This window comes from Gloeocapsopsis crepidinum LEGE 06123, assembly GCF_015207655.1.
Lineage (GTDB): Bacteria > Cyanobacteriota > Cyanobacteriia > Cyanobacteriales > Chroococcidiopsidaceae > Gloeocapsopsis > Gloeocapsopsis crepidinum.
This window is the reverse complement of the sequence record NZ_JADEWN010000034.1, coordinates 1-57,671: the sequence shown is the minus strand read 5'-3', so window position 1 is coordinate 57,671 and position 57,671 is coordinate 1. Positions and strand designations below refer to the sequence as shown.

56 protein-coding genes, 1 tRNA gene and 1 other annotated feature are annotated in these 57,671 nt (G+C 43.6%); of the genes, 31 read left to right on the top strand and 26 right to left on the bottom strand.

Going from position 1 to position 57,671, the window contains the following annotated elements; genetic code table 11:
- Positions 1 to 202: 202 nt before the first annotated feature.
- The 6 genes from IQ230_RS14605 to IQ230_RS14580 form a co-directional block, all read right to left on the bottom strand.
- On the bottom strand, positions 203 to 1,303 hold the full coding sequence (locus IQ230_RS14605) for a WD40 repeat domain-containing protein (RefSeq protein WP_193932693.1): 1,101 nt from the start codon (positions 1,301 to 1,303) through the stop codon (positions 203 to 205).
- A gap of 205 nt (positions 1,304 to 1,508) precedes the next feature.
- Positions 1,509 to 2,477 (bottom strand): CobW family GTP-binding protein, encoded by a 969-nt coding sequence (locus IQ230_RS14600; RefSeq protein WP_193932692.1) that lies wholly within the window; start codon positions 2,475 to 2,477, stop codon positions 1,509 to 1,511.
- A gap of 454 nt (positions 2,478 to 2,931) precedes the next feature.
- Positions 2,932 to 3,381: a helix-turn-helix domain-containing protein gene (locus tag IQ230_RS14595; protein ID WP_099704067.1), complete on the bottom strand. Its 450-nt coding sequence runs from the start codon at positions 3,379 to 3,381 to the stop codon at positions 2,932 to 2,934.
- A 477-nt stretch (positions 3,382 to 3,858) separates the two neighbouring features.
- Positions 3,859 to 6,300, bottom strand: a complete 2,442-nt coding sequence (locus IQ230_RS14590; RefSeq protein WP_193932691.1) for a GH116 family glycosyl hydrolase — start codon at positions 6,298 to 6,300, stop codon at positions 3,859 to 3,861.
- 111 nt (positions 6,301 to 6,411) lie between these two features.
- Positions 6,412 to 7,116 carry a molybdopterin-dependent oxidoreductase gene (locus IQ230_RS14585; protein WP_193932690.1) on the bottom strand — a complete coding sequence of 235 codons (705 nt, stop codon included), beginning with the start codon at positions 7,114 to 7,116 and terminating at the stop codon, positions 6,412 to 6,414.
- Positions 7,117 to 7,237: 121 nt separating this feature from the next.
- Positions 7,238 to 7,822, bottom strand: a complete 585-nt coding sequence (locus tag IQ230_RS14580) for a cytochrome b/b6 domain-containing protein (RefSeq protein ID WP_193932689.1) — start codon at positions 7,820 to 7,822, stop codon at positions 7,238 to 7,240.
- A 168-nt stretch (positions 7,823 to 7,990) separates the two neighbouring features.
- Here IQ230_RS14580 and IQ230_RS14575 point away from each other — a divergent pair, with 168 nt between their 5' ends.
- The 4 genes from IQ230_RS14575 to IQ230_RS14560 all read left to right on the top strand — a co-directional run bounded on the left by IQ230_RS14575 (position 7,991) and on the right by IQ230_RS14560 (position 12,683).
- Positions 7,991 to 10,648: a LuxR C-terminal-related transcriptional regulator gene (locus IQ230_RS14575; RefSeq protein ID WP_193932688.1), complete on the top strand. Its 2,658-nt coding sequence runs from the start codon at positions 7,991 to 7,993 to the stop codon at positions 10,646 to 10,648.
- 132 nt (positions 10,649 to 10,780) lie between these two features.
- Positions 10,781 to 11,125 carry a DUF3703 domain-containing protein gene (locus tag IQ230_RS14570; protein WP_193932687.1) on the top strand — a complete coding sequence of 115 codons (345 nt, stop codon included), beginning with the start codon at positions 10,781 to 10,783 and terminating at the stop codon, positions 11,123 to 11,125.
- Positions 11,126 to 11,322: 197 nt separating this feature from the next.
- Complete coding sequence (locus IQ230_RS14565) at positions 11,323 to 12,000, top strand: class I SAM-dependent methyltransferase (RefSeq protein ID WP_193932686.1); 678 nt, start codon at positions 11,323 to 11,325, stop codon at positions 11,998 to 12,000.
- Between the two features lie 26 nt (positions 12,001 to 12,026).
- Positions 12,027 to 12,683 carry a class I SAM-dependent methyltransferase gene (locus IQ230_RS14560; RefSeq protein ID WP_193932685.1) on the top strand — a complete coding sequence of 219 codons (657 nt, stop codon included), beginning with the start codon at positions 12,027 to 12,029 and terminating at the stop codon, positions 12,681 to 12,683.
- Positions 12,684 to 12,894: 211 nt separating this feature from the next.
- Here IQ230_RS14560 and IQ230_RS14555 read toward each other — a convergent pair whose 3' ends face one another.
- On the bottom strand, positions 12,895 to 13,560 hold the full coding sequence (locus IQ230_RS14555) for a class I SAM-dependent methyltransferase (protein WP_193932684.1): 666 nt from the start codon (positions 13,558 to 13,560) through the stop codon (positions 12,895 to 12,897).
- 84 nt (positions 13,561 to 13,644) lie between these two features.
- Positions 13,645 to 14,442: a TetR/AcrR family transcriptional regulator gene (locus IQ230_RS27690; protein ID WP_193932683.1), complete on the bottom strand. Its 798-nt coding sequence runs from the start codon at positions 14,440 to 14,442 to the stop codon at positions 13,645 to 13,647.
- Between the two features lie 153 nt (positions 14,443 to 14,595).
- Here IQ230_RS27690 and IQ230_RS14545 point away from each other — a divergent pair, with 153 nt between their 5' ends.
- Positions 14,596 to 15,009: a heavy metal-responsive transcriptional regulator gene (locus IQ230_RS14545; protein WP_193932682.1), complete on the top strand. Its 414-nt coding sequence runs from the start codon at positions 14,596 to 14,598 to the stop codon at positions 15,007 to 15,009.
- Between the two features lie 82 nt (positions 15,010 to 15,091).
- On the opposite strand, the gene IQ230_RS14540 is transcribed toward IQ230_RS14545, so the two are convergent.
- Genes IQ230_RS14540 through IQ230_RS14525 form a run of 4 tightly spaced genes read right to left on the bottom strand, consistent with a single transcriptional unit; the run spans position 15,092 to position 18,811 of the window.
- Positions 15,092 to 15,610: a cupredoxin domain-containing protein gene (locus IQ230_RS14540; protein WP_193932681.1), complete on the bottom strand. Its 519-nt coding sequence runs from the start codon at positions 15,608 to 15,610 to the stop codon at positions 15,092 to 15,094.
- Positions 15,611 to 15,629: 19 nt separating this feature from the next.
- Complete coding sequence (locus tag IQ230_RS14535) at positions 15,630 to 17,909, bottom strand: heavy metal translocating P-type ATPase (RefSeq protein WP_193932680.1); 2,280 nt, start codon at positions 17,907 to 17,909, stop codon at positions 15,630 to 15,632.
- A 21-nt stretch (positions 17,910 to 17,930) separates the two neighbouring features.
- Positions 17,931 to 18,125 carry a heavy-metal-associated domain-containing protein gene (locus IQ230_RS14530; RefSeq protein ID WP_193932679.1) on the bottom strand — a complete coding sequence of 65 codons (195 nt, stop codon included), beginning with the start codon at positions 18,123 to 18,125 and terminating at the stop codon, positions 17,931 to 17,933.
- 23 nt (positions 18,126 to 18,148) lie between these two features.
- On the bottom strand, positions 18,149 to 18,811 hold the full coding sequence (locus IQ230_RS14525) for a DUF305 domain-containing protein (protein ID WP_228054940.1): 663 nt from the start codon (positions 18,809 to 18,811) through the stop codon (positions 18,149 to 18,151).
- A 170-nt stretch (positions 18,812 to 18,981) separates the two neighbouring features.
- Here IQ230_RS14525 and IQ230_RS14520 point away from each other — a divergent pair, with 170 nt between their 5' ends.
- From IQ230_RS14520 to IQ230_RS14455, 14 genes are all read left to right on the top strand, one after another.
- A complete protein-coding gene (locus tag IQ230_RS14520; protein WP_193932677.1) occupies positions 18,982 to 19,194 on the top strand; it encodes a chlorophyll a/b-binding protein in 213 nt (70 codons plus the stop codon).
- A 60-nt stretch (positions 19,195 to 19,254) separates the two neighbouring features.
- The gene (locus IQ230_RS14515) at positions 19,255 to 20,217 is read left to right on the top strand and encodes an orange carotenoid protein N-terminal domain-containing protein (RefSeq protein WP_193932676.1); all 963 of its coding nucleotides are present in this window, start codon (positions 19,255 to 19,257) and stop codon (positions 20,215 to 20,217) included.
- 196 nt (positions 20,218 to 20,413) lie between these two features.
- Entirely contained in the window at positions 20,414 to 20,893 is a 480-nt protein-coding gene (locus IQ230_RS14510; protein ID WP_193932675.1) for a pentapeptide repeat-containing protein, read from the top strand.
- Between the two features lie 27 nt (positions 20,894 to 20,920).
- Positions 20,921 to 21,190, top strand: coding sequence for a DUF1830 domain-containing protein (locus IQ230_RS14505; protein WP_193932674.1), 270 nt, complete (start codon positions 20,921 to 20,923; stop codon positions 21,188 to 21,190).
- Positions 21,191 to 21,249: 59 nt separating this feature from the next.
- Complete coding sequence (locus IQ230_RS14500; RefSeq protein ID WP_193932673.1) at positions 21,250 to 23,193, top strand: DICT sensory domain-containing protein; 1,944 nt, start codon at positions 21,250 to 21,252, stop codon at positions 23,191 to 23,193.
- Positions 23,194 to 23,510: 317 nt separating this feature from the next.
- Positions 23,511 to 24,188, top strand: coding sequence for a DUF305 domain-containing protein (locus IQ230_RS14495; RefSeq protein WP_193932672.1), 678 nt, complete (start codon positions 23,511 to 23,513; stop codon positions 24,186 to 24,188).
- A 130-nt stretch (positions 24,189 to 24,318) separates the two neighbouring features.
- A complete protein-coding gene (locus IQ230_RS14490) occupies positions 24,319 to 24,948 on the top strand; it encodes a class I SAM-dependent methyltransferase (protein ID WP_193932671.1) in 630 nt (209 codons plus the stop codon).
- A gap of 231 nt (positions 24,949 to 25,179) precedes the next feature.
- The gene (locus IQ230_RS14485) at positions 25,180 to 26,877 is read left to right on the top strand and encodes an efflux RND transporter periplasmic adaptor subunit (protein ID WP_193932670.1); all 1,698 of its coding nucleotides are present in this window, start codon (positions 25,180 to 25,182) and stop codon (positions 26,875 to 26,877) included.
- A 1-nt stretch (position 26,878) separates the two neighbouring features.
- Positions 26,879 to 29,971, top strand: a complete 3,093-nt coding sequence (locus IQ230_RS14480; protein ID WP_193932669.1) for an efflux RND transporter permease subunit — start codon at positions 26,879 to 26,881, stop codon at positions 29,969 to 29,971.
- 104 nt (positions 29,972 to 30,075) lie between these two features.
- Positions 30,076 to 30,555, top strand: a complete 480-nt coding sequence (locus IQ230_RS14475; RefSeq protein WP_193932668.1) for a hypothetical protein — start codon at positions 30,076 to 30,078, stop codon at positions 30,553 to 30,555.
- Positions 30,556 to 30,567: 12 nt separating this feature from the next.
- Positions 30,568 to 31,269: a two-component system response regulator RppA gene (gene rppA / locus IQ230_RS14470; RefSeq protein WP_193932667.1), complete on the top strand. Its 702-nt coding sequence runs from the start codon at positions 30,568 to 30,570 to the stop codon at positions 31,267 to 31,269.
- Complete coding sequence (gene rppB / locus IQ230_RS14465) at positions 31,256 to 32,575, top strand: two-component system sensor histidine kinase RppB (RefSeq protein WP_193932666.1); 1,320 nt, start codon at positions 31,256 to 31,258, stop codon at positions 32,573 to 32,575. Before rppA ends, rppB begins: the two co-directional genes overlap by 14 nt.
- A 141-nt stretch (positions 32,576 to 32,716) precedes the next feature.
- Positions 32,717 to 34,126 (top strand): sensor histidine kinase, encoded by a 1,410-nt coding sequence (locus IQ230_RS14460; protein WP_228054938.1) that lies wholly within the window; start codon positions 32,717 to 32,719, stop codon positions 34,124 to 34,126.
- 28 nt (positions 34,127 to 34,154) lie between these two features.
- Positions 34,155 to 34,820 (top strand): response regulator, encoded by a 666-nt coding sequence (locus tag IQ230_RS14455; RefSeq protein WP_193932665.1) that lies wholly within the window; start codon positions 34,155 to 34,157, stop codon positions 34,818 to 34,820.
- On the opposite strand, the gene IQ230_RS14450 is transcribed toward IQ230_RS14455, so the two are convergent.
- A complete protein-coding gene (locus IQ230_RS14450; protein WP_193932664.1) occupies positions 34,817 to 35,212 on the bottom strand; it encodes a hypothetical protein in 396 nt (131 codons plus the stop codon). The genes IQ230_RS14455 and IQ230_RS14450 overlap by 4 nt on opposite strands.
- 250 nt (positions 35,213 to 35,462) lie before the next feature.
- On the opposite strand from IQ230_RS14450, the gene IQ230_RS14445 reads away from it, so the two are divergent.
- The 5 genes from IQ230_RS14445 to IQ230_RS14430 are packed head-to-tail and all read left to right on the top strand — an operon-like array spanning position 35,463 to position 37,703.
- Positions 35,463 to 35,924 (top strand): response regulator, encoded by a 462-nt coding sequence (locus IQ230_RS14445; RefSeq protein WP_193932663.1) that lies wholly within the window; start codon positions 35,463 to 35,465, stop codon positions 35,922 to 35,924.
- A 13-nt stretch (positions 35,925 to 35,937) separates the two neighbouring features.
- A complete protein-coding gene (locus IQ230_RS26705) occupies positions 35,938 to 36,615 on the top strand; it encodes a PAS domain-containing protein (RefSeq protein WP_228054936.1) in 678 nt (225 codons plus the stop codon).
- A complete protein-coding gene (locus tag IQ230_RS26700; RefSeq protein ID WP_228054934.1) occupies positions 36,602 to 36,757 on the top strand; it encodes a histidine kinase dimerization/phospho-acceptor domain-containing protein in 156 nt (51 codons plus the stop codon). The genes IQ230_RS26705 and IQ230_RS26700 overlap by 14 nt, the downstream gene beginning before the upstream one ends.
- Before the next feature lie 26 nt (positions 36,758 to 36,783).
- A complete protein-coding gene (locus IQ230_RS26695) occupies positions 36,784 to 37,242 on the top strand; it encodes a sensor histidine kinase (RefSeq protein ID WP_322742418.1) in 459 nt (152 codons plus the stop codon).
- A gap of 23 nt (positions 37,243 to 37,265) precedes the next feature.
- Complete coding sequence (locus IQ230_RS14430; protein ID WP_193932662.1) at positions 37,266 to 37,703, top strand: response regulator; 438 nt, start codon at positions 37,266 to 37,268, stop codon at positions 37,701 to 37,703.
- Between the two features lie 17 nt (positions 37,704 to 37,720).
- Here the strand turns inward: IQ230_RS14430 and IQ230_RS14425 are convergent, their stop codons facing one another.
- The gene (locus tag IQ230_RS14425) at positions 37,721 to 38,185 is read right to left on the bottom strand and encodes a hypothetical protein (protein ID WP_193932661.1); all 465 of its coding nucleotides are present in this window, start codon (positions 38,183 to 38,185) and stop codon (positions 37,721 to 37,723) included.
- A gap of 27 nt (positions 38,186 to 38,212) precedes the next feature.
- On the opposite strand from IQ230_RS14425, the gene IQ230_RS14420 reads away from it, so the two are divergent.
- Together IQ230_RS14420 and IQ230_RS14415 are read left to right on the top strand one after the other, a co-directional pair.
- Positions 38,213 to 38,662, top strand: a complete 450-nt coding sequence (locus IQ230_RS14420; RefSeq protein ID WP_265576217.1) for an EVE domain-containing protein — start codon at positions 38,213 to 38,215, stop codon at positions 38,660 to 38,662.
- 35 nt (positions 38,663 to 38,697) lie between these two features.
- On the top strand, positions 38,698 to 39,057 hold the full coding sequence (locus tag IQ230_RS14415; RefSeq protein ID WP_193932659.1) for a Lin0512 family protein: 360 nt from the start codon (positions 38,698 to 38,700) through the stop codon (positions 39,055 to 39,057).
- A 221-nt stretch (positions 39,058 to 39,278) separates the two neighbouring features.
- Here IQ230_RS14415 and IQ230_RS14410 read toward each other — a convergent pair whose 3' ends face one another.
- Positions 39,279 to 42,428: an efflux RND transporter permease subunit gene (locus tag IQ230_RS14410; protein WP_193932658.1), complete on the bottom strand. Its 3,150-nt coding sequence runs from the start codon at positions 42,426 to 42,428 to the stop codon at positions 39,279 to 39,281.
- 160 nt (positions 42,429 to 42,588) lie between these two features.
- The gene (locus IQ230_RS14405; protein WP_193932657.1) at positions 42,589 to 43,992 is read right to left on the bottom strand and encodes an efflux RND transporter periplasmic adaptor subunit; all 1,404 of its coding nucleotides are present in this window, start codon (positions 43,990 to 43,992) and stop codon (positions 42,589 to 42,591) included.
- A 297-nt stretch (positions 43,993 to 44,289) separates the two neighbouring features.
- Here IQ230_RS14405 and IQ230_RS14400 point away from each other — a divergent pair, with 297 nt between their 5' ends.
- The 3 genes from IQ230_RS14400 to IQ230_RS14390 all read left to right on the top strand — a co-directional run bounded on the left by IQ230_RS14400 (position 44,290) and on the right by IQ230_RS14390 (position 47,516).
- The gene (locus tag IQ230_RS14400; RefSeq protein ID WP_193932656.1) at positions 44,290 to 44,892 is read left to right on the top strand and encodes a TetR/AcrR family transcriptional regulator; all 603 of its coding nucleotides are present in this window, start codon (positions 44,290 to 44,292) and stop codon (positions 44,890 to 44,892) included.
- Between the two features lie 159 nt (positions 44,893 to 45,051).
- A complete protein-coding gene (locus tag IQ230_RS14395; RefSeq protein ID WP_193932655.1) occupies positions 45,052 to 45,588 on the top strand; it encodes a GIY-YIG nuclease family protein in 537 nt (178 codons plus the stop codon).
- Positions 45,589 to 45,791: 203 nt separating this feature from the next.
- Positions 45,792 to 47,516 (top strand): serine/threonine-protein kinase, encoded by a 1,725-nt coding sequence (locus IQ230_RS14390; RefSeq protein WP_228054932.1) that lies wholly within the window; start codon positions 45,792 to 45,794, stop codon positions 47,514 to 47,516.
- Positions 47,517 to 47,641: 125 nt separating this feature from the next.
- Here the strand turns inward: IQ230_RS14390 and rplL are convergent, their stop codons facing one another.
- The 8 genes from rplL to rplS form a co-directional block, all read right to left on the bottom strand.
- On the bottom strand, positions 47,642 to 48,040 hold the full coding sequence (gene rplL, locus IQ230_RS14385; protein WP_099704016.1) for a 50S ribosomal protein L7/L12: 399 nt from the start codon (positions 48,038 to 48,040) through the stop codon (positions 47,642 to 47,644).
- Between the two features lie 50 nt (positions 48,041 to 48,090).
- Positions 48,091 to 48,648: a 50S ribosomal protein L10 gene (gene rplJ / locus IQ230_RS14380; protein WP_193932653.1), complete on the bottom strand. Its 558-nt coding sequence runs from the start codon at positions 48,646 to 48,648 to the stop codon at positions 48,091 to 48,093.
- 32 nt (positions 48,649 to 48,680) lie between these two features.
- Positions 48,681 to 48,843 (bottom strand) — a sequence feature (ribosomal protein L10 leader region).
- 104 nt (positions 48,844 to 48,947) lie between these two features.
- Positions 48,948 to 49,661 (bottom strand): 50S ribosomal protein L1, encoded by a 714-nt coding sequence (gene rplA / locus IQ230_RS14375; protein ID WP_193932652.1) that lies wholly within the window; start codon positions 49,659 to 49,661, stop codon positions 48,948 to 48,950.
- A gap of 99 nt (positions 49,662 to 49,760) precedes the next feature.
- Positions 49,761 to 50,186, bottom strand: a complete 426-nt coding sequence (rplK, locus tag IQ230_RS14370; RefSeq protein WP_193932651.1) for a 50S ribosomal protein L11 — start codon at positions 50,184 to 50,186, stop codon at positions 49,761 to 49,763.
- Between the two features lie 6 nt (positions 50,187 to 50,192).
- On the bottom strand, positions 50,193 to 50,825 hold the full coding sequence (nusG, locus tag IQ230_RS14365) for a transcription termination/antitermination protein NusG (RefSeq protein WP_193932650.1): 633 nt from the start codon (positions 50,823 to 50,825) through the stop codon (positions 50,193 to 50,195).
- Positions 50,822 to 51,022: a preprotein translocase subunit SecE gene (secE, locus tag IQ230_RS14360; protein ID WP_289501570.1), complete on the bottom strand. Its 201-nt coding sequence runs from the start codon at positions 51,020 to 51,022 to the stop codon at positions 50,822 to 50,824. The genes nusG and secE overlap by 4 nt, the downstream gene beginning before the upstream one ends.
- A 237-nt stretch (positions 51,023 to 51,259) precedes the next feature.
- Positions 51,260 to 51,332, bottom strand: a tRNA-Trp gene (locus IQ230_RS14355).
- Between the two features lie 91 nt (positions 51,333 to 51,423).
- A complete protein-coding gene (gene rplS, locus IQ230_RS14350) occupies positions 51,424 to 51,786 on the bottom strand; it encodes a 50S ribosomal protein L19 (protein ID WP_099704010.1) in 363 nt (120 codons plus the stop codon).
- Positions 51,787 to 52,164: 378 nt separating this feature from the next.
- Between rplS and IQ230_RS14345 the strand changes: the two genes are divergently transcribed.
- Positions 52,165 to 52,704 (top strand): phycobiliprotein lyase, encoded by a 540-nt coding sequence (locus IQ230_RS14345; protein WP_193932649.1) that lies wholly within the window; start codon positions 52,165 to 52,167, stop codon positions 52,702 to 52,704.
- A gap of 107 nt (positions 52,705 to 52,811) precedes the next feature.
- Here IQ230_RS14345 and IQ230_RS14340 read toward each other — a convergent pair whose 3' ends face one another.
- The gene (locus IQ230_RS14340) at positions 52,812 to 54,521 is read right to left on the bottom strand and encodes a diflavin flavoprotein (protein ID WP_193932648.1); all 1,710 of its coding nucleotides are present in this window, start codon (positions 54,519 to 54,521) and stop codon (positions 52,812 to 52,814) included.
- 148 nt (positions 54,522 to 54,669) lie between these two features.
- Positions 54,670 to 56,397: a diflavin flavoprotein gene (locus tag IQ230_RS14335; protein ID WP_193932647.1), complete on the bottom strand. Its 1,728-nt coding sequence runs from the start codon at positions 56,395 to 56,397 to the stop codon at positions 54,670 to 54,672.
- Positions 56,398 to 56,620: 223 nt separating this feature from the next.
- On the opposite strand from IQ230_RS14335, the gene IQ230_RS14330 reads away from it, so the two are divergent.
- Positions 56,621 to 57,409: a pantothenate kinase gene (locus tag IQ230_RS14330; protein ID WP_193932646.1), complete on the top strand. Its 789-nt coding sequence runs from the start codon at positions 56,621 to 56,623 to the stop codon at positions 57,407 to 57,409.
- Positions 57,410 to 57,671: the final 262 nt, after the last annotated feature.

The following is a 57,671-nucleotide window of genomic DNA, read 5'->3' as shown; positions in this document are numbered from 1 at the left end:
CATTGATCGCACCTTTTATTCTGGTTAATTATTAATTGTTGCTCCACTGACCATTAACCATCGACCGATAACAGCCCTTAAGTTACGATTATTTTCACCCGCTTACTTATTTCACACTTAATGTAAGTTGACAGACTAAATTGTTATTGCCATTTATTGATTGCTTTGATAGATTTTGTCTGTGAAATAGCTTTAATGTATATCAGCGATGATTAAACCCTTGACTGCGACGCGATCGCATCCAAATGCGTAATTCACCGTTTTTCCCGCCAGCAGCAAGTTGCTGACCTTGGGGATGCCAAGCAAGACAGGAAAAGCCTTGAGGTGCGCCTTCTAAAATTTGGGCGATGTGTTTAGCTTTATGCCATAAACAAACTAAACCGTCTTCAGCAGCAGATGCTAAGAGTAAGCTTTGGGGTTGGAATGCGATCGCCTGTATAACGCCGACATGACGCTGTAGTACTCTGCTTTCCCATCCAACAAGATCGTCAGGATGCTTAGACCACACAACGATACCTTCAACACTAGCTGCTGCAAACAAAGGAGTATTTTGCTGGCTGTTTGCGTTTGACCAAGCAATTTGACGAATTTTTCCAGGAAAACCCCGCATCACCCAAGGGTTAGGGTTATTCCATTCAAAAACAGCGATCGTGCGATCCATATTGCCAATTGCAAAAAATTTACCATCACCAGACCACGCCACCGCAAGAGTCGCTGTCGGAAGATCGAAAATATAAGGGTCTTCGTTCCAATCTTGGCTTTCCCAAATTTTGACACCTTGATATCCTGCGATCGCTAAATACTGACCATCAAAGCTCCAATCTAATCCTAGTACTGAAGAAGCATCAAAATTGAGTGTGATAGTTGCTTCTGGTGCTGTTTCATCCCACACCAGAACATTACGCCCCAAACTTAAAGCAAGTTGATTGCATAAAGGATTCCAAGCGAGTCGATCAACCCAATTTGGGGGATGCGCTATGTTAAGGAGTTGCCACTGATTCACCTCAGCATCTTGATGCAGCTGCCAAACTCTAATTCCTGCTTGACCGCCAGCTGCTAGAAAGTAACCATCACTAGAAAAAGCAAGACAGTCTACTGATTGAGTCTGACTTGTTTGCAGTGATAGTCGTTGCCATTCTTCTTGGCTATCAGGTGTATGCTGCCACAGGATAACTTCCCCAGCCGCAGAACAAACAGCCAAAATGTTACCTTGAGGCGACCACGCGATCGCCGTGACGTAATCCTCAAGCATTTCGGAAAAGTACAAATCGAATTGCTGATGATTAACTGTTTGAGATTTCATGATTTTAACTTAAAGAAACATAGAACTTATTTAGCGGGGAGCAAGTGATTAGTGGCTAGTGCGTGAGTTTTGAATCCTCAAGAGTTTTGAGTTTTGAATTGTTCGCGCAGCGTACTGGAGGTAATTATTTTGAATTTTGAATGAGTGAATTTTCTTAACTCAACACTTCACGACTTTCTGTCTCTCTTGCTTCCTCTGCTTCCGACTACGCTATACACGCTAAGAAATTTTCGCGTAACTCAGCTTCATTAAGATTGCGACCGATAAACACGAGCTCATTTTTACGGGTTTCATTGGGTTTCCAATGGCGATCGCGCTTACCTTCAAAGAGCATGTGTACACCTTGAAAAACAAAGCGACGATCTTCTCCAGCAACGTTTAGAATACCCTTCATGCGGAAAATATCAGGTCCGCGAGTTTGTAACAAATAGCTCATCCATTCATTCAACCTGTCCATATTTAAAGCACCATATTCGACCAAAGCAATCGAACCGACAGTTTCATCATGTTCGTGGGCGTTTTCTTGCAAAAAATTTGGGTCAATTTCTAATGCACGACTCAAGTCAAACGCATTCACGCCTAATAATGTGTCCATTTCCAACTCAGCATTGCGAGTCCGGTAGATTTTGGCGATCGCATTCATGCTGCGGATTCGTCGTTCTAACTCCTCCAATACATCTTCTGACACCAAATCAACTTTATTGAGCAAAATGACATCAGCAAACGCAATTTGCTCTTGAGCCTCATCTGCTTCCCAGTGCTGCCAAATGTGCTTAGCATCTACCACAGTCACAACTGCATCTAAACTCAATTGAGTCTGCATATCTTCGTCAACAAAAAACGTTTGTATGACCGGTGCAGGATCAGCTAGTCCTGTTGTTTCAATAACTAAATGATCAAACTTATCGCGCCGCCGCATCAAATTCCCTATAATCCGAATCAGATCGCCACGGACAGTACAACAGATACAACCATTATTCATTTCAAAGATTTCTTCGTCTGTATCAATAACCAATTGGTTATCAATACCCACTTCCCCAAACTCATTCACAATCACAGCGACCTTTTTTCCGTGTTCGTGAGTGAGAATGCGATTGAGTAAAGTTGTTTTACCAGCTCCTAGATAGCCCGTAAGAACTGTAACGGGGACAACGTCAGTTGTTGTAGTTACCATGTGTCCATTCCTTCGTACTATAAGTAATGATAACCATTATCAAATATATAACGGTTTATTCTCTATCTTGAGTCAAGAATCAGAGATTTTGTCAAAGTATTAAGTAAATTCTAGATTAATTGTTCGCTGAGACGCGCAAAATTTTCCAAAATTGGTTAATTTGAGATAATTCAGTTTAGAAATTCACTCAACAAAAATGCATAAATAACCTGCAGTAAATCTTTTAAAAATTGAGCTATAATTGAATTATTAGAAATATAATTGAAAGTTTCACTAGTTAATGTTATGCAGTATTAGTTTAAGTAAAGCTATAAAGTTTAAACTATGAAGTTTTCAAAATTTATTAAAACACATTTTTAAGGGCAATTTTAAAATTGCCCTTAAGTTCTATCTTAATTAAAATCTAGATTTTTCAAAACAGATTCAAAAATATTTAAGCTTTGATGTCAGAAAATCATTTAGTACAGCACTTTCGAGAGGTATCATGTTGCTTTTTGAGGAGCTTTCTGACGTGTGCTCCTGTGAGTTGAATGCCTGTAGATTGTGCAAGATAGTTTGCTAGTCGTTCTCCACTCCAAGCATCAAAATTTAATCCAAACTCACTAGGTTTTTTTTGTACGACTTCCATCAACAAATCAATGTATTCTGTTGTGGCTTTGCGGTAATTACCATTTTGCCTCTGGTCTTTCATACTATCTAAGTTGTCTGGCTCGCTATGCGTGCACCAGTAAGCTACAGTACGATACGAGCAACCAATAAAATCAGCGATTTCTTGATAAGTTTTACCGTCGTTCATTAGGAGTAACATTAGCACCCTTTCCCTGAAGTATGGGCATTGACTTTCGCGCAGCGCTTGCTGCAGTTGTTCTTTTTGGTGAGGTTTGAGGAAATTCTTGACTGGCATGGTTATAAAACTTGCTAATTGTTGCGTTTGTGCAAGTTAGCTGCGCGAGCAGCTGAAAGCATAAGCTCATATTGCAACAAGTGAAACTACGAACCTATGTAGATTTGTCAGTGTTTCAGTCAAGAACTACGCAAATTCGGATCGAACTTTACAGAAACTTTAAGTAAGTGAAAATAAATCAGGACTTACGTAGTTGAGTCAATTCCGTCCCCAGCCCTGTGAATAAATGTTTTTCTTTATCTTCTCCCTCAAAATTAGAGGAGATAAAGAGGGGGCGAGGGAAATTAAATTCAAAGTTCCCGAGAATTGGGTAGCCACTGCGTTGTGGAGCCTGTTGCGTGCGGGGTCCCCCGTTGAGCAAACTGGCGTGGAGTTTCCCCCGTGATAGCAAGTGGCGTGGATTTAGAGGGCAAGTGCGTAAGTTCTACAAATGTAAAATCATTAGCAATTAACCAGCATAAAGCTTGTGATACATCATTACGCCCACCTACTTAAAACACCATAAACTGCCCAAATTGCCATTGGACGGAGGTAGTGACACGCGCGAAATGTACCTTTAGCGGTAATAGCTTCTGGAGTGCGGAACTGCAATCCATTGTCGTAAACTTGCTGTACTACTGCTTGCGTCATGCGCCAGGCTTCAGATTTCATACCCATTTGCATTAGAAACGCCGCGAGTCCAAAGTTAATTCCTGTCCAAACTTCAAGTGGATGGGTTGCATTCGGGTTTTCTGGCGAACCATCAGTTTTTAGACCATTAGCAGCCCCAAATTGACCATCATGAAATTTCAGAAAGCAAGCATCATAGACTGTGTTTAAAGCTTGAGCAGCACACTCATGTGGCACAATGTCAGGTAATCCGAGTAGCCGTGCATAAAATTGCCCGCACAGTTGATCTGCCATCACCACATCAGAACCACTATTGCTATCTAGGCGATAGTATTGACCGTTCCAAAGTTTTTCCTGATAAATAGGACGCGATCGCTCTAACCAAGATTGGAATATATCAATCGTTTCAGGAATTGGTGGATAATCAAGTGCAGAAGTCAGAATTTGACTCACAGGATGATCGTCAGGGTAACTGAGTAAAGTTTTACCAATCGCGATCGCCGCTTCGAGTGCAGCCAACCACAATCCCCCACAGTAAGCACTGACACCTTGCAAGCGCCAGTCATCAAATGTTTGATCTGGTGCGCCTGAATTTTCTGGAATGCCATCTTCATCTAAATCAAACGTCTTTAAATAAGTCAGTGTTTGCACAACGGCTGACCAACAATCCCACAATAACTCCCAATCTGTTGCACCAGTCAGCACAAAGTCGCGGTAAACTTGTAAGACAAAGTCACAAGATAAATCTTTCCACAAGTTGCAATCTTGATAACTTGTATAGTTAGTCGCTTCCCAAGGATGTTCATTCGGTGCGCCTAAGTCGTGGGGTGTCGCACCAGCAACTTTGCGTAAAGCTGTAGGACTTTCTAGCCCTTGGGTATAATAGTAACCAATCACGCGAGTGCGATCGTCGCGTTGCCCAATTGCCCTGGCAAAGGCGCGGATGACTGATTTTTCGAGTTTAGACCAGAGCATTAATAAAGCAAAAGAGCCGTACAATCTGACATCTAAACTTTCATACCAGCGGTAATCAAAACATTCTAAAACTGCAAATTGACCAATAGGATCGCGTTCATCTGCTGCACTCCACAACGTACCACCACTCGTTAAGTCGTACAGTTCGTTAAACAGTGCCATTTTAAAATGACTAGGAACGTCGCGATCTAAAATTGGTTGTTGCCAAGCTTGAATTTGCTGTTGCCAAGTTTGATAGTTTTGCAATGCAGTTTGGGCGATCGCCACTGCACTATCACCACCTCGTCCAAAAAAATCGGTGTAGCGGCGGAAATACTTCACTCCTGACGCAAATTCAGTCACAGGAAAATCCCAAGCGATCGCAAAAGGTATTTCGCGAGTTTCGCCTGGTTGCAGTGTAAATCGCAGAGCGATCGCCGCTGCAATTTGTTCTTGTTCTCCTGCTGGAGTTGTATTTTCAGTATTAGGTAAAGATCCATTATTGGCAAAACTGTGCCAAATCTCTGCACCATCACCGTTAGGATTCCAGCGCGTGTGGTAGAAAAGTTCTACACGGGGTTGTTGCGTAGTTGCGATCGCCCACTGTCCGCTACCGTCGTGTAAATCACTAGCACTGCGTTCTAATAAGCAAGCACAATAATTATCTTCAACAATCAACCGATTAAAATTACCAGCACTATTACCTAAACAAGGTTCATATTCATAAACAGGACTGCCATCATCGCGCATTCTAATTTCAGGATTTTTGATGGCATTTTGAAACCAACCAACTGTATTTTGCCAAGAAAGCATAATACTGAGAGTCAGTGGCTGATTTGTGGGATTATGCGCTGTCCAAACGAAAATGGCAACAGGATAGCTTGTCTCCTGATAATTTTCTGGCAAAATTGGCGAAAACTGCACGCAACTCAGCTGTGCTTGAAAGACATTTTCATAAACAAACCAACTTTGAGGATAAAGCGCGTGATAAACACCATTCTCCTGCCCTGGATACCACTGCCAAGCTGCTAAAGTGTTATCTACCGGAGGCTCAGTACATAAAGCAAAAGCTTGTGACGTTGCTGCTTGCTGCTCAAACACACTAAACTGACACGCCGGAATACTTTTAAAAGTATGTTCGCCACCATCAATGTGCCATAGATTGAAATCGCCCCGCGAAGCGCGACCAATACACCCTGCACCGAAGCCACCTAAAGGCATGCCATGCCAAGGACCATCATCCAAGTTACTAGCCATGCGGACAGTGTAGGGATTGTCCCAACCAAGACCGATGGGACGATTCCAAGTATGAGGAGGAATTGGGAAGTGGTGTTGCTGCTGCTGCTGATTTTCCATTCCCTGATTTTACGCCTTCCTGACTTTTCTGCGACAAACAACGAATGCGGCACTTTTACAAAGCAGGAATTCAACTTCAGCCTTTTACTGCCTCACCCCTCGCTCCTCACATTACAGCCCTGCATACCACTCATAACCTTGATCTTCCCAGTATCCCTTAAAACGCCGCAGTTGATTGACTAATGTGATGCGCGTTACCCATTTACTTTGCTTGTAACCTAGTTTAATTGGCGAAGCGAGACGTAAAGGCGCACCGTTTTCTATAGGTAAAGGTTCTCCATTCTTTTGATCTGCAAGGAGTGTTTGCGGATGAACCGCAGAAGCTAAATCCCAACTTTCGTAATAGCCATCAGCCGATTCAAAATATACATAGCGGACATCTGACTTAGGTTGCGCCAGTGTTACCAAATCGCCAAGGCGGACACCACCCCATTGCACGATCGCCGCCCACCCTTCAACGCAAACATGACGAATTGTCATTGTCTGATGTGGTAACTGCTGAATTTCTGCAATGCTCAAGCTCAAGGGATTATTCACCTCACCGTCGATAATTAATCGAAAAGTTGATGGATCGATAACGGGAGTAAATCTATAGGTATTAACAATAAGTGCTTCTGGCTCAATCTCACTTTCAGGAAATTCTGGTATCAGCTTTTGAGGATTAAATAGTAAAGACTCGACGCTTTGGTTAAGTGGTTCAAATGTTTTACCGACAACACCTTCAACCAAACTCAGGGCACACCCGCCGAGTAATAAACTCAGACTTGAAAGCCCAGATAATTCTAAAAAGCGGCGACGTGACGGAAATTGATGCATTTTTTTATGTGAATTCGACGGGACGCTTGGCGACTAAAGTCGCAGCTATATAAGCGAAGTCCACCTGCGTGGACTAATGGTAACAATCTATCTTTGTAGGAACCTCTGCTTCTTCATCTCATTACCAAAACATTGATTCAACTAAACGCGAACCACCTACTTTAAGACTTAACCAGGAGTGAATCGCGGCATAAATAACTACTAATGGCACTGTTGCAAAATGAACAATTCTCAAAGCTTGCCAACTGCCAAAACAATCGACAATCCAGTGAAATTGAGCAGGTTTATACATCCCTAATCCAGTAAAGATTGCTAGCAGTAATATTGGAACGATCGCCGTGTAAGTAATCCGATGCCAAGCATAGTTGCGTCGCTTTTGGTTTTGAGTGCGCTGTAGTGCTTTGATATCTTTATCACTAACAAATCGATGTCGCCAGCGGCGTGTCACCAGAATATAAATACCGTACCATAGTAAATTGAGTGCAAATAGCCACATGGCGGCAAAATGCCAGTGTCTCCCGCCTGCTAGCCAACCTCCCAGCAAAAATATCGGCGGGAAAGGAATGCCGTTACGTCCGCCAAAAACTGGGTTGGCATTATATATTTGCAATCCGCTGGTAATCATTAATAACAAACTAATGATATTGACCCAATGAAAAATTTTGGCAGAGAGATTTTGTCGCGGGATAACTGAATCAGCAGTCATAGCTTGAGCGTCCTACTCACTATCTATTCCCAGGGTTTACTCTAACGTATAAGCTAAATTAGGAAAAAGCGAGCATCTAGCTTAAAGATCAAGCCCGATCGCAATTTGATAATCAACTCATCTGCATGGCGGTGCTGCAACTATAAGAAAGATTGATGGGCAGGACTTATGACTAGCCCGCTGTTATCAACAAAATTTTATGTTCCGACAATGCGATCGTCCCTCGTGAGGCGCGATCGCTTAATTGAGCAGTTAAATCAGGGTAGGGAGTGTAAGTTAATTCTGATTTCGGCAACTGCTGGCTTTGGTAAGACAACATTATTAAGTGAGTGGTCGCGTCAAACTGAAATGGCAGTCAGCTGGCTATCTTTAGATCAAGGTGATAATCAACCCTTACGCTTCTGGACATATTTTGTTACTGCGCTCAAAGTATTCAAACATGAAATCGGAGAATCGACTCTAGCAATGCTCCACGCGATCGAACCTGCTGGGTTTGAGTCTTTTTTAATTCCACTAATTAATGAAATTGCTAGTCTTCCCGATGAGTATGTTTTAGTTTTGGATGACTATCATGTCATTACTGCGCCTCTAATTCAACAAGCACTCACTTTTTTGCTTGAGCATCTACCACCTCAACTTCACTTGGCGATCGCAAGTCGTGTCGATCCTCCTTTACCTTTAGCAAGAATGCGGGCTTGCGGTCAATTAGTTGAAATCCGCACTCCGGATTTGCGGTTCACTATTGCCGAGGTAGCTGAGTTGGTTAACCAGTCGTCCTTACAACTATCAAAAGAACAGCTAGAGACGATTCAAGCCCGAACAGAAGGATGGGTAGTCGCGTTGCAGTTGGCATTACTGTCGGTACGAAATACTAAAGACTCTGCATTGATTGCGTTGCAAGACCAGCGTTACATCCTAGACTATTTAGTCGAGGAAGTGCTAGAGTGCCAGCCCAAACACATCCAAACTTTTCTCTTGCGAACCTCGATTCTAGAGCGAATGTGTGACTCTCTCTGTGCAGCCGTGGTGGGACACGATGGGCTAAATGTTATTGAATTAGAACAGCTAGAACACCGTAATCTATTTGTTGTGCCGTTAGACCGCGATCGCAACTGGTATCGATATCATCACCTCTTTCGCGAACTACTGTATCATCGGTTGTACCGCGTATCTGAGCAAGTACCAGAGTTTCACCGTCGCGCTGCTTGGTGGTATGCACAGCACAAATTCATATTAGAAGCAATTGGACACGCGATCGCAGCTCAAGATTTTCTGTGGACAGCAGAATTGATTGAACAAGAAGCACAGACGAGTCATCCTCGTTTTGATTCGGTAACGTTGCTCGCTTGGCTAGAAGTACTACCTCAGGAACTCGTAGCAAATCGCCCGTGGTTGTTGCTGGCTGAGGGATGGGCGCGATATTCTTTATCACAATTTGAGGCGGCGTTTGTTGCAGTACAAAACATTGAATATTTGTTAACACAACAACCACAAGAGGAAAGTGCAAATACCCAAAGGCTTTGGGGACTCGTTACAGCAATCAAAGGAATGCAAGCACGACAGCAGGGAGATGGGAATACAGCGATCGCCTTGATGCAACAAGCATTACAACTCCTACCTCAAGATGGTTCCTGGATACGGGCAATGATTGTCTTAAATTTGGGTGTTACCTACTTTGTCATTGACAACTTTACCGCAGCACTCCCAGTCTTGAATGAAGCCACTCGCATTGGTCAAGTTAAAGGTATTGCCGATCCAGCGATCGCGGGCTTGTATTTACAGGCGCAGTTTCAAGCTTTGCGGGGGCGAATGTATCAAGCAGTCACGCTATGTCAACAAGGTGTCGATCTAGCAACCAAACGCGGATGGTTAGCAACCTATGCAGGTGTTTTAGTCCAAGTAGCGATCGCTGAATTCTTACGCGAACAAAATCAACTAGAAGCAGCAGCACAACACTTACACGAGAGCATCGAACGCGGTAGCCAAACACGCCAACCTGGTGTCATGATGGGCTACATTACCTTAGCACGAGTGCGTCAAGCGCAAGGCGATACGCAAGCAGCCTGGGAAGCAATTCAAGCAGCAGAGCAATTACCAACGTGGTTGTGGCCTACAATTCTTTCTGTTGCGACTTGTCGAGTACGATTGCATCTGGCGCAGGGAAATTTGGCAGAAGCGATCGCCTGGGCAGAAAATAGCGATCTAGATGTAGAGGATGAACTGCAATATAGTTCTGAGCTAGATTACCTCACTTTTGCGAGAGTACTTATTGCTCGTGGTACGTCGGCAAATGAATCTAAGTTATATCTCGATAATGCGATGCGACTACTTGCCCGACTTTATGATTTTGCCAAAGCAGGTGGGCGTAAAGCACGAGTAATGGAAGTATTAATATTGCAAGCTTTAGTATTTCAAGCTCGCGGAGATATAGCGCAAGCTTTACACTGCTTAGAAAAAGCACTTTATATCCCCCGTAGTGGAGAATATATTTGGCTGTTTGTCGATGAAGGCAAGCCGATGATTGCGTTGTTGCGTCATGCTGCTACACAAAGAATTCATCCAAAATATGTCAGTTGTTTGTTTGCAGCTTTTGGTCACGTCGTTGTTCCGACTCCAGCCCAGTCTCTAATTGAACCTTTGAGTCATCGCGAACTAGAGGTTTTACATTATCTTGCGAATGGTCTTTCTAATCAGGCGATCGCAGATGAACTGATTGTCAGTCTCCCCACTGTGAAATGGCACGCCCGCAATATCTACAGCAAGCTGAACGCAAGTAACCGCACTCAGGCAGTCATGCGAGCCAGAGAAATTGGGCTTTTGGAGTAGGGGATCGTAAAAAATACTGCCAACCATCCTTTTGGCTAGTGGCTAATTGTCCCGAAAGAATCATATTGGAATTAAAGCAGTCTTGGGGTGAATGCTTACAGAATTAGTTTTTACCCAAGATAGGAGGCGCTGATGAAAGCAATCTTACGCGAACATTTTCAAGCCGAAATAGCTAAAGCACAACTAGCCCTTGAAGCAAAAAAATTTGCAGATGCGTGGACAGCATTGCAAAGAGCACATATTCTTGGTCAGATGTATCCTGTGCCGCATGCGATCGCTCACTGGGAAATGCTGAAGCTAGCTTGGTTACAAAGAGATATTAAGGAGATTCACGGACAATTCTGGCAAACTGTATGGGCAGCACCCTTGACCTTACTATTTGGGCGCAAACGCTCGTTGCGAGATGGCAAAGTGAACCTTGAGAATACACAAAGAATGTCTATTCCAGACGACTTACTTGAGATCCTCAAGCAATAACGTTACACAAAACAATCGCGATCTCTTAGGTTGAGGGAACCGCGGGAGAAAGAAGATGAGATCCTGATTTGTAGCAACCATTCTTTGAATTGGCATAGAAAAACCATCCTTGCACCTATCCTTTTGGACATTGGAAATTGCTGCTGTAAGCGCGACATTGAAACTATAGCAACTTGATGTCGTCAGGAGTTTTTCTCATGCAGTGGGTTATCGGATGGTGGCAAATTTCAATTCAGCGAGTTTGTCCGACAAACGATCAACTGCGCCAAATGTACAATAAGGCTGCTCCACGCTGGCACGCTTACCTTCAACTTTTTGGTTATCACCGTGCCTACGTTAAGTTATTTCGATCGCTACAAAAATCTGGAATGTTAACTCTTAGCGATCGCTCAAGTGTATGCGATTGTGGCATTGGCACAGGTGCCCTGAGTCTCGCTTTAGCCCAAACTGTAGACCATTTAAAGATTGTTGGTGTAGATATTTCTCCAGAAATGTTAGCGAAGGCGCACCAGTTACTCAATCAAGCAGGAGTGAATCATCAAGTCTATCAGGGTAACGTGCGGCTTTTGCCTTTTCATGACAACACTTATGACTTGGTTATGAGTGCGCATATGTTAGAGCATTTGCCTAATCCTGATCGAGGACTCCTAGAAATGGTCAGGGTGTTACGCCCAAAAGCACCACTAATCGTTGTCGTAACGCTTCCAGGACTACTTGGATCTTTGATTCAGTTGCAGTGGGGCAATGCTTGTCTGACACCGGAGATTTTAGTAGAGATGATGACCAAGGCAGGATTGACTGATATTCATTGCTATTCACTGACTAACGGATTTCCTCGTTGGTCAAGTATTGCGTGTCTGGGATTTAAACAGTAATCAATTACGTTCAACCATTCACAACTATGATTAAAAATTTTAAACGCCACAAAGAACTATTTTGGTTCATGGGATTGGTAGCGATCGCCTCCTATTTTTCTTGGGTGTTCTACAACAAACACTCTCTCGACAATGAAGCAAATCGGTTGAGTCATTTATTGAACTTGCAACCTAGTGCAGTTGTTGCAGAAATTGGTGCTGGAAATGGAGATTTAACTGTCCGCATTGCACAGCATATTGGTCCTAGTGGCAAGATCTACTCGACGGAACTCAACCCACAGCAATTAAAAGCGATCCAAAATAACGTAAAAAAGCATAATCTGACAAACGTACAAGTGATTCAAGGAGCAGTCGATCGAACCAACTTACCGCCAGAATGTTGCGATGCAATTTTTATGAGAGGCGTCTATCATCACTTCACGCAACCCGAACGCATGAATGAGAGTTTGCAGCAGTCTTTACAACCTCAAGGATTGCTAGCGATCGCAGACTTTCCTCCTAATTGGTTCTTAAATTTTTGGAAGTTAGAAGGTGTGCCAGAAAACCGAGGCGGTCATGGTATTACAAAAGAACTACTAATTGAAGAAGTGACGCAAGCAGGGTTTGAAGTAGAGCAAGTTGTTGATGATTGGGAAGGCAATCTCTATAATGTTGTCTTTCGCAAAACCAAGCTTGGCGAATAAATTCGCAGCTACATAAACTAAATCCACCAATTCAAAGTTCTGAGTGTTGAGTTTTGAGTGTTGAGTTAGGCAAATTCTTTTAATAAATGCCTCCGGCACGCTACGCGAACAAAACGTGCTAAGGCACCGCTACGCTAACAAAATTCAAAACTTAAAACTTTACTTGGGTAGCCCCGACTTCAGTCGCAGGGCATCTGCAATTCTTACAGGACTATTTAGCCTTCTTTGTTGCTACACCAATAATTTGCGGACTCACAAGTGCTGGTACTGCATCTGCTTGAAAATTCTCATAATCTAGCTTTTCAAAACCTACCTTTTCTAATACACTCCAAGTTTCTCGATTTGGATGACACCCGTCACCCAGAACTTGCCAAAGCGGACTAATCCAATTTTGAATTTTACGCAGCCTTGTATCTTGAGGAGCCGCAACGTGTTCGAGAAAAAAGAACTGACCGCCAGGCTTAAGCACTCGCAAAATCTCCTTTAGTGTTCCTTCCAAATCATTTACTGAACAGAGAACAAGTGTACTAACAACTGCATCCACACTGTTATCCTCCGCATCGAGTCGTTCCGCAGTACCATGACGAATTTCAATATCTAACCCAACACGTTCGGCTTCTTGTTTCAAATAAGAATGCATATACGGATTTGGCTCAACTCCAATCCAGTGCGTATCGTGAGGATAGTAAGACAAGTTAGGTCCTGTTCCTGGTCCAATTTCTAAAACATTGCCATGCACTCCAGCAAATAATTTTTGCTTGCGATCGCGCATCGCTGCCTCATAGTCTGCATTTCCATGTGCCATCATCCAGGCAAAAAAGCGTTGATACCAACCTGGAGTACGTTGTGTTTTTGGTTCCACACCATTGTGCAACATAGTTTACTCTCCTTTTGTTTCAACATACCGACTGTATAGTATGTTAACCTAAAAAAGATTGCTCGCAAAGAGTTGCTACATAATTTAACTATTTGATGTTGGTTGAATTCCTTGCCACAGAAGCCTTGCAAGCTGATCGCTCCAAGCTACAAGGTTAATGCGTTCCGGTTCCACCATTTGTGCGAGCATTAATCCATCAATCAGCGCAGCCCAGAAGACTCCAATCACAAAAGGATCGACATCAGCAGCTAGTTTTCCCTCAGCTTGCAATCGATGCAGCATTTGTACGATCGCAGTTTCACGTTCGCGACAGTTAGGACTAATTAATACGTTTTGCACCTCTGGTTCGCGACTTTGAACCATAAACTCCATGTAAAGACGGCACCAGTTGGGATTAGCTGTAATGTGGTGTAGTTGTCTAGCAAGTACCTTAGCAACTTCTGCTTGTGGATTAGGGTGATTCAAAGTTTGCTGAGCAACTTCTGGCGTGATAGATAGAGGAGACTGCAATTGTTCTTCTAGTAATGCTAAAAATAAGTCACTTTTGCTTTGAAAGTGCCAGTAAACAGCACCTTTCGTTAAACCAATTGCGTTAGCGATCGCATCAAGGGTTGCTCGTTCGTAGCCTTCTTGCGCAAATACTTGCTGCGCTGCTTGTAGAATTCGACTGCGAGTATCCAACGGTGCTGACTGTGGCGATCGCTGTTGCTCATTTGCTAGAAATGCTTGTAGTTGATCTTTACTACCCAAGTAGCGACGAACTGTTGGTTGACTAACACCCGCTTTCTGTGCGATAGCACTCATAGTGATTTTGTCAATGGGGTAATCTTTAGCTAAGTGTCTAGCTGCATCTAGAATGCGATCGCGAATAGTCACAGGCACTATGTTTCAGTATACATACCATCCAGTATGCCAAATCCGAGCTACTCTATTGCTGAATAAAAGCTATAATAAATCTCTAGTTAACTAGAGAGTTGAGCAATGACAGTAGTACTTTAATGTGAATGTCCAATCTTATCAGTCTGGAGGTAGTTAATGTTAACTCAAGATAAAAAAGCACTTTTAATTGGGCAAGTAACAGCACTGAGTGGAATTCCGATTAGAACAATTCGCTATTATGAAAGCTTGGGTTTACTGCAATCAGCAGGACGAACTGAAGGGGGTTTTCGGCAGTTCTCTGTTGACGTGCTAACGCGCTTGTCTTTTATTAAACGCGCCCAAAGTCTTGGACTTAGCCTCGAAGAAATCGGCGAGATTCTCAACGTTCACGATCGCGGCGAACTACCCTGCGGTGAGGTCAAGGAAAAATTAGAGGAAAAAGTTACACAAATTGACCAACAAGTCAAGCAACTATTAACTCTACGTGCTGAATTAAATGGATTACTCTCAGGCTGGGAAGATTTCCCTCATCAACACGAAGACACAATTTGTCCCAATATTCAAAAATAGAAACATTGTCATTGGTAATGGAAAAGCTTCATTAACAATTACCCATTACCCTTATCCAAAGGCTCTAATCAATGACATCAATTTATCGTACTTCCACTACACCGCGAAACATATTCATGCCGCAGGTAAATTGATATTGCCCTGGTTTTGCAGGTGTAAATTCAACAGGAGTGACACGATCTAACTCTAAATCTTGCGCAATATGAAAGTCGGGGAATAACACTTTTTCTAGACAACTACTTGGATCGCGACGCAGAAAGTTAAGTCGCACAGGTTGACCTGCGTTGACTACAATGCGATCGGGTTGATAGCCACCATCGACTGCGATTGTTAACTCTTGAATTCCTTGATGCGCTTGTGCTTGTTGAGATTTAGTTTTACTCAGCAAAAACCACCATAACTCTAGCCCAATCAAAGCAATACCACCTACTGTCACGCCAACTTTTAACCCTAAAGGTTGTTCAATGCGACGAAATTGATTCGTTGGAGCGATTTCACCTGGCATTTCATAAGGCATTTGTGCCAATGCACTACCTGATGTAGTTCCCAACAGCAACCCTAATCCTGCAAGACTTCCCCAAATTTGACTTCGGCTGAACATTCGTTAAACTCCTCCTAAATTATGTAGTTGCTTTGGGCTGAAAGTTACGTAAACGCAGAGCATTAGTAACAACAGATACAGAACTAAATGCCATAGCTGCTCCAGCGATAATCGGATTGAGTAACCAGCCAAAGATAGGAAAGAGAATTCCCGCTGCAATGGGAATACCAGCAACGTTGTAGATAAAGGCGAAGAAAAGGTTCTGACGGATGTTGCGGATCGTGGCATGACTGAGTTGAATTGCTGTAATAATTCCTTGTAGTTCGCCAGAGATTAAAGTAATATCGCTAGCCGCGATCGCCACATCAGTTCCCGTACCAATGGCAATTCCGACATCAGCTTGGGCTAATGCTGGTGCATCGTTGATACCATCACCTACCATTGCAACTGTCTTGGATTTTGAATGTCTACCTCGTTCCCTTTGCAATGATTGAACAATTGCCGCTTTTTGGTCGGGACGCACTTCAGCAAAAACGCGATCAATTCCGACTTGAGTTGCGATCGCTTCTGCGGTTGCACGGTTATCGCCAGTGAGCATGACGACTTCTAATCCTAATCGTTGTAATGCCCTGACAGCTTCTGCCGAAGATGGTTTGAGCGCATCTGCAATACCCATAAGTCCTTGCATTTTGCCATTAACTGCAATCCAAACCGCAGTTTTTCCGGCAACTTCTAATGTTGTTTTCCGTTCTACAAGGGCGCGGGTATCAACGCCTAATTCTTCCATCCAGCGCTGCGTACCAATTTGCACTAAGCGATCGCTCACAATTCCTTGAACGCCACTACCAGCGATCGCCTCAAAATCTTTCACTTGTGCAAGATCGACTTGTTGCGCTTGTGCATACCTCACTACAGCTTCTGCTAGGGGATGTTCTGAGTTACGTTCTACTGATGCTGCTAGCTGGATGAGTTTTAATTCATTACGATTGGCTGTACCGTTGACAGTCACAAAATCTGTCACCGTGGGTTTACCTTCAGTAATTGTCCCCGTTTTGTCTAAAACAATCGTTTGAATTTTGTGCGCGAGTTCTAAACTTTCTGCACCCTTGACTAAAATGCCATTTTCTGCACCTTTACCTGTTCCGACCATAATAGAGGTAGGAGTTGCTAAGCCCAAAGCACAGGGACAGGCAATAATCAACACGCCAATCGTTGTAATTGTTGCGAGTGTTAAGTTGCCTAAGAAGTTAAACCAAATGATAAACGTTGCGATCGCCACCGCAATAACTGCTGGTACGAACCATCCCGTGACGCGATCGGCAAGTTGCTGAATCGGAGCTTTAGAGCCTTGTGCTTGTTGTACAAGCTTCACAATTTGCGCCAGAAAAGTATCTTTACCAACGCGCGTTGCACGAAACTTAAAACTACCAGTTTTGTTAATCGTTGCGCCAATAACTTCGTCCCCTGGTTGCTTCTTCACAGGGACACTTTCACCCGTTACCATCGCTTCATCAACCGTAGAAGCGCCTTCAATCACTTCACCATCAACCGGAATTTTTTCTCCAGGACGCACCAAGATAACATCATCAATCCTGACTTCCTGGATTGGAATATCCATTTGTTGTCCGTCACGAATCACTCTCGCATCTCGCGCTTGTAATCCAATAAGTTTGCGAATTGCTTCTGAAGTTTGACCCTTAGCCCGATTTTCCAGCAACCGCCCTAGCAAAATCAGCGTAATCACAACCGCAGAAATTTCATAATAAACTGCTGGTTCAAGCCCTTGCGCGAGAAAGAAGTTCGGGAAAAACGTCGGAACTAGTGAATAGAAATAAGCTGCACTTGTACCCAGTGCTACTAGCGTATCCATCGTAGCTGTGTGGCGTTTAAACGCTTTCCAAGCTCCTTGGTAAAAGGATTCTCCACTCCAAAATTGAATCGGAGTCGTCAACACAAGTTGAAACCAAGGATTGTGTAGCCATGCAGGAATCCAAGGTATATGTAGCCCCGTCATCATTGGTAATCCACCAATCACGAGGATGATACTGATAACAGCTCCTACCCACAGCTTACGCTTTAGTTTTTTTGATTCGGCTAGCCGTGCGGCTTTTTCTGCATCGTCTTCTCCGTTTACCATTTCTTGGTTTTGGAGTGAGTATGACGAATATCCTGCTTCATCAATCGCAGCTTGAATTTTTTCAATGTTAGTTTTGTCGGGGTTGTATGTGACTGCGGCTTGTTCTGCACCAAAGTTGACGTTACACTCAGTTACCCCTGGAACTGCGCGAATGGCTTCTTCAATGTTGTTAGCACAAGAGGCACAACTCATACCTCTGAGTTTTAGTGTGAGTGTCTCCATGAGAGAATCCTCTAGATTAGATTAAGCAGTGGGATATCCGACAGATGCTAAAGCTTCTTTAACTACGGTTTCTGATGCTTGAGTTTCGACGTTGACAAGTTTAGTTTTTGGCTCGGCTTGAACTGTAGCGTTGGCATCTACTGACTTAATTGCTTTGGTAATTGTATTTACGCAAGCTGAACAAGCCATTTTAGGAACTTTCAGTGTGAGTGTCATAGGTTTAAGGATGCATGAAAAATCTACTGATACCAGGTTTGATACCATTGCTGCATTTGGTTAATTTCAGCGGATTGCGACTGAATAATTGTTTGCGCCAAGTTACGAATTTCTGGACGTTCTGCTCGGTTGGCAACCATTCGCGCCATCATGATTGCTGATCGATGATGCGGAATCATCTGACGAATGAATTCTCGATCGAAGTCAGATGCAGTTCTCAGAGATTCCATATCCATGCTCATCATGGGCGATCGCATCGCCATTCCCTGCATTCTCATGCCAGTCATCGAGGTTGCAGGTACTTCGGTGCCATACCACTTTTTGTACCACGATCGCATCTGCTCAATTTCTCGCGTTTGCTCGGTTTTAATACTTTCAGCCAACTTTCTAATTTCAGGACGTTGAGCTTTTGTCAGTGCTAACTCTGCCATATCTACTGCTTCTTGGTGGTGCGGAATCATCATTTCGATGAAGTGCCCTTGTTGTCTCCCAGCCATCGCGCTATGCATGGTTGTCATATTGCAAGGAGAAGATTGCAGTGCTTGGCTATTTGCTCTACCACTGACGATCAAAGCTGGAATTGCACTACCTGCAAGTACACCTACAAGCCCGTAAAGTATTGATTTTTTGAGCATATTGCTCCTTTCTTTGCCAAAGGCACTATCTGACGGTTTACGGTAGGTCAAACCGTTTTGCTATGACTACATGGTAAACTCTCTACTCAACTAGAGAGTCAAGGGGTATGCGAAAAGTTCTTTTCCGCAATTTGTGTAACATTTTTTCTAAATAACTTTACAAAACTTAAGATATTCTGTTACATTCATTTACATAAAGACAAATGCATTAGGAGAATTTTATGAGCGCACGCCAGTACGTTATTGATGACCGAGGTTTAGCAAACACCTTTGCAATTGAACCCAAGATGTATGTACAAGAAAGCCAAACTGGCTTTACTCCTTATGCTGAAATGCTTAACGGTCGCTTAGCAATGATTGGGTTTGTGTCACTAATAGCGTTGGAAGTATTCACTGGACACGGCTTAATAGGTTTTTTTGCTAACCTCTCCTAGATTTAACGTCTCTAAATATTGCCAGCAAAAACTTAAAAAATACCATTGGAGCTTCCAACCATGACTTATACGCTCGAATCAGCACAAACTATCTTCACCGATACACAAGTACCAAGCCCAATTCCGGCAACGATCGCGCTATTCGAGCAACTTAACGTTGATGATAAATTGGCACTACTCTGGTATGCTTACACCGAGATGGGGCGGACAATTACTCCTGCCGCAGTAGGTGCAGCCCGCTTACAACTCGCAGAGGGTTTGCTCAATCAAGTTAAGCAGATGTCAGCTGCTGATCAGACTCAATTCATGCGCGATTTGGCTAGCCGTGCGAACACGCCATTAAGTCGTTCTTATGGGTTCTTCAGCGTGAATACTAAGCTGGCTTTTTGGTATGAGCTTGGTGAACTGATGAAGCAAGGAGTTGTTGCTCCTATCCCCCCAGACTATCAAATGACTCCTGGTGTCAAAGCAGTACTTGCAGCAATTCAGAAACTCGATCCAGGCGAACAAATTACAGTATTACGTAATGCTGTAGTAGATATGGGATTTGAAGATGCTGTAGCACCTAGTCCCACAGAAACAGCCGATGAGCCGATGTTCCCACGGACTGAACCTGCACCGACAAAACTTAAAGTTGAAGGAATTACAGATTCTACAGTTCTCAACTATTTTGCTGCGCTGAACGCTGATGACTTTGAGGCTGCACTTGCACTGTTTACTCCTGATGGTGCTTTGCAACCACCCTTTCAAAAGCCAATTGTAGGACCAGATGCGATCGCAAAATATATGCGTTCGGAAGCCCAAGGACTAAACCTGATGCCACAACAAGGTATATCAGAGACTTTACCCGATGGTTCTAAGCAATTAAAAGTTACTGGAGTAGTTCAAACGCCTTGGTTTGGTGTCAATGTAGGAATGAATATCGGTTGGCGGTTTTTACTCAATCCCCAAGGCAAGATATTCTTCGTCGCAATTGATATGCTGGCGTCTCCACAGGAACTGCTAAGTTTACGCCCTCGATAAAACTAGAGTGTTGAATCCTAAAGAGTTTTGAGTTTTGTTAGCGTAGCGGTGCCTTAGCACGTTTTGAATTGTTCGCGAACAAAGGTGCGGAGGCAATTATTTTGAGTTTTGAATGAGTGAATTTTCTTAACTCATAACTCAACACTTCACGACTCATAACTCTCTTAAACTCATATAAGTTTGACAAAGAAGTCGTATGGATGCTGATGAACTGAATCGGCGATATGCAGCAGGAGAGAGAGATTTTAGCTTTGCCAATCTGCGGGGAGTTAACTTAAGTGAAGTTAATTTACAAGGTGCAATTCTTTGGGGCGCAGACTTAGCGCGAGCCAACTTGACTGCTGCCAACTTAAGACGAGTAAAGCTGAGTTCCGCAAACTTAGTTGGAGCAATTTTGTGGAGGGCTGACTTAACTCAAGCAACATTAAATAAAGCAAATCTGAGTAAATCAATTTTAATTAAGGCAAACCTCGGTGAAGTAGATTTGAGCGAAGCGCTACTCATTAAAGCAGATTTGCGGCTAGCTCAGTTAACACGTACAAAATTAACCAAAGCCAAGTTAAAAGGGGCTGATCTGCGATATGCAGAACTTAGATTAGTAGATATTAGTGGTGCAGATTTGAGCCAAACCATTCTAAATGGGGCAAACTTAAGTGGAGACTTACTTGCAAATTAGCAGTAAAACTGAGTAAGGATTGATACTATGACTCAAAGTGCTCCAACAACTGAATGCGATCGCCAAATCTTGTGTTGCTACGTCAATCATACTAGTCTGTTGCAGATTACCCGCATTTCTAACATCCCTAGCTGGTACTTTGAACGAACTGTTTTTCCTGGACAAAGACTTTTGTTTACAGCACCACCAGAAGCTGAGTTAGAAATCCACACCAGTAAGCTTGTTAATGCGACTTTATCAGATAAAATTCTTTGTTCGCACTTGCAGGTTCATGAAGGATCTGGAGAGATAATTTAACTTATCCCTCACAATTTGGGCTGAGGGACATTACAGATTAGGTTTTACGTAGATTGGTGATGAGGATTTTGCATTCTCCACTCCAGGAGTTACTTCAAGCCCGACCTGACTTACACCCTCAAAGGTATTTTAAGTCTTCCTTAACGGCGCTATCGCATGCGATCGAAGATTTAGTACTCAATGGGAAAGATAGACCGTTAGTCATCGCCAATTTTCAACGCGAACGCTTTTATCGCACCGAAACAAGACGCTATCAGCAAATTGCACAACGCACAGATCATGTCTATGTTTTGGCTACACCAGAGTCTAACTTTGCATCTGCAGCCGAACCTTACGAAACAATTCCTTTTGATCATCGCGATCAGCTAGTGAATGAGTGGCATTTAGTTGTTGTTGGGCAAGAATACACTGCTTGCTTAATTTGTCAAGAGCATTTTACTCCAGACGCACCTCCAGTCATCGATCAGGCACGACAGTTTGAGGGAATTTGGACGTTTGATCGCCAAGTTAGCTGTCAAGTCGCCCATCTGTTACTTGCGAGAATTTTAGTTTATCGACCAGAGTTAGCCCAGAAAATACAACAAGCGCGAATAAGGTTTGGTTTAAATGCAATTGGGCTGATGACCTCAGTGGGACGAGGAAGTATCGACGCTGTAACATTTACTGAACGCTTAGTGACTCATTTGCAAGCAAGTCAGTATCGCTTGTTGAAAGCTTATCGCACGATCGCAACGCAAGAACGCCAAGAACGCCTCGTTAACTCAATCACTACTGCAATTCGCCGTTCGTTGAATTTACACGAGATTCTGACGACAGCTGTACAGGAACTAGGGCGAACTTTTGAGCATTGTCGCTGTCTACTTTATCGTTGCGATCGCATTTATCAAGATGTCACGATTGAGTACGAAGCGCTAGCGCCTGGAATGACGGCGTTGAAAGGAGAAACTTGGCTTTTAGTCGATAATCCCTTGTTTCAAGCTGCTGTAGCAACTGAAAAAGCGATCGCTGTTACAGACGTAACCAAACTTCCTAGCTTACAAGCTAATCCGGCTTTAACAACTCTACTATCACGTTCTAGGATTCGCTCGTGGTTACTCGTTCCTGTAATTTACCAAGAAACGCTACTTGGGATGTTGGAAATTCATCACACAGGTGCAGAACCTTATATTTGGCAAGAGCAAGATATTGCTTTAGTAGAAGCGATCGCAAATCAAGTCGGTGTTGCTTTAATTCAAGCGCAAGCATATATCCGCCTCGAAGAACTTAATAATCAATTAGCCGCATTAGAACGCACTCGCAGTAACTTAATTGCGATTGTTGGTCATGAATTGCGTACTCCTTTGTCTACAATCCAAATTTGTTTGGAAACTTTAGCAACTGAGCCGGAAATGACTTTAGAAATGCAGCAAGTCATGCTGCAAACTGCTTTGGCTGATGCTGAGCGTTTGCGGAAGCTCACTCAAGATTTTATTACACTTTCTCGCTTAGAAAGTGGACAGATTCACTGGCAATTAGAACCAATTTCCTTACAGGAATGTCTTAATTTAGCGCTGAATAGTCTCAAGGCTTGGTGGTCGCCACAAGATTTGGCTCGTATAGCTGTCAATCTACCATCAAAATTACCTCTTGTTTTGGCAGATGGTGAAGGACTGGTTCAAGTTTTGACTAAATTAATTGATAATGCTTTGAAGTTTGCACCTGATGGTAAAGTCACAATCAAGGCGCGATCGCTAAAAAATAAGCTAGCATCTAAGCGCACTTCTATGATTGAGGTTTGTATTGCTGACACCGGACGAGGTATTGAACCAAGTCAGTTAGAAGCCATATTCACGCGTTTCTCGCAAGAAGAAGAATATCTCCGACGCATCTCCAGTGGAACAGGGCTAGGACTCGCAATTTGTCGCCAGATTGTTCAAGGTTTGGGAGGACAAATTTGGGCTGAGTCCGCAGGTAAAAATCAGGGAAGTCAGTTTTATTTTACAATTCCGGTTAGTCAGTCATGAGTTGGGAAAGACGAGGAGTCGTGAAGTGTTGAGCTTAAGAGAGTTATGAGTTATTGTCTTCAATTCAAAACGTGCTAACGCACCGCTACGCTAACAAAACTGAGAACTCAAATCTCTTGAGGATTCAAAACTCACGCCCTAGTCACTAGCCACTCTTTACTTAATTCCTTGAATCGCAATTTCATCTTTATTTCATTTTTACAGAGCAAACTAAGTGGGGTATAGTGCGATCGCGCAAAGCGCCTCTGTCCTTGACTCTCTAGTTGACTAGAGATTATAAGATGAAAATGTTTGTTTTGAGGAGTGAAAATTCAAAGATGCTTTTAAAAAAGCGTTTTGCGTTAAATATTATGGCGATCGCCGCAACAAGTGGATTAGTTGTATCGTGTGCAGCTGTTCCGCCAACTCAAACGCAAGTATCAAATACACCAGCCTCAAATACTCATGAGATGGAGGGAATGACACATAATGGCATGAACCATGCTATAGCAATAAATTTAGGTCCTGCGGATGAGAACTACGATTTGCGGTTTATTGATGCGATGATTCCCCACCATCAAGGTGCTGTAGAAATGGCGCAAGAAGCTTTAGAAAAATCTCAACGCGCAGAAATTAGAGAGCTAGCAACAGAGATTATTGAAGCGCAACAACAGGAAATTGCACAGGTACAGCAATGGCGACAAGCTTGGTATCCGCAAGCCAGTGACGCCCCAGTTGCTTACGATCCTCAAACAGGCGAAACTGTACCAATGTCTCAACAGCAGATGCACAACATGATGATGCATGGCGATCTAGGGGTTGCTAATGACGAATTTGACCTACGTCTCATTAATGCGATGATTCCCCATCACGAAGGTGCTGTAGTCATGGCGCAAGATGCTTTAGAGAAATCTCAGCGACCTGAAATTAGGAATTTGGCTCAAGAAATTATCAATTCACAAGAAGCAGAAATCGAGCAGATGCAACAGTGGCAACAAGCTTGGTATAACCAATAGAATTCCTTGATAAATTCGCTACTAAAAAAAGTTTAACAACGTGGAATTACTGATAAAAATTCTGTTTCAGTAGCGCCGACTTCAGTCGGAGGAAGAGTGCAATTTTTTCATGGCACCGTGGAGATTTAGCATGACTGAGACTAAGGTTCGTCAGCAATATAACCAAATGGCAGCGACGTATGACCAACGCTGGAGTAGCTATGTTAGTAGTACATTATTATTTCTCCAATCTTGGGCAGATATTTCACCAACTGCAACTGTACTTGATGTTGCTTGTGGAACAGGAGAGTTCGAACGGCTACTACTAGCTGATAATTCTCAGCAAAAGATTGTTGGGGTCGATATTTCCGAGAAGATGCTCGCGATCGCTCGTGAAAAATGCCACGTTCCTAATGTTTCGTTTTATACTGCTCCTGCATCGGCGTTACCTTTTGCCGATAACAGTTTTGATGCGATCGTGTGTGCTAGTTCGTTTCACTATTTTGATAAACCCAACACAGCTTTGTTGGAAATGAAACGCGTTCTCAAGCCTCATGGTCGCGTGGTCATTTTAGATTGGTGCAAAGATTACTTGCTGTGTAGAATCTGCGACTGGGTGTTACCAATTTTTGATTCTGCTTACAAGCAGTGTTACACGCAAGCAGAGTTTCATTCCTTACTAACATCCGCAGGATATAAAATTTCCCGTACTACAAAAGTTCGCTTTGGGGTTGTATGGGGGTTAATGGTGGCTACAGCTTCTGTAGAGCCTAGCGAATAAATTCGCTAGCTAAACAAACATAGTCCACCTCCGTGGACTATGAAAAATTAGGATCGTAGAAACCTATGAAGATAGGTTTTTGTATGTGTAGCTGCGGTTTCAACCGCTTAGCCCTCTGACGTTTTGACAAATTACCAAGAATAGAATATTTCATCCTAATTTCATTTTTGCATGAGAAGCTAAACATTCAAGGCTTTCATAATCCGCTACTCACCATACATAAAAATGCCGATGCAGGTAACTAAACTTCAACTTGAGCCGTTAAGGGTAGGGGTAAATAATGTGCTTCCTCGCTGCTATATCAAACCAGCAACAATATTGTGTTGTGGAGTAGTATTCAGCTTGATCTTCCTCGCGACTCCCAGTAGAGTTTTACCGCATGGCGGACACGATCATGGATTTGGAGAGGGAAATACAGCAAATCAAGCTCCTGGTGAGATTCAAGTTGATGCAGAAACCGCCAAACGCATCGGTATCAAAGTTGAACCTGTAACGCGTCAGAGGTTAGCAATCGGAATTAAAACGACAGGACAAATTGAAACTTTACCCAACCAAAAAGTTGAGGTGACAGCGCCGCTTAATAGCACGGTAGTAGAATTGCTGGTTAATCCTGGTGATGCGGTTAGAAAAGGGCAAGCAGTTGCTATTATTTCCAGTCCAGAATTAGTCCAACTGCGGGTAGAATCTCAAGAAAAACAAGCCGAGGGGATTGCAGATCTACAGCAAGCGCAAGCCGATTTAAACCTAGCGCAACAAAACTATCAGCAATATGCACAGATCGCAGCAGCAGAAATTGCTCAAGCCCGCAGTCAAGTTAACTTTGCGCAAGAAAAGTACAATCGCGATCGCGAGTTAGTCGCAGCAGGTGCGCTACCACGTCGCAACGCCCTCGAATCGCAAACCGAACTAGTGCAAGCGCAAGCTGAATTAACAAAAGCAACAAGTCGCCGCGATGTATTAGCAGCAGAGACACAACTCAAACGCGCTCAATCAGCAGTTAAAGTCGCGCAGTCGCGCATCAATCTGAGTAATGCGACTTATCAAACAAGACTGCAACAACTTGGTACACAAGCGAATGCTAAAGGATTAGTCACCGTAACTGCTCCTATATCCGGTACAGTTGTCGATCGCGAAGTTACGCTTGGTCAATCGTTTCAAGATGCTGGTGGTAAGCTGATGACGATTATGAATAACAGTCGCGTATTTGCTACGGCAAATATCTATGAAAAAGATTTAGCTCAAATTCAAACAAATCAGCGTGTTAATGCTAAAGTGGCGGCGCTACCTAATCGCACCTTCAGCGGACGAATTACGCGCATTAGCTCAGTTGTAGCAGGAGAAACGCGAGTTCTACCAGTGCAAGCAGAACTTGATAATCTTGAAGGACAACTTAAGCCAGGAATGTTTACTGAGTTAGAAATCCTCACCGATCGCACTGCAACACCTCGATTAGCAATTCCCACTACCGCAGTTGTTGAGGCGAATGGTCAGCCACTCGTTTATGTTCAAAATGGTAGTGCTTATTTGCCCGTTGAAGTGACCTTGGGTGAAACTTTTGGTGACATGGTTGAAGTTGAGAGCGGATTATTTGAGGGAGATTTAGTTGTGACGCAGCGATCGCCACAACTGTATGCCCAATCTTTACGTGCTGGTAATACGACAACAGCAGATACTTCTGACGAAACCCCAAGTCAACCACAATCGCAAACTCAAAATCCTCTTCCTTGGTGGTTAGTTGGAGTCGGGGGAGGTGCAGTTATTGCTACAGGAGCGTTCATGGCGGGTGTTTGGTCGAGTCGCCGCTCTCAACGTCAGTTACTCGCTGATGCAGCAGCAATAAATAATGACTTGGCTACTTTCAACAACCATCACGAGCCAAATCCTCACGAGCAACTAGAATCTAGCCTCAAGCAACCTTCTGACTTTTGATATGTTAAATGCCATCCTCAAGTGGTCGATTGTTCGACGCTGGCTAGTTGTCTTAGGAGCGATCGCGGTAACTGTGTTAGGAATTTATAACTTGACACAAATGCCATTAGATGTATTTCCAGATTTTGCTCCGCCCCAAGTCGAAATTCAAACAGAAGCCCCAGGACTCGCGCCTGAAGAAGTTGAAGCGCTGATTACACTACCGATTGAAAGTGCAATTAACGGAACTCCTGGAGTGACAACCGTTCGTTCTTCATCTGCTGTGGGTATTTCGGTTGTTAAAGTCATTTTTGGTTGGAGAACTGATGTTTATCAAGCGCGTCAACTCGTGACAGAACGATTGCAGCAAGCACAAAGTAAGCTACCACAGGGCATTGAGCCGCCACAAATTTCTCCGAGCGCTTCGCCCATTGGGACAGTTTTTCAGTATGCTTTGACTGCTGAAACAACACCATTAATGGAGGTACGGCGAATTGTCGATCGCGATATCACAAACCGGATACTAGCAGTTCCTGGTGTTTCGCAGGTCATTGTCTACGGTGGAGATATTCGTCAATATCAAGTTTTAGTTGATTCAGCGCGACTACAAGCATTTAATGTCACGTTAGCTGAAGTGACAGAAGCAGCAGCGGCGGCGAATACAAATGCGGCGGGGGGTTTTCTGGTAACTCCCGATCAAGAGTTATTAATTCGCGGTATTGGTAGAATCACAGCCCTGGAAGACTTGCAGCGATCGGTTGTGACTGCCCGTAATGGTACACCCGTGTTGTTGAGTGATATTGCTGATGTGCAGATTGGTGCTGCACTGCAACGCGGTGATGGTAGTTTGAATGGTCAACGCGCTGTTGTTGTGACGATTAACAAACAGCCACAAGCTGACACGCCTACGGTGACACAGGCGATTGAAAGTGCCATGACAGAAGTTCAGTCGAGTTTACCGCAAGATGTGAGTGTAACTGTTACTTTCCGTCAGGAAAATTTTATCGATGATGCGATCGCTAATGTGCAAGGTGCGTTACGCGACGGCATCATTATTGTCTCAATTATCCTATTGCTGTTTTTGATGAATTGGCGTACTGCGTTAATTACGCTGAGTGCGATTCCGCTTTCTGTACTCGTGGGCATGATGATTCTCAACTTGTTTGGGCAGGGTATTAATACGATGACACTAGGAGGATTAGCTGTTGCGATCGGTTCAGTCGTTGATGACTCGATTGTGGATATGGAAAATGCCTATCGGGGACTGCGCAAAAATCAGTTAGCTGGAAATCCTGTGCATCCGTTTCAAGTTGTGTATGACACGTCTGTGGAAGTACGAGTCAGCGTGTTGTTTTCTACAGTAATTATTGCAGTTGTTTTTGCACCAATTTTTACATTGACAGGAGTTGAAGGACGCATTTTTGCCCCAATGGGGGTGGCGTATTTAGTATCAATTTTTGCTTCTACTTTAGTTGCAATGACGCTTTCACCTGCATTATGCGCAATTCTGCTAGCGCATCAGCAATTACCTGCCGAAGAAACTTGGATTTCTCGCATTGCACAACGACTGTATCGCCCGTTACTCAAGTTTGCGATTAATGTCCCTAGTGTGATTTTGACGGTGGCGATCGCTGCATTTATCGCCGCAATGATTGTTCTCCCCTCCCTAGGACGCGTATTTTTACCAGAGTTTCAAGAGCGATCGCTGGTGAATGCAATGGTGCTTTATCCTGGGACTTCTCTAGAAACGACAAATCAAGCTGGGATGGCAATTCAAGCTGCACTCAAAGACGATCCGCGCTTTGAAACAATTCAACTGCGTGCCGGACGTGCGCCAGGGGATGCAGATGCGGGTGGTGTCAACTTTGGACACGTCGATATCGAAATTAGCGATGAGGGAATGCGAGATCGCGAAGCCACGCTAGAGAAAGTCCGCGCAGAATTTGCCAAATTACCAGGAGTTGCTCCGAGTATTGGCGGATTTATTTCGCATCGCATGGATGAAGTATTATCTGGGGTACGGAGTGCGATCGCGGTAAAAATTTTTGGTTCCCAACTCAATCAATTACGCAGCATTGGTACTGAAGTTGAAGCCGCTATGCGCAATGTTGCAGGCGTCGTAGACTTGCAACTCGAACCACAAGTTCCGATTAAACAACTACAAATTCAGTTTGATCGTGCTGCGGCTGCACGTTACGGTTTATCAGTAGGTCAATTATCAGCAGTGATTGAAACTGCGTTGAATGGGCGCGTTGTTTCGCAAATTTTACAAGAACAACAATTATTTGATTTATTAGTGTGGTTACAAGCCGATGCGCGTAACAATTTAGACACGATTCGTAATTTATTAATTGATACTCCAAATGGACAAAAGATTCCTTTGGCTCAAGTAGCTCAAATTAATTACGGTACTGGTCCAAATACAATTAATCGAGAAAATGTTTCACGCTTAATTGTTGTTTCTGCAAATGTGTCTGGTCGCGATTTAGGGTCGGTAATTGCAGATATTCGGAATAATATTAACGAGCTTCAACTACCTGCTGGCTATTTTATTCAGTACGGCGGACAATTTGAATCTGAACAACGTGCGACACAAAACTTACTCTTCTTTGGTACGTTAGCACTGGTTTTTATTGCTGTACTCATGTATTTTGCTGTTAAATCAATGACAGCAATGTTGATGATTATGATTAATCTTCCCTTAGCTTTAGTCGGCGGAATTTTTGCGGTTGCTTTGAGTGGTAGAGTTCTTTCTATTGCATCTATGGTAGGTTTTATTACGCTGTCTGGTATTGCGACTCGTAATGGATTGTTGCTTGTTGAAAATTATAATGGCAAATTAGCTCAAGGAATGCCAATTAAAAAAGTTTTGTTGACAGGCTCAATGGAACGACTGGTTGCAATTTTAATGACGGCGCTTACCTCGGCTTTAGGTATGGTTCCTCTAGTTATTGGTGGTGGCGCGGGTAAAGAAATACTCCAACCTTTGGCTGTTGTTGTGTTAGGTGGATTGTTTACTTCTACTGCATTGACTTTATTAGTTTTACCTGCTTTATATGCACAGTTTAATAGGTTTTTGGTTCCGCAAAAAGTTGTGTTGCATGAAGAATTTTAATGCGTTTAATAAACCACTTCAGATGCAGAGGGTGCAGAGGAAACAAGTGATTATTTGTAAGTATTTTTAGACTTTTTGTAGTAGATGAGTTTAAGGAAATTATTATGAAGAATTTGAAAACAAAATTTGTTGTTATTGGTAGCTTAGGTCTGATTTTTTTAGGTGCTTGTAACAACAGCAATCAAGTAGCAAATCCTGATAATAGCCCTGCTGCTGTCAACAATTCTGCTGATGCGATGCCACAAGGCGATACTACTCATGCTGCAATACCACAAGCAGGTGGTCAAGTAATTGAATCGGGACCATATCATTTGGAGTTTGTTCATGCAGCAGAACCTAATGGAACGCATTTAGATTTCTATTTGCAAAGCGGCGACAACCATGAACCAATACCCGATGCGAATGTCACTGCTCAGGTGCAACTTCCTGATGGTAATCCGAAAACGCTTAATATGAATTATGATGCTGCGGGTAAGCACTACACAGCAATGCTGCCTGAACAAGCGTCTGGAGAGTATAAAATTGCAATTCTTTCAGAGGTTAATGGTGAAAAAGTTAATGGTCGTTTTGCTTTCAAGCGATAAGGGTTAATTGCAATGAGAGTGTTGCTTGTTGAAGATGAGCCGGATTTGGGAAGGGCGATTAAGCGCACTTTGAATCGAGAAAAGTATATCGTTGACTTGGTTTTGGATGGTGTTGAGGCATGGCACTATTTAGATAATTGGACGCAGTACACGCTAGCGATTTTTGACTGGTTGCTACCAGGAATGTCAGGTATCGAACTATGTCAGCGGCTACGACAGCAACACAATTCTTTGCCAGTGTTGATACTAACAGCTAAAGACCGGATGGAAGATAAAGTTACAGGATTAGATGCTGGTGCTGATGATTATTTGGTTAAGCCGTTTGGTATGGCAGAATTATTGGCACGGTTGCGTGCATTGCAACGGAGAGTACCTCAGATTCAACCGCAACAACTGCAAGTTGGCAATCTTACTCTCGACTATCAAACTCATACAGTTTGTGCGCAGGATAGCTTGGGAACGCAGCAAGTAATTGTGTTAACAGCAAAAGAGTTTCAATTGTTAGAGTATTTCTTGCAGCATCCTAATCAGATTGTAACTAGTGACCAAATTCGGAATCAATTATGGGAAGTTAATGCAGAATCTGTGAGTAATGTAGTCGCTGCACAAATCCGATTGTTACGACGCAAGCTAGCTCAATCGGGTAGCGATCGCTCTATCGAAACTGTACATGGTATTGGGTATCGTTTTAACTCGACCCATGTATCACAATAAACTATTTCAGCGGACTCGTTGGCAATTGGCAGGCTGGTATACGCTTGTTATGGGCTTTATCCTCAGTGTTTGTGGTTTGGGATTGTATGAGGCAGTCGATCATGCACATCAGCAAACGCTCGATCGCGAACTTGAATCTGTTGCCGGAACGCTACACGACAGTATTGAAGCTACACTACAGCAACCTGGACGGTTAAATCTAAGAGCACAACAACTACTACCAGAACCAAGAACAGAACACGTTCTCGGCGTGATTCATCAAGGTGATTACTATATTCGATTACTCGACACTTCAGAACAAGTTGTGGCAATAGCAGGGTTTCAGCCTGAAGGATTACCGCTGACATCAGCGAGAGTAACTTGGCGAACGCTGCAAGATCCGCAGGGAAATCGCTATCACCAAATTTCGTTACCATTACATACCCGAAATAACCTTAATTGGGGGTATATGCAGGTAGGGCGGAGTTTACAAGATATCGATGATTATCTGGCAAATGTCAGGTTCATTTTATTGTTGGGGTTGCCGATCGCCATGATTTTAGTCGGCGGTGCCAGTTGGTGGTTGGCTGGATTAGCTATGCAACCAATTTACCAATCTTATAGTCAAATTCAACAATTTACCGCAGATGCTGCGCATGAATTGCGAACACCCTTAGCTGCGTTGGGAGCAACTGTAGAATCAGTATTGGGAATGCCTACTTTATCCGAATCAGAGGCACGAGATACTTTACGTACTGTTGAGCGTCAGAATCGGCGGTTAACTACTCTAGTCACAGATTTGCTTTTGCTAGCTCGTTTAGAGCGACAGCGCGTATCAGTCCGCCGCGAATGCTGTCTCAATGATATTATCAACGATTTAGTTGAGGAATTAGCCGCTTGGGCGATCGCATCTGAAGTTGAGCTAAATGCTGAACTAAGAGTGCATCAGCAGTTGCAGATTATCGGTGATGAAGAAAAACTGTATCGCTTAATCTCTAATTTAATTGATAATGCAATTCAATACACGCCTGCAGGTGGTGTAATAACTGTGCGTTTAGACCGTAGCGATCGCTATGCTGTAATTCAAGTGCAAGATACCGGAATTGGTATTTCTTGGCAAGCACAACAAAAAATTTTTGACCGCTTTTATCGCGTCAGTAGCGATCGCTCGCGTCATACAGGTGGCTCTGGGTTAGGACTTGCGATCGCGCGGGCAATTGTGCAAGCACACGGAGGTAGCCTACAGGTACAAAGTAAGTTAGGTAAAGGTAGCACATTTGCGGTTTATTTACCTTTGAACATATCTTCAAAGTACAAAAGTCATTGAGCAGATTGCAGAGCATTTGGTATGTATAGAGTAAGGTCATTTATTCTTCATGGAGTGTAATCGGCGATCGTACCGCGTCTTCCTGGATACATACTATTAAGAACTCGGTTGTTAGCGCCTTTGTACGCAAGCGTTTTAGTGTTGGCTATTCTCGTCTGCGTACGAGCAGGCGTAGGGTTTTGGCTAGAATTTCGCCGTCAGGATGCATCGAGTTGGGTGAGGCATACTTTACAAGTTCAAAGTGAAGCTGAACTCTTGCTGAATGCTGCGTTAAATCAAGAAACAGGGATACGTGGGTACTTACTCACGGGTACAAAAACTTCTCTAGAGCCTTATGAATCAGGACAGATTGCCTTTGATAATACACTTGATCGCCTCTACGAGCTAGTGGAAGACCAACCAGAGCAACTTAGTCGCCTGAATGAAATCGTAAAACTCTACAACCGTTGGCAACGAGAATTTGCGCAGCCAGTTGTTCTTGGTGCAGCGCCAGAATCAAGTACCACACTTGCAGGTAAACTCTTATTTGATCCACTGCGATCGCAAGTTACAGCAGTGTTGCAATACGAGCAAGATCTTTTAGATCGACGCAACCAACAACTCTATCGACTCGATCAAACCTTTCGCATTTTCAACTTCCTAGCTCCAGTACTACTGTTAGTTGGTTTTGGCTGGAACCTTTGGTTATTACATCGCCGAGTTGAAGTTCCTTTATATCAACTGACATCTGTGGCAAAAGCTTGGGAAGCTGGGCAGATGCAGCCACGTTTGAACTTTCAAGCTGCGGATGAAATTGGTCAACTAGCGCAAATTCTCGATCGCATGGCTGGCGAAATTGACTCGCGCCAAACTCGCAGTGACGAACGCAATCGCCAACTTGACGATCTCATTGCCTCGCTTTCGCACGATCTACGCACTCCTTTACTGGCAATTCGTGGCACTTTACGCTCAATGTTAAATGGAGCTTTTGGTTCTGTCAGCGATACCTGGCAAGAAGTGCTGCAAGAGTATGATCAAACAAACGAAGATCTCCTCAAACTTGTGGAAGCATTGTTAGAAGTTTCTCGCTATGAAGCGGGTAGTAAACATCTGATTTACGAGCCACTCAACTGGCATAAGATCTTTACCAAAGCAATTCATCAAGAGCGCATTGCCTCAAAAAGCAAGGTAAACTTTGACTTTAAAGTTGCCGAGCAATTACCTACTGTGTATGGCGACGAGTTAGAAATTGGGCGTGTCATTCAAAATCTGCTGAGTAATGCGGTGCGAGTTAGCGAACCAGAAAATCGAGTTTGGTTAGAGGTGACAGCAGAAAACAGTAGCGTAAGAGTAAGTGTCAGCGATCGCGGTTCTGGAATTGCTTCGCAAGAGCGCGAACATCTCTTTCACCGTTTTATACAAGGGCGCGGGCGTCGTGGTGGTGCGGGCTTGGGGCTTTATCTTTGTCGCCAAATTGTGGAAGCGCATCACGGCACAATTGGAGTAGATAGTACCCTAGGAAAAGGCAGTACCTTCTGGTTTACGCTACCTACTATTGCTAACCATTTATAAGCAAGTTATCCATTCGTTGTTTTGAGTAATGTCTGAGACGCAAAAACACTCATTTATTAGCATTCTACTTGTTGAAGATCATGCCTTAATGCGTCGAGGAATGCGATCGCAGTTTGCTTTAGAGCCTGATTTTCTTGTTATTGGCGAGGCTGCTGATGGTATTCAAGCAGTAGAACTAGCAAAGCAACTTAAACCAGATATGGTTTTGATGGATATTGATTTACCTTTAATGGATGGCATTACAGCAACGCAGCAGATTAAAAGTACTTGCCTGACATCTCATGTCCTAGCTTTGACTGCTTTCGATCGAGATTCTCAGGTTATTGCAATGCTAGCAGCCGGTGCTGACGGTTATTGCCTCAAGAGTATGGAGTGGGAGCAGCTCATCGCTGTGATTCGGTTAATTCAAAGTGGTGGAACATATTTAGATACTCAAGTCGCACGTAAGGTATTTCAAATACTCAAACCAACGTCAGAATCAAAGACCTCGGCAGTACAATCGGCATTCCTGAGTCAGCGCGAACGCGAAGTACTCAAACTCATTGCACAGGGATATTCTAATCAAGAAATTGCTCAGCAACTTTATCTATCACTAGGAACAGTAAAATCTTATGTGCGGATGATTTTAAACAAACTTAGTGTTGACGATCGCGTCCAAGCAGCAGCTAAAGCAGTGCGCGAGCGACTTATTTAGGAGTAATACATCCATTTGGTTGACAATTGTTCTAAACAAATTAATAATTCTGCCCGACTGCTAACAGCTTGCAACACCGCAGGGGGGTCTTCCCAAATAATTAAATGGGCATTTGTTGGTAGCTGTAGATTTTCAGGAATTGGTAGACATATTACCCAAATTTGTGGTTCAAACAAGCGAATCTCCTCTTCATTAGGAGTTCCATAATAGGGTAAAACCTCTGCTCCCCACTTTAAGCAATAACCACTGACTTGTTGCACAGTTGTAACATTTGTGCCGACGACCATAATCCGCTGCCTTCTACGGCTATTCGCAGCTAAGCCAATCATAAAGTTAGTAAGACGGGATTTTTGCCAGTGTGGCATAACAGCAACACAAATACTACGCCTCACTGGATAGTCAAGTGGATAATCTACATCGACTTTTAACTATCCCTTGGACTAAGGTTAGGTACAACTATGAACTATCCGTTAGCAAGTGTTAAAGCAGTTTTGATAGTAGCGACACTAGAAAGGCTGTTTAGCTTATCTTGCCTTTTTTATTTTGCACGTATATGGCATCTCAATAAGTTCAGTAATCTCAAGGCGTGTGGATGATAAACAGAGGTTGCACAAGCGTGACTTCTTGCTTTTGCATGTCTTCATGACACACAACTCAATGAATCGGCTCAGTCATCACAGCTTTCAGGAAAAACTGATTTCAACAGATCCTTCTGTATCTTGGCGATCGCTCGAGGAGTTGCGAATCTTAGTTGTAGATGATAACGCAGATGATCGCGAACTTTTGGCATTGATGATCGAGCAAGAAGGAGGAGAAGTTGTTTTAGCAGCATCGGCAAACGAAGCACTCGATTGCTGTCAAAAACTCAGTATTGATGCTTTAGTCAGTGATATTTGTATGCCTGGTGAAGATGGCTATACTCTGATCAAAAAAATCAGGGCACTTTCTCTACCATCACAAAGCCAAATACCAGCGATCGCACTATCAAGTTCTCTTTCAAACAACTACCGCGAACAAGCACTTGCTGCCGGATTTCAAAAATATTTACTCAAGCCAGTTGATTTAGATGAGCTGGTTACTGCCATTACTGAATTAGTGAACTAACTCGATTAAAAGTATGGGAGACTCTGTACGGCACTCATCGATTGCCAATTTAAATTATCAAGTGCTGTTTGAGTTAGTACCAGGTTTATATCTGGTGCTTACTCCTGATCCTACGTTCACCATTGTGGCAGCAAGTGATGCTTATCTTCAAGCAACAATGACTCAACAAGCAGAGATTTTAGGGCGCGGGATCTTTGAAGTTTTCCCAGATAATCCCAACGATCCTGCTGCCACTGGCGTACAAAATTTGCGCTGTTCTCTAGAAGCTGTAGTGCAAAATCGTCAAACTGATGTGATGGCGGTTCAGAAGTATGATATTTCCTGTCCCGCATCACAAGGCAATGGATTTGAGGAACGTTATTGGAGTGCTGTAAATTCTCCGGTATTTGGTACAGATCAAGCAATTATTTATATCATCCATCGAGTTGAGGATGTGACAGAATTTGTGCGGCTCAAACAACAGCGCAACGAACAATATCAGCAGAATCAAGCGTTACGCGATCGCACTGAACAGATGGAGGCTGAAATCTACCAGCGTGCACAAGAGTTAAACCAAGTCAATCGCCAGTTGCAAGCTGCCAATGAAGCACTTGTCGAGTTAGATCGTGCCAAAACCGTATTGTTTGGCAACATATCACACGAATTCCGCACGCCACTCACGCTCATGCTAAACCCGATTGAAGATATCTGATGCCAGCACATCACCCCAGCAGCGGCAGCAAGCTGAACTTGTGCGGCGCAATGGGTTACGTTTACTTAAGCTTGTAAATACGCTACTCGACTTTTCTCGCATTGAAGCCGATCGCCTGCCAGTGACTTATGAACAGATTTAGCACACTTTACGACTGAACTTGCGAGTGTGTTTCGCTCTGCAATTGAACAGGTAGGTTTGAATTTTATCGTTGATTGTCCTCCTTTAGCTGAACCTGTCTTGGTAGATCGGCAGATGTGGGAAAAAATTGTACTCAATCTCCTCTCGAATGCATTCAAGTTTACTTTTGAGGGGGAAATCATTGTCGAGTTGCAAGCTGTAGGCGACTGCGTTGACCTCACAGTGCAAGATACCGGAGTTGGCATTCCCGCAGAAGAGTTACCGCATCTTTTTGAGCGTTTTTATCGAGTGAATGGTACGCGATCGCGGACGCGTGAAGGTTCAGGAATCGGGCTGGCACGAGTGCCAGAATTAGTTAAACTGCAAAACGTCACAATTGACGTCTTTAGTCAAGTAGAAAGAGGAACTACTTTTACTGTAAGGATTCCCTTGATTTGTCCGCAAGCAGCGCCGGTAAATACTTCGCTATCTCCGCAACGAGTCTAGGTGCAGGACAAGGAGCATCTTTCATGGTGCAGCTACCAGTTCTAAATGGCAACAAGCAGGATACAAGCAACTTCGGCAATACGCATCCCCTGCAGCTTGAAGGTATTAAGGTGCTGGTAGTAGACGAGATGGATAACCGCGAGCTAATTATGATTATACTTGAACAGGTAGAAGCTAATGTTGTCACAGCCGTATCTGCTGAAAAAGCATTACAAGTACTCTCCCGCAAAGATTTTGACGCAGTCTTATGCGATATTGAGATGCCTAATATTGATGGATATACACTGCTACGTCAGCTCAAATCCCAACTTGGCAAGCAGATTACAGCAATTGCCTTAACAGCTTATGCAGGTACAATCAATCAGCAACAGGCTAGCAGCGCAGGATTTGGGCAGTATCTTGCTAAACCAATCGACCCCACAACATTAGTTAATGCAATTATCAACGCTGTAAAGCGCTAGTGTGCGCAAAATGCCAGTTAGCGTTGTCGTAACTGCTGTGGTAGACTTCTGAACCACAACCTAAGAGGAAATTGATAAAATTCAATCACTAACCAAACAATGATGCCTAAATGTGCTAAAAAGCCTAGTCCAGCCCATACGTAAGGTAGCCAAAATAAAGGCGTATGAGCAACAGGAGGATGAATCCAAATAACTAACCCAATCAATGTGGGTGGAAGTATTACCAGAGCGATTGCTGCAAGTATATAGCCCCAGCCAAGTTCTACACCTTCAAGTTGTGCGTCTTGCCAATGTTTACCATTCCAGTTCCACAATAAGGGTGGTTGTCGAGCGGGCATTTTAATTTGTTGCTTTTCTAAGTCAACAGTAAAAATCTGCGAGCAAAAGTCACAAGCCATCGCGTCCATTAAAGGTAAAGGTGTTGTGTTCCCTATGCGACAGACAGGACAAGGATAAGAGTCGTGTAAATTTAAAGGATTCATTAAAAGCGATAAATGAATTATTGGCTAATGAAATCAGAACCAAAAATTTACAGTTTCGACGATCTCAAGCGCGATCGCGAAACTGTTTGGGATGGAGTGCGCAACTATCAAGCGCGTAACTTTCTGCGACAAATGCAAGTTGGGGACTTAGCTTTTTTCTACCATTCCAACATAGCTTTTCCTGGTTTGGTCGGCTTAGTGCGTGTCGTTGCTACACTTGCCGATCCGACTCAGTTTGACCCTAATAGTCGTTACTACGAACCTAAATCGACTCCTGAATGTCCGCGCTGGCAAACAGTGCGCGTCGAATTTGTAGAAACTTTTCCATTAATATCGCGAGAAACGCTCAAGCAAGAATTTAGTACAGAAGAACTTATCGTCCTTAGACAGGGCAATCGTCTGTCGGTGATGCCTGTAGTAGAAAAAGTTGCCCTCCAAATTTTAGCACTGGCTAATTCTAAAATAGCTCAAAGTTGAGTAGTCCTTAGTTTAACTCATGTTTAGAGGTTACAGTGACTCGTAAACGTTTAATTATTGAAATGGGGATGGGAGTAGATCAGCACGGGCAAGAGCCAACAGTTGCTGCAGCAAGGGCAGTGCGAAATGCGATCGCGCATAATGCTTTACCTGGGGTTTGGGAAGTTGCGGGCTTAGACGATCCTAATCAGATGATTGTCGAAGTAAAGGTCGCTGTCCCCTATCCCGAACAAGTTCGCGCAGCCGAAGTCCTGGCAGTATTGCCTTTTGGTCAAAAAACTCTGACTGTTGAATCAGGCGGCATGAGCGTTCAGGGCAAAGCAATTCCTGCTTTGAACGATAAAAATGATGAGATGTTGATTGCCGTTGCTGCTGTAACAGTTTGGATTGAGTAAATTTCAGCCTACAGGTTAAGGTTAGACCTTCTGTATGAATCACAGATGCCTTTTGACTTGTTTCGAGGTTACTCTAAGCAAAGTTTTGAGTTTTAAGTTTTGTTAGCGTAGCGGTGCGTTAGCACGTTTTGAATTGAAGAACTTTCTCATAACTCTCTTAAACTCAACACTTCACGACTCTAAATTGGTGGACTTTGTTTATTGAGCAATATAGCGATTATCTAACTATCAAGGTTTTCATCGAACTTGGACCAACCGAAGCGCGATCGCACGCTTTCTTCGATTGAAACGACGACAACATAGAGTACGGGTATAACAAATAACGACAAAAATGTTGCCACTAACATTCCACCAAAAACCGCAGTTCCTAATGACTGACGGCTACCTGCGCCTGCACCTGTGGCAATAACCAAAGGAAAAATACCCACTAAGGTAGAAATTGCTGTCATCAAAATTGGACGCAAGCGTTCCCGTGCCGCTTCAATCGCAGCCTTCACTAGTGGTAATCCTTCAGCACGCAGTTGGTTCGCAAACTCGACAATGAGAATCGAGTTTTTACTTGCTAAACCAATCAACATCACTAACCCTACCTGACAGTACACATCGTTGATCAGCCCGCGTAGTGACTGTGCGATTAACGCACCCAAGATCGCGAGTGGTACTGCCAGCATAATAATGAAAGGGTCGATAAAGTTTTCGTATTGTGCCGCCAACACTAAAAAGACAAAGACTAATCCTAAACCAAAGATGATTGGGGCTTGTCCTCCAGATTCGATTTCTTCCAATGATGTTCCTGACCATTGATAGTCTAATCCAGGCGGCAAGACATCAGCCGCGACCTCTTCCATCGCTTGAATTGCATCACCTGAACTAAAGCCAGGTGCGGCTGAACCAGTAATTTCAATTGAGCGGAACAGATTAAAGTGGTTAATTGTTTGAGCACCAGTTTCAGGAGTCAGTGAGACAAGATTGCTGAGTGGAATCATTTCTCCCGCTGCCGATCGCACATACAGACGACTAATATCTCCTGGTTCAGAACGAAATCGCTGGTCAGCTTGTACGTAAACTCGATAGTTGCGCTGTCCCAAGGTAAAGTCGTTGACATATTGCGAAGCGATCGCAGTTTGTATTGTATTTAAAATATCATCAACCGAAACCTGAAGTGCCTTAGCAGTATCGCGGTCAATATCAATTGACAGTTTAGGCGTACTTGCGGCAAAGGTTGTAAATACTTGCTGCAAACCAGGAGTTTGATTCGCTTGTCCCATAATTTGTCCAGCAGCTTGCACGAGTGAATTGAGGTCATTCACACCACGGCGATCTTGTAACTGAAAGCTGAATCCGCCAAAGGTTCCTAATCCTTGAATTGCTGGCGGATTGAGTGGTAAAATCCTCGCTTCGGTAATGGCTGCAAATCGACCAAACAATTGACCAATAATTGCATCTACCGATTGTCCTGCTTCGCGGCGTTCTTCCCAAGGTCTGAGATTAGAAAATATAATACCGTTGTTGGCACTACTACCAGTGAAGCTAAATCCTGCAACGGCAAAGCTAGCCGCAATTTCTGGAACTTGTTTTAGTTCCTGTTCAACCTGGGCAATCACATCGCTCGTGTAGTTGAGGGAAACACCTTCGGGCGCTTGCACGAGTGTAATAAAGTAGCCTTGATCTTCATCAGGTAAAAAGCCTGAGGGGACGCGAGCAAACATCCAAGCTGTCAAGCCCAAAGCTAAGACAAAGACACCCAGCACGATCATTTTAAACCGCATCAGCGTGCGCAGCGATCGCGCATAGCCGCGTTGCGAATTATCCAAAAAATGATTGAAGCGATTGAAAAACCATGCTAGCCACCGTGGGGGGTGCTGTCCTTGTCGCAATAACTTTGCCGACATTGATGGCGTAAACGTCAGCGCGAGAAAGGTTGATACAGTAATTGAAAATGCGATTGTCAAGGCAAATTGGCGATACAGTGCGCCTGTAGAACCAGGGAAAAACGCCACCGGAACAAATACCGCCATCAATACAAGCGAAGTTGCAATAACAGCACTTGTTAACTCGCGCATCGACTCAATCGCCGCTGATCGCGGGTTCATTTCCTTATCTTGAATCAGGCGGGAAATATTTTCGACAACGATAATTGCATCATCGACGACCATCCCTGTAGCAAGCGTTAATCCGAACAGTGTCAAAGTATTGATCGAAAACCCAAAAACTTGCACAAATATAAACGTACCGATCAGCGAAGCTGGAATCGTAATTGCCGGAATGAGGGTAGTGCGCCAGTCTTGCAGAAAGATGAAAATGATTAAGACAACAAGTGCGATCGCCTGAATCAAGGTAGTGACAACTTCAGTGAGTGATTGTTGCACAAATGCCGTTGTATCAAATGCAATCTGATATGCCATCCCTGGTGGAAACCGCTGCCCAAGTCGTTCTAATTCGGCTTTTACCGCTGCGGCAACTTCGAGCGCATTACTTCCAGGTAGTTGAGAAATTCCTAATCCTGTTGCTTCAATACCGCGAAACCGCAAAATAGTACTATAGTCTTGTGCGCCGAGTTCAACCCGACCAACATCGCGAAACCGCACGAGTGAGCCATTTTCTTCAGTTCTTAAAATCAAATCCTCGAACTGAGATGCATCGTTGAACTGCGTGCGTGCCTCTAAATCTAATTGATACTGTTGTTCGTTGGGAATTGGTGGTTGTCCGAGTTGCCCTGCTCCAACTTGGATATTTTGCTCATTTAGGGCATCTACTACATCTTGCATCGTTAATGCCCGACTTGCAAGCTGTTCAGGATCGACCCACAACCGCATCGCATAGCGACGTTCTCCAAATACTTGCACCTCACTGACGCCTTGAATTCTTCTGAGGGCATCGACAATATAGAGGTCAGCGTAGTTACTCAAGAAGGTATTTGTGTACTGACCGTTCTCAGAGTACAGCCCGATCGCCATCAAAAATCCTGTTGACTGCTTCAGAACAGTGACTCCTGTGCGCTGGACACTTTCTGGCAGTTGTGGTTGAACAGTAGCAACACGGTTTTGCACGTCTACAGCAGCAAGATCAATATTGCGTCCAGTTTCAAACGTGAGATTAATCGAGCTATTGCCGTTGTTACTACTCGATGAAGAAATGTAGCGAACGCCTTCTGCCCCGTTGACTGCTTGCTCTAAAATGTTTGTCACCGTGTTTTCAACGACTTCGGCACTTGCTCCGATGTAGTTAGCTGTGACTGTCACCTGCGGCGGTGCAATCTCTGGATATTGCGCAATTGGTAAATTAGGAATACTCGCTGCGCCTATCAGGACAATAATGATGGCGCAGACAATCGAGACAACAGGGCGTTTGATAAACAGTTCGACAAACATAAAATCAGGGAGTAGGGGTGCAGAGGAGAACTTACTTTGTCGCTCTTATCTAAGATGAATTAGTATAGTTTGCTAAAATTACACGAGGTCTTTTATTGAACTCTAGAATCTAAAAGAAATATCCTTGTTTTAGTCAAGCGACGGTAATACAAACGCTGTGTTACTGTGGTACGTTAGCTCCTACCGGCTGAGACATTGCGGTATCCGGTACAATGGGCGCACCATCCATAAGATTGAGAATTCCAGAAACAACAACTTGCTCTCCTGGTTCTACACCCGAAAGTACTTGATAATTATTACCTTGAAGACTACCAAGCTCCACAGGGCGCTGTCGTGCGATCAGTTTAGGTGTGGGGGCACCTTCCGGCGCGGCTGATGGTGCATCACTTCCTGGTTGTGGGGTTTCAGCAACAAAGATGAAAGGTTCTCCGGCTAATCGCGTAATTGCAGTTGTCGGAATCAAAATTCCTGGTTGTTCCGACCAAATCACCCTGGCGCGGACGAATTGACCATCGCGGAGTCGTTCTTCTTGGTTACTGAAAGTTGCCTTTGCCAAAATGCTTTGTGCGTTAGGGTCTACTCGCGGTGCAATAAAGCTGATTTGTCCAGTAGTAATGATGTTTCCTTGGGTGTCAGTTAATTCTACTTGTTGACCTTGGCGTAAATCTGGTGCGCGTTCTAAAGGAATTGATAGCCGCAGTTCTAGCGGACTGTTTTGAGTAACTGTGGTAAGTGTATCGCTATTTGTTACAACATCGCCAAGACGTACTGGGATATCGCCCACAATACCGCTAAAGGGTGCTGTAATGGTGGTTTCCTGAAGTTCGGCAGTAGCTAGTTGAGCATTCGCTTGTGCTTGCTGTAGTCCAGCCTCTGCTTCTTGCAAGCTTGCCCGTGCCGCTTGAATCCGACGATTAATCGCGTTGAGGTTTGCTTGGGCAGTGCGGCGATCGCGGACAACACTATCTAACTGCTGTCGTGGTAATGCACCTTGATTCACTAATGTCGAAATTCGCCGAAATTCTTCTTCTTGCAGCTCAACTTCTGCCTGTTGGGCGATGCGCTCGGCTTCTAATGCTTCTATTTGTGACTGGGCGTTAGCACGAATTGCTCGCGCTGAATTAACGCTTGCTTGGACACTTGCCAGGTTTGCTTGCTGCTGATCGGGTCGCAGTTGAATAAGTGATGTCCCAGCACTAACGCGATCGCCTGAATCTACTAAAATGCGACTGACTCGCCCTGTGACTTCGGGACGAAGTGTGACGGCGCGTTGCGATTCTAGTGAGCCAATAAAATCAGTGGTGTTTTCCACTGTTGTCGTCTCTAAAGTTTCTAATTTGACAGGAATTCCCTGCATTTGTCCGGCTGCAGGACCCTCAGCACCGCTACGACTGCTGACCCACCACCGCCAACCAAACCCCAAACCAGTCAACAAAACAACTGCACTAATAATTGCAATCCAACGATTACGACGTTTTGATCTCGACCGAGATTTTCTCCTTGGTGATGACTCATCAAGAGTTTGCTCAGGTGCTTTTGGGTAATCGGAATTAGATTGCGCCATACCTTGTGCTCTATCCCTCATTTTTAGAATCAAAGTCTTCCCATGAACGCAATATTGCGTTACTTATTGGTTAATCAATACACAATCACTGCTAAGTAGAAATCCCCAACACCTGTGGCAGTAGCGGTAACTAAACTTTAAAAAACTTTTAAAATTATAATACGATACGGCATCGTATTACAATAAAAATGTTCACAGAGAATTAGCCGACGATTGCAAAGCAGTGAAAACCTGTTTGATAAGATAACTTTATAAGGGGATATCCTTGAGCGACCTACGATACGAATACTTACTATTATGATCAGTCAAACAACAAAAAGCTCGCCAGGAAGACCCCGAAGTACCGAAGTTAATCAAGCAATTTTACAAGCAACGCTCGATTTGTTGGCAGAAGTAGGATATCAAGGATTAAGCATTGAAGCGATCGCAGCGCGTGCAGGTGTAGGAAAAACAACAATTTACCGTCGTTATCATTCTAAAGAAGAGTTGATTGCTGAAGCGATAGAACACAATCGACCGCAACTAGTCATACCAGACACGGGAAGTTTGTGGGCAGATTTAGAAGAAGTACATAAACAAGCTGCCGAGATTGACCTTTCCCCATTAGGTCGTCAAACGATAGCAATGATTATCAGCCTTGCTTCAACAGTTCCCCATTTTGCTGAAATTTATTGGAAAAAATATGTGATACCCCGACGTAAAGTCGCATCTGTCATTTTTGAACGAGCAAAAGCAAGAGGTGAATTATCTCCAGAGGTTGATGCTGACTTGATTTGCGACCTAATGACAGGCTTATTATTCAAGTCGATCCTGTTCCAACCTGAAACTGAGCAAATCGAAAGTTATATGCGTCGTGCCTTGGATTTTCTCCTAAAAGGCGTTACCTCAAAATCGTTGTAGTTACAGTATAGTCTCAAGTTACAGTTAATTAATTGCTTAATCTTGAGAAAATCAGCAATTTACCTAAATTAAATATTAAATAAAATTCAGGGAAAATTTTTAACTTAATCTCCTTTGTAAAATTTATGATTGTAGTGAATAAATCATTTTAATTAACTAATGACTACAGAAATAAAGACTTCCTTAACAGATCTAGAGTATATTTCTTATATTGACGCAAACGGTCAACTACCTGAAGGCTTGCAAAGTCAAGTTGGTGTTTATGCTATTTTTGACAGCGATCGCGTATTACAGTTTGTTGGGTATTCGCGCGATGTGGTTCTCAGCCTCAAGCAACACTTAGTACGTCAGCCTGAAAAATGTCAGTGGCTGAAAGTGCAAACAATTAGTCGTCCTAGTCGCACAATTTTAGAATCAATCAAAGAAGCTTGGATAGCAGAAAATGGCTCAATTCCTCCAGGAAATGCTACTGCTACAACACAGTGGACTGAACCGATTGATGCCAAATTAGCAATGACAGCAGATGAGCAAATTAGTTATCAAGCAAGTGACGAACTAACACAAATCAAGTTACTAAAAAGTGTAGCTCGTAGAGTCGAAGCAACAATAATATCAAATTTAGAATCGCGTGGTATCCGAGTTGCAATTCGCTTTAATCCAAAACTGAAGGAAAAAGGCATTTTAGACTTAACATAAATCAATTAACTACTTAAGTTAACAGCCGATCGCTAGTTGTTTGAAGCATAAGTTTTCCTAGAGCTGTTCTAATAGATATAGCAACTTTCTAGCAAAACTGTTTGCTGTATTGTGGAAGGTGGAAGATAAATCTGATACCGTAAGAACTACGGAAAAGCTAGGCGATCGCAATCAAAATTGAGCGTACAGCTTTAAAAGATGTGATGACAACGCTGTTAAACAACCGCTATCAAATTATTCAACTGTTGGGTTCTGGAGGGTTTGGCGAAACCTTTCTAGCAGAAGATACTTATATGCCTTCACGCCGCCGCTGTGTCATTAAGCAACTCAAACCAGTGGTGAACGATCCAAGTATGTATCAGTTAATTCAACAGCGATTTCAACGGGAAGCAGCAACTTTGGAAGCTTTAGGCGAAGGAAGCACCCAAATTCCTAAGCTGTATGCCTATTTTTCAGAACAAGGTCAGTTTTTTCTAGTGCAAGAGTGGATTCATGGTCAAACGCTAGCAAGTAAAGTAGCAACCACAGGAGTGCTGAGTGAAAACGCCGTACGAGAAATTCTAGTTAGCTTGCTGCAAGTGCTAGATTACGTACACACTCAAGGAATAATTTATCGCGACATTAAACCTGATAATATCATTCTGCGTGAGTCCAACAATCAGCCCGTGCTCATTGATTTTGGTGCAGTCAAACAAACAATGGCAACGGCAATTAATTCTCAAGGTAAACTCACTCAAACCATGGTCATTGGAACTCCTGGGTTTATGTCTCCAGAGCAAGCAGCAGGAAGACCAGTTTATGCTAGTGATATCTACGGCTTAGGTTTGACAGCAATTTATTTACTGACCGGAAAACTGCCTCAAGAACTAGAAACATCACAGCATGAAGAAATTCTCTGGCAGCAATATATCCCTCAGATTAGCCCAAAATTTGCAGCAGTTATTAATAAAGCAATTCAATATCATCCACGCGATCGCTACACCACGGCAATCAAAATGTTAGAAGATTTGCAGTATACCAGTCTTACTGCAACTACACATGAAAAAACAACACTATCAATTTCAGGATCTCGTCAGCGAACTACTGCACAGCGAACTCAATCTCCTGTAATTACAACTCCATACCGCAAAAACCACAATTGGCAATTTTTAGCGATCGCTGGTTTGCTTGCAGGAGGGGTAGCAATAGGTGTTTTAGCTAATTTTCGTCAAGCGCCACAACCATCAATATCAAACAGCACGACATCACCAGAAGTCACCCCTGAACCTTCTATTGAAGCAAGCCCGACAGTAATATCACCATCACCAATAGCACCTGTCGCATCACCAACACTGCCACCTGTGGAATCTCCTGCACCACCACCTTTGTTTCCTCAGTTAGAAGAATCACCCCCACAAACTCAGGAAGAGGAATCATCACTCGTACAGGAATCACCAAGCCCAAACCAAGAACCAGCAACAATAGAAACGTCTCCGGTACCTTCGCCTACTGCACCACCACAAGATAATGTACCAGCACAAGTAGAGAACGTTCCTGCGTTTCCTACAGGTACATCAGAAAGCCAAGTAAGAGCAACACTGGGTAATCCGACAACAACATCCAGAGGTATTTGGGGCAATACTCGTGCGGCAATTTATGATATAAAGCCTAACCAAGTTACCTTAGGCTACTTATTTGATCGTAGTTCTGGACGTCTACAGCAAACTGAAGTATCGTTTGCGCAATCTGTCGATCCTCAAATTATGCAGAGTACTTTGAAGCAATTGTTGGATGGTAACGCCTCTGCAGAAGTTAATCAAGGATTGCAGCAAGTTTATCAGCGCCGTAGCGATCGCTACTCATTTACTACAGGTGAATTAAAAGGAGTTATTGAGCGGAATAATCGCGATCGCATTTATATAGGAGTGTGGGAAGCTGACTTGCACTAAGGGAGGGGTGAGGGGTGAGTGATTAGCTTTGAGTTTTGAATTAAAGAGTTTTCTTAACTCAACACTCAACACATTCATAACTCTGTTAGTCTCCCCGCCTACCCCGCTTCCCAGCTCAACAATGACTACTTGACAGTAACTTTAGCGCCGGCTTCTTCAAGCTGCTTTTTCATATCTTCAGCAGCATCTTTGGCAACAGCTTCTTTAACTGGCTTAGGTGTAGACTCTACGAGATCTTTAGCTTCTTTCAAACCTAACCCAGTCAATGTACGTACCACTTTAAGAACAGCAATTTTCTTATCAGCAGGTACTTCATCTAAGATGACATCAAACTCAGTTTGTTCTTCGACTTCCTCAGCAGGTGCAGCCGCAGCGCCACCAGGAGCAGCCATCATCATCATCCCACCAGCAGGTGCAGCCGCACTGACACCAAAGGCTTCTTCAATTTGCTTGACTAGCTCTGCAGCTTCTAGCAGAGTTAAAGACTTGAGTTGTTCTAAAATTTGTTCGGTTGCAGCAGACATTGATTAACTCCTGTAATGTGTTAGTTGTTTCTACAAATGCAAGTTAGCTACTAAGCAGCATCGCTACTTTCAGCAGCACCATTGCTTTGATCTTTTTCTGAAATTGCTTGAATACTGCGACCCAAAGAAGCAGGAACTTCGTTGATCCCTACAGCAATCTTGGTTGCTAAAGCATTGAGCGCTCCAGCAATTTGAGCAATTAGTTGTTCTTTCGATGGTAGATCTGCAAGTGCTTTAATATCAGGCTCTTTCAGTACCCGACCTTCCATCACGCCGCCACGCAATTGAGTTTTTTTACTGGCTTTTTGGAAGTCTTGGTAAGCTTTGATCGCACCGCTGATGTCCTCTTTAACAAGTAAAAAGGCAGAAGAACCTTGAAGGAATTCTGACATCGGTTGCCAGTTCTCCTGACCATCAATGGCAATACCCATAAAGGTATTCTTTGTCACTTTGCAAATCGTGCCAGTAGGACGCAGTCGTCGCCGCAGATCAGAAATCTCTGCAACAGTAAGTCCTTGGTATTCAATGACAAGCGCTAAGTGCGATTGACTCAAACTCTCCTTAAGTTCAGCAACAATTTCTTGCTTGTTTTCTAGCGTTCTACCCATCTGTGTCTCACCTCCTTAACTTATATGTACCAATACTCAAAGCAAAAACCCCAGCTTTATCAGCCAGGGTTAGCAGGTTATACCTCTACAGTCATGCCACTTTGTTGGTGGCATTTCAGCATTTGAGTTACAAACCTCGGCAGGGTATTAAGCTTCAAAAGCTCCTGCTGTCTCTGGCTTTGTCTATTTGATTGTGGAGGGGTCAGGGGTCAGGTTTCTAAGAGTAGAAGAAGTTAAGACAAGAAATGAGATAAATTTCTCTACTTGCTAGCCACTAGCCACTAACCTCTGACCTCTCATCAAGCAGCTTCAGATTTCATGTCGCGCAGGGCATTGACATCAACTTGGATTGATGGTCCCATTGTTGCTGACACAAACATTGTCCGCCAATAACGACCTTTTGCACCTGAAGGACGATTGCGGTCAATAGTCTCTTGTAAAGCCTTAAGATTTACTAATAAATCTTCTGGTGAGAAAGACACCTTACCAAACATAACATGAACAATGCCTGTGCGATCGGCACGAAATTCTAGTTTACCAGCTTTAAAATCGGCGATCGCTTGGGTAATATCAAACGTGACTGTCCCACCTTTTGGTGAAGGCATCAAACCGCGTGGTCCTAGAAGTCGTCCGAGTTTTGCTACCTGTGGCATGACATCTGGTGTCGCGATTAATCGATCGAAGTCCATGCGACCTTGTTGAATTTCATCAATCAATTCTTCTGAACCAACAACATCAGCACCAGCATTTGTTGCTTCAGTCACTTTTTCTCCTCTAGCAATAACTGCTACCCGTACAATTTGTCCAGTACCTTTAGGTAGCGCTACTGTTGTTCGTAACTGTTGGTCAGTATATTTAGGGTCAATTCCTAGGCGAATGTGAGCTTCTGCAGCTTCAGGAAACTTAGCTGTTGCTGTTTCTTTGAGTAAGCTCAGTGCCTCTATTGGTTGGTAAGGTTTATCTTCAACCTTTTTTCGCAGTTCTTGCATCCGGCGAGATTCTTTTTTCGCCATTTTTTTTCTCCTTTGGGGTTACTTAACGAAGCTCTGCTTCTCCCCCGCTATATGTATACGCTAAAAGCTTTAATGTCTACTGCTAGAAAATCCTAGCAATTAATCAACGACTGTCACGCCCATATTGCGAGCAGTTCCAGCCACAATTTTCATTGCTGCCTCAATATCATTTGCATTGAGGTCTGGCATTTTTGTTTGGGCGATCTCTTGCAGTTGTGCTCGGCTGATCTGCCCAATTTTCTTTTTGTTCGGTTCGTTGGAACCGCGCTCGATTCCAGCTGCCTTACAAATCAATACTGAAGCTGGTGGAGTCTTGAGTACAAATGTGAAACTGCGGTCTTCAAAAACCGAGATTTCTACTGGAATTACCGTTCCGGCTTGGTCTGCTGTTCTGGCGTTATATTCTTTGCAGAACATCATAATATTGACGCCATGCTGACCGAGCGCTGGACCCACTGGAGGTGCTGGGTTTGCTTTTCCTGCGGTCAGAGCCAACTTAATGACCGCAACAACTTTTTTTGCCATTCTCTATTAGCCTTGTTTCTGAACCTGATTAAATTCCAATTCAACGGGCGTGTCGCGTCCAAAGATTGAGAGTAACGCTTTGAGCTTGCTCCGTTCTGGACTGACTTCTACCACTTCACCTTCAAAGTCTTTAAATGGACCCGAAAGTACAACAATTTTATCGCCAGCTGCCATATCAATTTTGACGACTGGCTCTTGCTCAGCTGTCTGTTTGAAGATCCGTTCGACCTCTGTATGACTCAGTGCAACTGGTTTTACGTGACCGCGCCCTCTGCCAACTCCTTTTTTTTGCTCGGCTCCCACAAAGTTGATGACATGAGGCGTGTTTTTGACAACTTGCCAGGTATCATCATCCATTGACATTTTTACAAGCACATAGCCAGGGAACACTTTTTCTTCTGTGTGCTGTCTACTGCCGTCTTTACGAATTTTTACAGCAGGAGTCTGCGGGATTTCAACTTGAGCAATCCGCTCGGCAACGTCAAAGGTCTGTGCCCGCCGCTCTATATCTGCTTTGACTCGTTTTTCACATCCAGATGCTACTTGAACTGCATACCAACGCGGAGTTAGAGCAGGAGTAGTTGTCTCTCCTGCATTCTGTGATTGATTGGGATTACGTGATTCGTCTTCAAAAATCATCGAAACACCTGTCCTGCTGCCCAAGCAAAGAAGCCATTAACCAGATAGATAAAGGTTGCCGAAAGCACTACCATCGACAATACAGCAGCTGACTCACTTACAAGTTGCTGTCTGCTTGGCCAGACAACTTTGTCAAATTCTTCTTTGGTTCCTTGGAAGAAGCTACCAATATTACCCCCATTCTTGGGTTCTTGGATTTCAACTTCATTCTTCTTATTCACGAGCAATCGTCTCCCCAATCACAATGCAGCTATGACACGAATTTCTGCACTCGCAGACACTCAAACTTGCCTACTTTGCGAGACGGTCTTAGTCATACTTACACAAATAATTTTACCCGAAAGTTTCACATCTTGATGCCGCTTGAACGCTTCATACTGCTTTCGGGTATGCTTATGGTAAATTTGCTACAAGCAGACCTATAGTCTGCACAGCGCGCCCTGGAGGACTTGAACCCCCGACATCAGGTTTTGGAGACCTGCGTTCTACCAACTGAACTAAGAGCGCACAACTTTCTGTAGCTGTAGCCACTGAATTGTAGTGTAACGCAATTTGAGAGCGAATGCGTTAAATTCAGCTTGATTTAACTGAATATATTCTACAAAGCGCGGTCAAAGCGTTGTTTCACGCGGGTAGCTTTACCTACACGATCGCGCAAATAGTATAACTTAGCGCGGCGGACTTTACCACGACGCAGTACTTTTATACTAGCAACGCGGGGTGAGTGTAGTAGAAAAACTCGCTCTACGCCTACTCCTTGAAAGATTCTTCTTACTGTAATTGTCTCATTTATTCCGCCATTGCGTTTGGCAATGACTACTCCTTCATAAGGTTGGGTACGTTCTTTGCCACCTTCTTGAATAATGACTCCTACCCTAACTGTATCTCCGACATAGATATCGGGTAAATTTGACTTTAATTGCTCCGCTTCTATCGAGCGGATAATCTCTTGCGCGTTCATAGCCTTATGAAAAACTCACAATCATTCATATTAACTTGATACTTGGCTTTGAGTCTAGGGGTAAAGCAGTTAGCTTTCGGCTAAACTCCATCAATCGATAGAGACTTGCATAAAGAACTATTGCGCTCAACGCCTTTCATAGAGCTTGGTAGACCAACTGAATAAAAAAATTCATTGTCTATTCAGTTTTGAAGATTAAAATCTCGGTTGACTTACATGAGTTACTCTACAGACTGATTTTGGTAAAACAGTGACACATTTTTATTTTTTGTCGCTATGATTGTATGTATAATTTACTGTATTAAAAATAGTAACAAGGTATTGCATTTAATCCTAAAATACCCTTGATTAATAAACTTTCCATGAGGCTTGCTGATAGTGACATCACCGCAACAACTGACCTACACAAGAGAAGCTTCGCTGCTAGCTGCAGAATTTTTCAAACACTCCGCTGGTAAATGGCGCTCAGAAAGGCGATACTATACCTTGCCAGCTGGAGAAACAAAGGAAATGGTTAGCATTATTACCATTCAGTTTTTAGAACCAGGGTGTGCAGAACTAGAACAACTCGCTCAATTACACCAACTTGATGATGCTACAGTTCTCACTTGTGGTGCTCAAGTAAGCTGGGAAAGCACAAATTCGGTGTCAGGAAAGAAAGAATCGAAAGGCACCACACTTTTCGGTGTAGGTGGAACAACGTTGTATCGCGATCGCGGTTTTGCGACAACAAAGCCAGTCACAGCCGAGTATTATTTCTCCAATCCTCAAACAATGTGTTTGCGTACAGAGTATAAAGGCTCTGTCTTTGAAGAAGAATTGAAGCTAATAGGTAGCAATTACCGCACTCGCCAAACAATTATCTCCCGTGCAGGCGAACAGCAGATGATTGGTCAGTATTTGGAGAAAAGACTGTAGGAGGGGCGAGTGGGAGTGTAAGAGTGTGGGAGAGACGAAAATGCTATTTTTCCCTCATACCCTCATACCCTACTACCCTTCAACTCTACTACCCTACTACCCGCCTTTTAATAGTGGTTTCCTGACTTACGGTGGTGAACGGCGGTAACTCCATCGGAATCTAGAACTTTGCCATTATCCACTGCTGCATAGACAATCCAGTGATCGCCACCTTCCATGCGATTTTGAATAGAGCACTCTAGATAAGCAAGAGCGTCAGAGAGAACAGGACAGCCATTATCTGCGCTTTGAGTGACTACACCGCTGAAGCGATCTTCTCCAGGAGTAAAAGGTTTCAGAAAGTGCTTCATTAGGCTGATATAGTTGTCTTCTGGAAGGATATTGAGGACAAACTTGCTACCAGTGTGCATGAGTGATTCGATCGCGCGGTCTTTAGCAACTGCTACGGTTAATCCTGGAGGGTTAAAAGTTGCCTGAGAAACCCACGAAGCTAGCATTGCACTAGAAACATCTCCTTGCTTAGTCGTCACCACACTTAATGAGCCAACAACGCGACCAACTGCTTGTTCAACATTAGTAGCTGGTTGTCGCGGGGCGCGGACTTTTTTAGCTTTTTTCAGGCTTTGAGCAAAGTCAGTGCCAGCTTCTTCGCACAGTTGCAGGGTGACGTCATTAGGTTTGAACTTGACGCGCATAGTGTCAAACCCAAATCTATAACCAGCATCTTTGAGTTTATTTTCGATTAAATCAATTGCTTCACCACTCCAACCATAGGAACCAAATACTCCTGCAAGTTTGTTGTTAGTTGCAGTTGATAGTACAATGCCTAACGCTGTTTGAATGGGAGTAGGTGCGTGTCCGCCGAGTGTGGGTGAACCAATAATAAATCCAGTTGATTTTTCGACAGCAGTACGAATTTCGTCTGGAGCAGCAATTTCACAATTAATCGATTCGACACCAACACCTGCTTTAGTAATACCACGCGCGATCGCTTGTGCCAATGTTGCTGTATTGCCATAAGCTGAAGCATAAATCAAAGCAACAGTTGTATCTTGAGATGTTTGCTGTTGGCTCCATTGACGGTATGCTTCAGTGAGTTGTAGTAATCCGTAACGCACCAAGGGACCATGCGCTGTGGCATACATTCTGATAGGAAGATCGGAAAGTTTGTCTAGTGCTGTTTCTACTTGACGCGCATGGGGAGCCATCAAACAATCAAAGTAGTAGCGCCGATCTTCTTGAAAACTTTCCCAACCTTCATCAAATACCTGATCGCCGCAAATATGCGCTCCAAAGAACTTATCTGTATAGAGAATTTCTGTGAGGGGATCGTAGGTGCAAAGATGATCGGGATAGCGTGGATTAGGAGTAGGGATAAATTGCAAATCATGACCTTTCCCTAAATCCAGCGTTTCCTCGCCACGCATGACTTTGACATGTAAATTGGGGTTTTCCATTGTGCCACGGAGATTGATCGCACCTGGATTAGAGCTGACAAAGGTAATTTGCGGGGCAATTTCTAGTAGAGCTTTTAACGTTGCAGCACGATTAGGATTGACGTGTCCGAGAATGACATAATCTAGCTTTTGTAAATCGATGCGCTGCTGTAAAGCTGCTAAATAAATTTGGGTGAAAGTTTCTCCAGGAGGATCGATAATTGCAAGGCGATCGCCTTGAATGACATAGCAATTAGCCGTAGTCCCGCGAGCCAAGGCATATTCAATTTCAAATCTTAACCGCGTCCAACTGCGCGATCGCAATACTGATGTATCGATCCCAATGGGAAAAAACTGTACGTCGCGTGGTTTTGATTCCATAAGTCAGATGAGGGGTCAGAGGTTGGAGGTCAGGGAGACAAAGAGTTACTTGTTAAGAATGTCAAGTGTTGAGTTAAGCAAATTCTTTTAACTCAACACTTGCTAAGGCACTGCTACGCTAACAAAACTCAAAATTCAAAACTAGTCGCTAGTAATGATTGCCGACTTTGCGATGGTGAACTGCGGTAAGGGCTTCGGGATTACTTACTCTACCTGTTTCTACAGTGGCATAAACGATATGGTGATCGCTCACTTCCATCCGGCTTGTCACTTCGCATTCCATGTAAGCTAAAGCATCAGTAAGAATTGGCGCACCGTTTTGGGAAGGTTGAGTTTTGACGTCCTCGAAACGATCTGCACCAGGAGAGAAACGCTTGAGGAAGTGTTTCATTAAGTGTAGGTGGTTGCCTTCTTCTAAGACGTTTAGTACAAAGCGATCGCCGACTTGCATTAATGATTCAATTGCACGATCTTTGGCAACTGCGATTGTCACTCCCAGGGGTTTAAAACTTGCTTGTGTCACCCACGATGCCAGCATGGCACTGGATGCATCGCCTTTTTTAGCAGTAATGATGTAGAGTCCGCCGCTAATTCTGCCTAAAGCTTTATCAAGATCTGCATCTAAAGATTTCATGACTTTGATGCTGCGATCGCGCGTTAGCCATTGCCCTAAGTCGGTTCCTGCTTCTTCACATCGCTGATAGGTTGCTCCTGTGGGGGCTTCTTTAATTTGAATTGCAGGAAAAGCGACTGAAAGACCTAAGTCGCGGAATTTGTTCAATAGTGGGTAAACTGGTTCATCATCACCACCACCAGCCTCAAAAATTCCGATAGATTGCTTTGCTTTAGCAGCAGCTAGTACTGTACTGAGCACCGTCTGGGCAGTTTCTGCTATGTCTCCTGATGCAGGGGGCATTCCAATAACGATTCCTGATACTCGGCTAATGAGTTCCTGAACTTCTTGGAGATCTGCCGATCGCACGTCAACTGTTTCTACAGCAACACCTGTTTTAGTGATACCTTGAGCAATTGCTTGGGCAAGGTGATCGCTATAGCCATAATCAGAAGTGTAAAAAACTGCAACTGTTGTTTCTGCTTTAGCTTGTGATTGACTCCAAACGCGATAACGGCGAGTCAATTCTGCCACGTTGTGATAGAGGAGTGGTCCATGACCTGTTGCGATCGTGGTGACTTCTCCTAATTCACCCATGCGTTTCATCGCAGATAACACCGAACGCGCATTAGGAGCCATCAAGCAGTCGTAGTAAAAACGGAAATCAGCTTCGATCGCGCCGAGATCCTCATCAAATGTATTGTCATCACAATAATGCAATCCAAAAGCATCACAAGTATAAAGAACTTGCGTTTTGCGATCGTAGGTGAACATCGTATCAGGCCAGTGTAAATTTGGGGCGCTGATGAACTCTAATTCATGTCCATTACCTAAATCTAAGCGATCGCCGTTTTTAACAATTTGCCGCTTAAACGGTTGATGCACCATGTCTTCTAGAAACTGAAGTGCAACTTTTGACCCCACGACAGTTGCTTCGGGAACTAGTTGTAATATGTCTTTGACTAAGCCGCTATGATCCGGTTCAGTATGGCTGATAACGATATAGTCAATTTCTGCGGGATCAATCACTTGATGCAGCGTGTCTAAATAAAGTTGACGAAATTTTTCATGAGAGGTGTCAACTAAGGCAGTCTGCTCACCACGAATAATAAATGAGTTGTATGTAGTGCCATTTTGCAATCCAAATTCGATATCAAAGCGATCGCGATCCCAATCCAAAGAGCGAACCGCTGTTGTGTTTGGAGCAATATCAGCAATTTGCATTGTCAGCCGGTTCTGGACTTTATCGGTGAGCGCTACCATCAGTCAGCCTCCTTAGCAACTTATAATTTTTTTTTATCTACCTTTATTTTCTCATGCTTTCTTTGTAAAGCTTTATTAATAAATTTATGTTTCAGTTTAAAAAACTAAAAGTGTGTGAGGAGGGGTGAGGGGTGTTAGCGCAGCGGGACGAAGTCCGGAGTGAGGGGTGAGTTAAGAATAATGAGTGGTTGGTAGTTAGAAGATTAAAAATAGCGGTTGATTTATGAGTGAATCGCACTGGCTAGCTTTGATGATTGGTAATTCGCGGTTGCACTGGGCGTGGTTTGTTGAAGAGGCACTGCAATTTGCATGGGATACTGAGTATTTACCAGTATCGGTAGTACAAAATCTTGCTAGCTGCCAAAACATTGCCGATTTTTCTAGAGAAATTCTAGCTCCTGGGACGATTAATATGAGATCGCTACCGCCTATTTACTTAGCTTCAGTCATTCCCCAAGCGACAACAATTTGGCAAACATATCCCAATATTCATGAAATTACATTAGACCAAGTTCCACTTCAAGGAGTTTATGCCACGTTGGGAATTGATCGCGCATTAGCTTTGTGGGGTGCGGGCGCAATATGGAGTTTTCCTGCTCTTGTCATTGATGCTGGAACCGCGCTTACTTTCACGGGTGCAAAGTGCGATCGCACTTTGGTTGGTGGCGCGATTCTTCCTGGTGTTCGCTTACAATTACAATCGTTGGGCGAGAGAACTGCTGCATTACCCTTGGTTGATACTCCAGAATCATTCCCATCTCGCTGGGCATTGAATACGCCAGAATCGATTCTCAGTGGGGTAATTTACACGTTGATGGCTGGGATAAAAGACTTTGTTGATGCTTGGTGGCAAGAATTTCCTGAAAGTTGTGTTGCGATGACAGGAGGCGATCGCGCCTTGCTTCTCAATTATTTTCAGGTACAATACCCAAATATCGCTACTAAGATAACTTCTGCTCCACACCTAATCTTTCAAGGAATGTGCTGTTACTGGGCAAGTCGATGGAAATAAAAGCTAGGGAAGTTAGGGCAGCTTCTTGTGCAGAGGAAGCAGAGGAAGAATACTGTTTTCTATATAACTCACTCACACACTCAAAACTCATCACTCAAAACTCAAAACTACCCACTAATCACTTGTCCCTTCCTAAGAGGATGTCTGAAAAGTCAAAGACTATACCAATCGTCTCAACATAAGACGAATCATCGCAACTTGAATCATCGCCTCAGAAGTGGCAGGTAAAACCTCATAATCTTTGCTCAGTCTCCGACACCAG

What these genes read in the sequence shown, in the direction of transcription:
- IQ230_RS14605 (WP_193932693.1), bottom strand. Translation starts at nt 1,303, where the DNA reads ATGAAATCTCAAACAGTTAATCATCAGCAATTCGATTTGTACTTTTCC.
- IQ230_RS14600 (WP_193932692.1), bottom strand. Translation starts at nt 2,477, where the DNA reads ATGGTAACTACAACAACTGACGTTGTCCCCGTTACAGTTCTTACGGGC.
- IQ230_RS14595 (WP_099704067.1), bottom strand. Translation starts at nt 3,381, where the DNA reads ATGCCAGTCAAGAATTTCCTCAAACCTCACCAAAAAGAACAACTGCAG.
- IQ230_RS14590 (WP_193932691.1), bottom strand. Translation starts at nt 6,300, where the DNA reads ATGGAAAATCAGCAGCAGCAGCAACACCACTTCCCAATTCCTCCTCAT.
- IQ230_RS14585 (WP_193932690.1), bottom strand. Translation starts at nt 7,116, where the DNA reads ATGCATCAATTTCCGTCACGTCGCCGCTTTTTAGAATTATCTGGGCTT.
- IQ230_RS14580 (WP_193932689.1), bottom strand. Translation starts at nt 7,822, where the DNA reads ATGACTGCTGATTCAGTTATCCCGCGACAAAATCTCTCTGCCAAAATT.
- IQ230_RS14575 (WP_193932688.1), top strand. Translation starts at nt 7,991, where the DNA reads ATGACTAGCCCGCTGTTATCAACAAAATTTTATGTTCCGACAATGCGA.
- IQ230_RS14570 (WP_193932687.1), top strand. Translation starts at nt 10,781, where the DNA reads ATGAAAGCAATCTTACGCGAACATTTTCAAGCCGAAATAGCTAAAGCA.
- IQ230_RS14565 (WP_193932686.1), top strand. Translation starts at nt 11,323, where the DNA reads ATGCAGTGGGTTATCGGATGGTGGCAAATTTCAATTCAGCGAGTTTGT.
- IQ230_RS14560 (WP_193932685.1), top strand. Translation starts at nt 12,027, where the DNA reads ATGATTAAAAATTTTAAACGCCACAAAGAACTATTTTGGTTCATGGGA.
- IQ230_RS14555 (WP_193932684.1), bottom strand. Translation starts at nt 13,560, where the DNA reads ATGTTGCACAATGGTGTGGAACCAAAAACACAACGTACTCCAGGTTGG.
- IQ230_RS14545 (WP_193932682.1), top strand. Translation starts at nt 14,596, where the DNA reads ATGTTAACTCAAGATAAAAAAGCACTTTTAATTGGGCAAGTAACAGCA.
- IQ230_RS14540 (WP_193932681.1), bottom strand. Translation starts at nt 15,610, where the DNA reads ATGTTCAGCCGAAGTCAAATTTGGGGAAGTCTTGCAGGATTAGGGTTG.
- IQ230_RS14535 (WP_193932680.1), bottom strand. Translation starts at nt 17,909, where the DNA reads ATGGAGACACTCACACTAAAACTCAGAGGTATGAGTTGTGCCTCTTGT.
- IQ230_RS14530 (WP_193932679.1), bottom strand. Translation starts at nt 18,125, where the DNA reads ATGACACTCACACTGAAAGTTCCTAAAATGGCTTGTTCAGCTTGCGTA.
- IQ230_RS14520 (WP_193932677.1), top strand. Translation starts at nt 18,982, where the DNA reads ATGAGCGCACGCCAGTACGTTATTGATGACCGAGGTTTAGCAAACACC.
- IQ230_RS14515 (WP_193932676.1), top strand. Translation starts at nt 19,255, where the DNA reads ATGACTTATACGCTCGAATCAGCACAAACTATCTTCACCGATACACAA.
- IQ230_RS14510 (WP_193932675.1), top strand. Translation starts at nt 20,414, where the DNA reads ATGGATGCTGATGAACTGAATCGGCGATATGCAGCAGGAGAGAGAGAT.
- IQ230_RS14505 (WP_193932674.1), top strand. Translation starts at nt 20,921, where the DNA reads ATGACTCAAAGTGCTCCAACAACTGAATGCGATCGCCAAATCTTGTGT.
- IQ230_RS14500 (WP_193932673.1), top strand. Translation starts at nt 21,250, where the DNA reads ATGAGGATTTTGCATTCTCCACTCCAGGAGTTACTTCAAGCCCGACCT.
- IQ230_RS14495 (WP_193932672.1), top strand. Translation starts at nt 23,511, where the DNA reads ATGCTTTTAAAAAAGCGTTTTGCGTTAAATATTATGGCGATCGCCGCA.
- IQ230_RS14490 (WP_193932671.1), top strand. Translation starts at nt 24,319, where the DNA reads ATGACTGAGACTAAGGTTCGTCAGCAATATAACCAAATGGCAGCGACG.
- IQ230_RS14485 (WP_193932670.1), top strand. Translation starts at nt 25,180, where the DNA reads ATGCAGGTAACTAAACTTCAACTTGAGCCGTTAAGGGTAGGGGTAAAT.
- IQ230_RS14480 (WP_193932669.1), top strand. Translation starts at nt 26,879, where the DNA reads ATGTTAAATGCCATCCTCAAGTGGTCGATTGTTCGACGCTGGCTAGTT.
- IQ230_RS14475 (WP_193932668.1), top strand. Translation starts at nt 30,076, where the DNA reads ATGAAGAATTTGAAAACAAAATTTGTTGTTATTGGTAGCTTAGGTCTG.
- rppA (WP_193932667.1), top strand. Translation starts at nt 30,568, where the DNA reads ATGAGAGTGTTGCTTGTTGAAGATGAGCCGGATTTGGGAAGGGCGATT.
- rppB (WP_193932666.1), top strand. Translation starts at nt 31,256, where the DNA reads ATGTATCACAATAAACTATTTCAGCGGACTCGTTGGCAATTGGCAGGC.
- IQ230_RS14455 (WP_193932665.1), top strand. Translation starts at nt 34,155, where the DNA reads ATGTCTGAGACGCAAAAACACTCATTTATTAGCATTCTACTTGTTGAA.
- IQ230_RS14445 (WP_193932663.1), top strand. Translation starts at nt 35,463, where the DNA reads ATGACACACAACTCAATGAATCGGCTCAGTCATCACAGCTTTCAGGAA.
- IQ230_RS26705 (WP_228054936.1), top strand. Translation starts at nt 35,938, where the DNA reads ATGGGAGACTCTGTACGGCACTCATCGATTGCCAATTTAAATTATCAA.
- IQ230_RS14430 (WP_193932662.1), top strand. Translation starts at nt 37,266, where the DNA reads ATGGTGCAGCTACCAGTTCTAAATGGCAACAAGCAGGATACAAGCAAC.
- IQ230_RS14425 (WP_193932661.1), bottom strand. Translation starts at nt 38,185, where the DNA reads ATGAATCCTTTAAATTTACACGACTCTTATCCTTGTCCTGTCTGTCGC.
- IQ230_RS14420 (WP_265576217.1), top strand. Translation starts at nt 38,213, where the DNA reads ATGAAATCAGAACCAAAAATTTACAGTTTCGACGATCTCAAGCGCGAT.
- IQ230_RS14410 (WP_193932658.1), bottom strand. Translation starts at nt 42,428, where the DNA reads ATGTTTGTCGAACTGTTTATCAAACGCCCTGTTGTCTCGATTGTCTGC.
- IQ230_RS14405 (WP_193932657.1), bottom strand. Translation starts at nt 43,992, where the DNA reads ATGGCGCAATCTAATTCCGATTACCCAAAAGCACCTGAGCAAACTCTT.
- IQ230_RS14400 (WP_193932656.1), top strand. Translation starts at nt 44,290, where the DNA reads ATGATCAGTCAAACAACAAAAAGCTCGCCAGGAAGACCCCGAAGTACC.
- IQ230_RS14395 (WP_193932655.1), top strand. Translation starts at nt 45,052, where the DNA reads ATGACTACAGAAATAAAGACTTCCTTAACAGATCTAGAGTATATTTCT.
- IQ230_RS14390 (WP_228054932.1), top strand. Translation starts at nt 45,792, where the DNA reads ATGACAACGCTGTTAAACAACCGCTATCAAATTATTCAACTGTTGGGT.
- rplL (WP_099704016.1), bottom strand. Translation starts at nt 48,040, where the DNA reads ATGTCTGCTGCAACCGAACAAATTTTAGAACAACTCAAGTCTTTAACT.
- rplJ (WP_193932653.1), bottom strand. Translation starts at nt 48,648, where the DNA reads ATGGGTAGAACGCTAGAAAACAAGCAAGAAATTGTTGCTGAACTTAAG.
- rplA (WP_193932652.1), bottom strand. Translation starts at nt 49,661, where the DNA reads ATGGCGAAAAAAGAATCTCGCCGGATGCAAGAACTGCGAAAAAAGGTT.
- rplK (WP_193932651.1), bottom strand. Translation starts at nt 50,186, where the DNA reads ATGGCAAAAAAAGTTGTTGCGGTCATTAAGTTGGCTCTGACCGCAGGA.
- nusG (WP_193932650.1), bottom strand. Translation starts at nt 50,825, where the DNA reads ATGATTTTTGAAGACGAATCACGTAATCCCAATCAATCACAGAATGCA.
- rplS (WP_099704010.1), bottom strand. Translation starts at nt 51,786, where the DNA reads ATGAACGCGCAAGAGATTATCCGCTCGATAGAAGCGGAGCAATTAAAG.
- IQ230_RS14340 (WP_193932648.1), bottom strand. Translation starts at nt 54,521, where the DNA reads ATGGAATCAAAACCACGCGACGTACAGTTTTTTCCCATTGGGATCGAT.
- IQ230_RS14335 (WP_193932647.1), bottom strand. Translation starts at nt 56,397, where the DNA reads ATGGTAGCGCTCACCGATAAAGTCCAGAACCGGCTGACAATGCAAATT.
- IQ230_RS14330 (WP_193932646.1), top strand. Translation starts at nt 56,621, where the DNA reads ATGAGTGAATCGCACTGGCTAGCTTTGATGATTGGTAATTCGCGGTTG.